The organism is Stutzerimonas kunmingensis, assembly GCF_900114065.1.
Taxonomy (GTDB): Bacteria; Pseudomonadota; Gammaproteobacteria; order Pseudomonadales; family Pseudomonadaceae; genus Stutzerimonas; species Stutzerimonas kunmingensis.
In genome coordinates this window covers 168,687-225,417 of the sequence record NZ_FORS01000006.1, presented here as the reverse complement: position 1 = coordinate 225,417, position 56,731 = coordinate 168,687, and the positions used below count along the sequence as shown (strand labels likewise).

Here is a 56,731-nt window from a genome sequence, read left to right as displayed (position 1 = left end):
CATGAACAGCTTGCCCACCGAGGCTTCCGAGGTGCCGAGGCGGTCGGCCATCAGCACCAGCATGATGCTCGGCGGAATCAGGATGCCCAGGGTGCCCACCGAGCAGGCGGTGCCCACCGCCAGGCTCTTGTTGTAGTTGGCCTGCAGCATCGGCCGGATGGAGAGCATGCCGAGCAGCGCCACCGAGGCGCCGACGATGCCGGTGGAGGCGGCGAGCAGGATGCCGACCACCACCACGGTCACCGCGTAGCCGCCGCGCAGCGGGCCGAGCACGCGCACCAGGCTGTGCATCAGGCGTTCGGCGATGCCGGAGCGGTCGAGCATGATGCCCATGAAGATGAACAGCGGCAGGGCCACCATCAGCTCATTGGCGACGATGCCGTAGATGCGCGCGTCGAGCACGCCGATGGTGCCGTCCCAGGTAAACCAGAGATTGGCGTCGAAGTGTTCCACCAGCACATAGCCGACCACGGCGAACAGCAGGCCGATGCCGGCCAGCGACCAGGCGACCGGGAAGCCGAGCAGCAGCAGGCCCATGAAGCTGGCGAACATGGCGATGACGAGGATTTCTTCCAGACCCATGATTGCGACTACTCCATCAGGGCTGCGAACGAGTGCGGTCGCGCTCGTCCGAGGGGGCCGTCAGGGCCCGCGGGAAATTGAACAGCAGGGTGCTGCAGCGCAACGCGCGGGACAGCAGCGCCAGCGCCACCAGCACGAGGCCGATGGGCAGCACGCTCTTGAAGATGAAGCGGTAGGGCAGCCCACTGGGCGCCTGGGAGCGTTCGTTGTAGAGGTAGGCCTTGTAGGCGTAGGGGATCAGCGCATCGATCATCAGCACGATCACCGGCAGCGCCAGCAGGGCGATGGCCAGCAGCTCGATCCAGGCCTGGCTGCGCAGGCTGAAGCGCTCGCGCAACACGTCGACGCGCACATGGTCGTCGCGCACCACGGCGTAGGCGAGGGCGAGCATCAGGGCGGCGCCGAACAGGTGCCAGGACAGTTCTTCCAGCGCAATGGAACCGCGCGAGAGGGCGAAGCGGCTGAACACGTTGGCCAGCACGACCAGCAGAACCGCCAGCCAGAGCCAGGCGCTGGCCTGGCCGATGGCGACCAGCAGGCGGTCCAGCGGCCGCGAAATACGGTTGTACGGCAGCGCGTCGGGCGCTGGCGCATCGGGAGAGACGGGCTTGAAGGACACGGCGGACCTCGGAATCTCGGCACACAGGGATAGGAGGCGGGCACGTCGCCGTGCCCGCGAGCTGCAGCGCAGCCGTCAGTCGTACTTGTAGAAGTCGCGCGGCAGATAGCCCATGCCGTGCCAGATCGAGTGGTGCTGCATGAACTCACGCTGGCTGGTCAGCACGCGCTTGAACATCTCGTCCTTGGCGGCCATCTCGTCGAGCACCTCGTCGGTGACCTTCTGCAGCTCGCGCAGTACCGGCTCAGGCAGCACCTGGGCCTTCACGCCCTGCTTCTGGTAGTCACGCAGCGCGGTCGGCTGGGCCCACTCGCTTTCGGCAAAGCCCTTGAGGGTGGCCGCCTCGCAACCCATCTCGATGAGTGCGCGGCTTTCCGGCTTGAGCTTGTCCCAGACGTCCTTGTTCACCAGCAGGTGAGAGGTGGTCAGCGTCTGGTGCCAGCCGGGCATGATGTAGTTCTTGATGATCTGGTCCAGGCCGAGCATCTTGTCCACCGCCGGCTGCGAGAACTCGGTGGCGTCGATGGTCTTGCGCTCCAGCGCCTGGTAGATCTCGCCGCCCGGCACCATGGTCACCGAGGCGCCGAGCTTTTCCAGCACCTTGCCGCCGATACCGGCGAAGCGGATGCGCAAGCCATCGAAGTCGTCCAGCTTCTCGATGGGCTTGGCGAACCAGCCGGCGCCTTCCGGGCCGATGATGCTGCACAGCATTGGGTGAATGTTGCGCTCGGCGTAGATCTCCTCGAGCAGCTTCTTGCCGTCGCCCTGGTAGTACCAGGCCAGGTGCGCCGGCGGCTCCATGTTGAACGGCGCGCCGGAGTACAGCGGCAGGGCCGGAATGGTGCCCTGGTCGTAGCCGATCCAGGTGTAGCCGGCCGGGTACTTGCCGCTGCTCACCGCATCCATGATCTCGAACGGCGGCACCAGCTCGCCCGGCTCGTAGTAGCGCAGCTGGATATCGCCGCCGGACACGGCCTTGAGCGATTCGGAAAGATGCTTGACCGGAGTGGAGAGGCCGATCAGGTGGGAAGGGAAGGCCAGCGGCACCTGCCAGCGGATCTTTTCCGCGGCGCTGGCGACGCCACTGAGCAGGCTGGCGCCGAGCAGGGTGGTCGCACCGATGGCGCAGGCGATACGGGAGAGTTTGTTCTTGGTCGACATGCAGGTTTCCTTCTTGTTGTTGTTCTGGTGCCCGAGGGCGGACGCGTAACCGCCCGTGGGTCGAGGGCGTTAACAGGCCAGAACAAGAACAGAGGCCGAGCCGATGCTGCCGATCCGGCGCCAGTCTTGTTCTTTGGTTTGTTCTGGCGTCGCGGGGTGGATTGCAGGTTCTGTGCCTATCGCTCGGGAGCGAGGAAAGGCGCGCTCTGCAGCGGCATTCGGATGATTGCAGGGCGATAGCGGTGTCCACTGCGGCAGACACTGCTCAGGTAAACACGCGGCGGTGTCCGGAATTCTGGAACATGTCCAGCTCCATGGACGGTCGCAATGACTGACTGCTGGACAAACAAAATCCGGCGTTGCGCGGGGCGCGACGCCGGATGAGAGGAGTAGAGCGGGGGTGTGCGATCAGCTGGCGGCTTGCTTGGCCAGGGTGCTTTCCAGGGCGCTGCGGCAGCGCTCCTCGGCGGTGTCCAGTTCCAGCTGCATCTGCTGGATGTCGAGTAGCTGCTGCTCCAGCTGCTGGCGCCTCTCGGCGATCATCTGCAGCATGATGTTCAGCTGCTTCTGGTTGCCGGCCTTGGGGTCGTACAGCTCGATCAGCGTCTTGCATTCGGCCAATGAGAAGCCGATGCGCTTGCCGCGCAGGATCAGCTTCAGCGCGACGCGATCCTTGGGTGAATAGATGCGTTCCTGACCGCGGCGGGTCGGCGTGAGCATGCCCTGTTCTTCGTAGAAGCGGATGGCGCGAGTGGTGATATCCAGCTCATTGGCCAGGTCGGAAATACTGTAGGTCTGTTTCGCCATGATTCTTCCGATCATCCTCTGTCGCGCCCGGCGAACCGGGCGCGTGTCTGCCAGCATGCCCTGCCGCGACGGTGCGCTCAGGGGCGTTCGACTGCCAAGGCTACTCCCTGGCCACCACCGATGCACAGTGTTGCCAGGCCCTTGCGAACATCGCGGCGCTGCATCTCGTGCAGCAGGGTCACCAGGATGCGGCAGCCTGAGGCGCCGATCGGGTGGCCGAGGGCGATGGCGCCGCCGTTCACGTTGACCTTATCGGCATCCCAGCCCAATTCCTTACCCACCGACAGCGCCTGCACGGCGAAGGCTTCGTTGGCTTCGATCAGGTCCAGTTCGGCCAGCGACCAGCTGGCTTTTTCCAGGCAGCGGCGGGTGGCGGAAACCGGGCCGATGCCCATGATCGCCGGGTCGACGCCAGCGTTGGCGTAACCGGCGATCTTCGCCAGTACCGGCAGGCCCAGGGCCTCGGCCTTGCTGGCGCTCATCAGCACCACCGCGGCGGCGCCGTCGTTGAGGGTCGAAGCGTTGCCGGCGGTGACGCTGCCGTCCTTCTTGAACGCTGCGCGCAGGCCGCCGAGGGAGTCGGCCGTAGTGCCGGCGCGGGGTTGCTCGTCGCGGGCGAAGGCGAGCGGATCGCCCTTGCGCTGCGGGATCAGCACCGGGGTGATCTCGGCATCGAAGCGGCCGCTCTCGATGGCAGCGGCGGCGCGCTGCTGGGACTGGGCAGCGAAGGCGTCCTGCTGCGCACGGTCGATACCGTACTTGTCGGCCAGGTTCTCTGCGGTGATGCCCATGTGGTAGTCGTTGAAGGCATCCCACAGTCCGTCGGTGATCATGCTGTCGACCATCTGTGCGTGGCCCATGCGCAGGCCGGTGCGCGCGCCGGGCATGACGTAGGGTGCCAGACTCATGTTCTCCATACCGCCAGCGATGACCACCTCGGCGTCGCCGCAGCGGATCGCCTGTACGGCCAGATGCACAGCCTTGAGGCCCGAGCCGCAGACCTTGTTCAGTGTCATGGCCGGTACGGCGTGGGGCAGGCCGGCCTTGATCGAGGCCTGGCGCGCGGTGTTCTGCCCGGCGCCGGCGGTGAGCACGTGGCCGAGGATGACTTCATCGACCTGGGCCGGGTCGATGCCGGTTTTTTCCAGCAGGGCGCGGATCACGGTGGCGCCCAGTTCGACCGCCGGCACATTGGCCAGCGCGCCCTGGAAACTGCCGATGGCGGTGCGGGTTGCAGCTACGATGACGACGTCTTGCATGACGGACTCCGAATAAAAAGGCGCTACGCCGGGGCGTAACGCGAGGGCCAGGCGCGCGGCCTGGCTCCGGGAAAGGGTGCCCTCGAACGACACAGGAGAAGCGGCCTCGCAGGCCGGCCAATGCCGCAGTATACGGGCGCCTAAGTGACTGGCCAGTGCTGGCGCGCCGCCGGCTTGTTGCGTTCAGGGCAGGCGGGAAGACGCGGCGGGGAGGGTATGCTCCGGCGTCCTTCCCGCACCCAGGTTTCAGCGCTGGATCGGGCTGCCGGTCGCCTCTTGCAGCTCCTCGAAGCTGACGCCTTCGGCCAGCTCCACCAGCTTCAGGCCCTGCTCGGTGACGTCCAGTACGCCGAGGTCGGTGATGATCCGGTCGACCACGCCGAGACCGGTCAGTGGCAGGTCGCAGGCCGGCAGGATCTTGTGCGCGCCGCCCTTGGCGGTGTGCTCCATCAGCACTACGACGCGCTTGACGCCGGCCACCAGATCCATCGCGCCGCCCATGCCCTTGACCATCTTGCCGGGGATCATCCAGTTGGCCAGGTCGCCCTTTTCCGACACCTGCATGGCACCGAGAATGGCCAGGTTGATGTGACCGCCGCGGATCATCGCGAAGCTCTGCGCGTTGTCGAAGAAGCTCGAGCCGGGCAGCGCGGTGACGGTCTGCTTGCCGGCGTTGATCAGGTCCGGGTCGATCTCTTCCTCGGTCGGGAAGGGGCCGATGCCGAGCAGGCCGTTCTCGCTCTGCAGCCAGACGTCCATGCCTTCGGGGATGTAGTTGGCTACCAGGGTCGGCAGGCCGATACCGAGGTTGACGTAGAAGCCGTCCTGCAGCTCCTGGGCGGCGCGTTGCGCCATCTGTTCACGTGTCCAGGCCATGGTCTCAGCTCCTCACCGTGCGTTTTTCGATGCGTTTTTCCGGGTTCGGGTTGTGCACGATGCGATGCACGTAGATACCCGGCAGGTGAATCTGGTCCGGGTCCAGCTCGCCGGTCTCGACGATCTCCTCCACCTCGACGACGCAGACCTCGCCGGCCATCGCTGCCAGCGGGTTGAAGTTGCGCGCGGTCTTGCGAAACAGCAGGTTGCCGGCCTTGTCGGCCTTCCATGCCTTGACCAGGGCCAGGTCGGCGGTGAGGGATTCTTCCATCACGTACCACTCGCCGTTGAACTGGCGGGTTTCCTTGCCTTCTGCCACCAGGGTGCCGTAGCCGGTCTTGGTGTAGAACGCCGGGATGCCTGCGCCGCCGGCACGCAGCTTCTCGGCCAAGGTGCCCTGCGGGGTGAATTCCAGGGCCAGCTCGCCGGCCAGGTACTGGCGCTCGAACTCCTTGTTCTCACCCACGTAGGAGGAAACCATCTTGCTGATCTGCCGCGTCTCCAACAGCAGGCCGAGACCGAAGCCGTCGACGCCGGCGTTGTTGCTGATGGCAGTCAGGTCCTTCTTGCCGCTGTCGCGCAGGGCGGTGATCAGCTGCTCGGGGATGCCGCACAGGCCGAAGCCGCCGACGGCGATGGTCATGCCGTCCTCGACCAGGCCTTCCAGGGCGTGGGCGGCGCTGGGGTAAATCTTGTTCATGAATTACCTCTACTTGTTGTTCTGTCTGTGCCGGGTGGTCCGATAGATGGCCGCCCGACGAATAGGGTTTAGCAAAATCGGTGCCGCTAACCGGCCTGCCTGGCGCGGGCGACTCGCGAACCGTTGGCCCGCCCCAGCAGCTGGCTGATGCGCTGGCCGGCGGCGATCAGCTTGTCGAGGTCGATGCCGGTGGCTATGTCCAGACCGTTGAACATGTACAGCACGTCTTCGCTGGCGACATTGCCGCTGGCTCCCTTCGCGTACGGGCAGCCACCGAGGCCGGCGACCGAGCTGTCGAACACGGCGATGCCCTCCAGCAGGCTGGCATAGATATTCGCCAGCGCCTGGCCGTAGGTGTCGTGGAAATGCCCGGCCAACCGTTCGCGCGGCACTTCACGAGCCACCATGTCGAATAGTGTGCGGGTCTTGCCCGGTGTGCCGGTGCCGATGGTGTCGCCTAGGGAAACCTCGTAGCAGCCCATGGCATACAGCTCGCGGGCAACTTCGCCGACCTTGGCTGGCGCCACTTCACCTTCGTAGGGGCAGCCGAGCACGCAGGAAACGTAGCCACGCACACGGATGTCCTGCTCGCGGGCAGCCTCCATCAGCGGCGCGAAGCGGGCCAGGCTCTCGGCGATGGAGCAGTTGATGTTCTTCTGCGAGAAGGCTTCGGAGGCGGCACCGAACACCGCGACCTCCTTCACGCCGGCCTCGATGGCCGCTTCGAGGCCCTTCATGTTCGGCGTCAGCGCCGCGTAGGTGACGCCCGGCTTGTGCTGGATCTGCGCGAAGACCTCGGCGGAGCCGGCCATCTGCGGCACCCACTTAGGCGAGACGAAGCTGCCGACTTCGACATAGGACAGCCCGGCGGCGCTGAGGTCGTCCACCAGGCGCACCTTGTCCGCCACGCTGATCGGCTGTTGCTCGTTCTGTAGACCGTCACGCGGGCCGACTTCGACCAGCCGGACCTGTTTGGGCAGGCTCATATGTCCTCCAGGGGCGAGCGCGATTGGCGGGCTCGCCGGTTCATGTGTGTCAGCCGAGGCGTCCGGCTACCGGTGGAAAAGCCTGCGGCGTTTTCCACCCTACGGCTTTGCGTTCGTGCGTAGGGTGGACAATGGCGAAGCCTTGTCCACCTTGTGTATCCTTCAGGCCTCTTCCATCTCCAGCAGCACCGCGCCTTCGCTGACCATCTCGCCTTCGCTGCAGAACAGGCTCTTGACCACGCCAGCCTGGGCGCTGCGGATGCTGTGTTCCATCTTCATCGCTTCCAGCACGATCAGTGCGGTGCCGGCTTCGACATGCTGGCCGGCTTCCACCAGCACGCGGACGATGCTGCCGTTCATCGGTGCGGTCAGACCGCCGTGGTGCTGGTGGCTGGCCTCGGCTGCGGCGATGGGGTCGAAGGTAGTCACCGCGAGCCATTCGCCGTTCCACTGCAGATACAGCCGGTTGCCCTGGCGAATCGCCTTGGGTGTACGGACGTTCGACTGCGGTACGGTGGCGTCGACCCGCAGCCGGCGACTTTCGCCATTGCACTGCAGATGCAGGCTGATCTGCGCCGGCATGCCGAAACGCAGCCCGCTGCGCTTGGACCACGGCGAATGGGCATCGTCGCCGCGTACCTTGGTCGGTTCGGTCTGCACGAAGCACTCCGCAGCCTGCTGCCAAAACGCATCGGATAGCTCGCCAGCCGGACGCAGCAATTCGCTTTCGTGACGCGGAATAAAGCCGGTATCCAGCTCGGCCTCGGCAAACGCGCGGTGGCCGACGACGCGGCGCAGGAACGCGAGGTTGGTGCGCACGCCGCCGACCGCGGTTTGGTCGAGCATGGCCAGCAGACGGAGGCGCGCTTCCTCGCGGTTCTCGCCCCAGGCGATCAGCTTGCCAAGCATCGGATCGTAGAACGGCGACACGGTATCGCCCTCGGCGACGCCGCTGTCGACGCGACGGCCCGGGCCATCCGCTGCTTCACGGTAGAGATCGAGGGTGCCGGTGGCGGGGAGGAAATCGTTGTCCGGGTCTTCGGCGTACAGCCGCACCTCGATGGCGTGGCCGATCAGCGGCACCTGTTCCTGACGAATCGGCAGCGGCTCGCCGCGGGCGACGCGAATCTGCCAGGCAACCAGATCGAGTCCGGTGATGGCCTCGGTGACCGGGTGCTCGACCTGCAGGCGGGTATTCATTTCCATGAAGAAGAATTCGCCACGGGCGTCGAGCAGAAACTCCACCGTGCCGGCACCAACGTAGCCGATGGCCTGCGCGGCCTTCACCGCCGCTTCACCCATGGCGCGGCGCAGCTCGGGGGAAAGACCGGGGGCTGGGGCTTCCTCGACCACCTTCTGGTGGCGACGCTGGATCGAGCAGTCACGCTCGTTGAGGTACAGGCAGTTGCCGTGCTGGTCGGCGAAGACCTGGATTTCCACGTGGCGCGGTTTGAGCACGTATTTCTCGACCAGCATGCGCGAATCGCCGAACGACGACTGCGCCTCGCGCTGGGCGGAAGCAAGCGCCTCGGCCAGGTCCGCCTCGCGCTCGACCACCTTCATGCCCTTGCCGCCACCACCGGCGGTAGCCTTGAGCAGCACCGGGTAGCCGATCTTTTCCGCGGCGGCACGGAAGATTGCCACGTCCTGCGCCTCACCGTGGTAGCCCGGCACCAGCGGCACGCCGGCTTCTTCCATCAGCGCCTTGGCGGCGGACTTGCTGCCCATGGCGTCGATGGCCGAAGCGGGCGGGCCGAGGAAGATCAGCCCGGCCTGTTCGATGGCGCGAGCGAACTCGGCGTTCTCCGAGAGAAAGCCGTAGCCCGGGTGGATTGCCTGGGCGCCGCTGGCGCGGGCTGCTTCGATCAGCTTGTCGATGCGCAGGTAGCTCTCGGCCGGCTTGGCGCCGCCCAGGTCGATGCGAATATCGGCCTCGCGGGCATGGCGCGCGCTGGCGTCGATGGCGCTGTGCACGGCAACGGTGGTCAGGCCCATGGCCTTGGCGGTGCGCATTACGCGGCAGGCGATCTCGCCGCGGTTGGCAACCAGGAGGGTCGTTATCATTTTTGTGATTCCTGCGTGGCCTGGAAGGCGTTTCCCCTCACCCTAGCCCTCTCCCCTGAGGGGCGAGGGGATGACGGAGTGGGGCGAAGCAATGAAGTGGTTCGGCAATGATTGGCGTGACCGGTTGATGTGCGATCAGCGGCATGAGCGCGGACGATATGGTTAGGCAGCCGCTCCCAAACCCCACACAACCCAACCCCATCTCCCTCTTTGGGAGCGGGCCGGGGCGAGGGGGAGTTGCTACGCACATGCACTCCCGCCCAGCCATTGCACAGACCAACTCCCTCTCCGCTTTGGGGAGAGGGCTGGGGTGAGGGGGCGGTGCTGCGGCCCTGCACAATCACCCTGCCACTGCACAAGCCAACATACTCTCCTCCTTGGGAAGAGTGCCGGGGAGCGGGCTGGGGCGAGGGGGCGTTGCTACGCATATGCACTCCCGCCCAGCCATTGCACAGACCAACTCCCTCTCCCCCTTGGGGAGAGGGCTGGGGTGAGGGGGCGGTGCCAAGGACCGACACAGCCGCCCGACCACCACACAACGCAACCCTCTCACCGCGCGTACGCGACAACGTATACGAGCGAGCACCCCACAGAAGCCCGGTCATCACGCGCGCTCCTGCCAGGCGGGCGTGCGTTTTTCCAGGAAGGCGCTCAGGCCCTCCTGACCTTCCGGGCTGGTGCGCAGGCGCGCAATGGCCTGTTCGGTGGTCTGGCGCAGGTCGGCGTCGAAATCACCATCGCCCACTTCCAGCAGCAGGCCCTTGCAAGCCTTGAGCGCCTGCGGGCTGTTGAGCAGCAGGTTGTCGACCCACTGCTCGAGCGCGGCGTCCAGTTCACTGGCCGGGTAGGTCTCGGCGAGCAGGCCGAGTTCGCGGGCACGCTTACCGTCGAAGCGTTCGGCGGTCAGCGCGTAGCGGCGGGTGGCGCGCTCGCCGATGGCCTTGACCACGTACGGGCTGATCACCGCGGGAGCGAGGCCGATGCGCACTTCCGACAGGCAGAACAGTGCGTCGCCGGCGCCGATGGCCATGTCGCAGCAGGCGATCAGCCCCAGCGCGCCGCCAAAGGCCGCGCCCTGCACCACGGCCAGGGTCGGCTGCGGCAGCTGGTAGAGGCGCTGCATCAGCTCGCCCAACTCATGGGCATCAGCGAGATTGGCCTGGTAGTCGAGCTTGGCCGACTCGCGCATCCAGCCGAGATCGGCGCCGGCGGAGAAATGCTTGCCGCGCCCGCGCAGGATCAGGAAGCGGATGCTGGCATCGTCCTGCACCTGGGCCAGCGCCGCGTTCAGTTCGCCGATCACCCGGGCGTCGAAGGCATTGTTCTTGTCCGCGCGGTTGAGCCAGAGGGTGGCGACGCCGCGCGCGTCTTTGTTCAGTTCGATGGTCTGGAAATCGGTCATCTCGGCATCCTCAATGCGACTGCAGTCGCCGGCGCGTTCGGCTGCCGGCGGCACGGATTACATGCGGAACACGCCGAAGCGGGTCGGCTCGATCGGCGCATTCAGCGCGGCGGACAGCGCCAGCCCCAGCACCTCGCGGGTCTGCGCCGGGTCGATCACGCCGTCGTCCCACAGCCGCGCGCTGGAGTAATAGGGATGGCCCTGGCGCTCGTACTGCTCGAGAATCGGCTGCTTGATCGCGGCTACCTCGTCGTCGCCGAGACTCTTGCCGGCGCGCTCGCTCTGTTCCTGCTTGACCTGGGCGAGTACCCCGGCGGCCTGTTCGCCGCCCATCACGGCGATGCGTGCGTTGGGCCACATCCACAGGAAGCGCGGGTCGTAGGCGCGGCCGCACATGCCGTAGTTGCCGGCGCCGAAGCTGCCGCCGATGAGCACGGTGAACTTCGGCACCTGGGCACAGGCCACCGCGGTGACCAGCTTGGCGCCGTGCTTGGCGATGCCGCCGGCCTCGTATTTCTGCCCGACCATGAAACCGGTGATGTTCTGCAGGAACAGCAGCGGGATGCCGCGCTGGCAGGCCAGTTCGATGAAGTGCGCGCCTTTCTGCGCCGCCTCGGCGAAGAGGATGCCGTTGTTGGCGAGGATGGCGATCGGATAGCCGTGCAGATGGGCGAAGCCGCAGACCAGGGTGGTGCCGAACAGCGCCTTGAATTCATCGAACTCACTGCCGTCCACCAGCCGCGCGATCACCTCGCGCACGTCATAGGGCTGCTTGGCCTGCGCCGGGATCACACCGTACAGCTCGTCGGCGGCATACAGCGGTGCGCGCGGTTCGCGGGTCTGCAGCTGGCCGAGCTTGCGCCAGTTGAGGTTGGCCACGCAGCGGCGGGCGACGGAAAGCGCGTGCTCGTCGTTCTCGGCGTAGTGGTCGGCGACGCCCGAGGTCTTGCAGTGCACGTCGGCGCCGCCCAGTTCCTCGGCGGTCACCACTTCGCCGGTGGCAGCCTTCACCAGCGGCGGGCCGGCGAGAAAGATGGTCGCCTGGTTGCGCACCATGATGGTCTCGTCGGCCATCGCTGGCACGTAGGCGCCGCCGGCAGTGCAGGAGCCCATCACCACAGCGATCTGCGGGATGCCCATGGCGCTCATGTTGGCCTGGTTGAAGAAGATACGGCCGAAGTGCTCGCGGTCCGGGAACACCTCGTCCTGTCGCGGCAGGTTGGCGCCGCCGGAGTCCACCAGGTAGATGCAGGGCAGGCGGTTCTCGCGGGCGACGGTCTGCGCGCGCAGGTGCTTCTTCACCGTCAGCGGGTAGTAGGTGCCGCCTTTCACGGTGGCGTCGTTGGCGATGATCATGCACTCGATGCCTTCGACGCGGCCGATACCGGCGACCACGCCGGCGGCGGCGACGTCTTCGCCGTAGACCTCATGGGCGGCCAGCGGGGCGAGTTCGAGAAAGGCCGAGCCGGCGTCGAGCAGGGTGTCGATGCGCTCGCGCACCAGGAGCTTTCCGCGTGAGACATGGCGCTGCTGGGCGGTGGCGCCGCCGCCTTCGCTGACGCGGCCGAGCAGGGCGCGCAGGTCGTTCACCTGTTCGAGCATCGCCGCGCTGTTGGCGGCGAACTCCGGCGAACGGGTATTGATCTGGGTGTGCAGGATGGCCATGGTTGGCTCCGTTCAATTCCATCATGGATGGCTCTGCCATCCACCGACTGCGGTGGAAAACGCTTCGCGGTTTTCCACCCTACGAGGCTGGGCGTTCTTTCCGCCCGCAGCTCACCTGGATTCGTTGAACAGCTCGCGGCCGATCAGCATGCGGCGGATCTCGCTGGTGCCGGCGCCGATCTCGTAGAGCTTGGCGTCGCGCAGCAGGCGGCCGGTCGGGAATTCGTTGATATAGCCATTGCCACCGAGGATCTGGATCGCCTGCAGGGCCATCTGCGTGGCGTTTTCGGCGGTATAGAGGATCACCCCGGCGGCGTCCTTGCGGGTGGTCTCGCCACGGTCGCAGGCCTGGGCGACGGCGTAGAGATAGGCGCGGCTGGCGTTGAGCTGGGTGTACATGTCCGCCACCTTGCCCTGGATGAACTGGAACTCGCCAATGCTCTGGCCGAACTGCTTGCGGTCGTGGATGTAGGGCACCACCACGTCGAGGCAGGCCTGCATGATCCCGGTCGGGCCGCCGGCCAGCACCACGCGTTCGTAGTCCAGGCCGCTCATCAGCACCTTGACGCCGCCGTTCTCGACGCCCAGCACGTTCTCTTCCGGCACCTCGACGTCATCGAAGAACAGCTCGCAGGTGTTGGAGCCACGCATGCCGAGCTTGTCGAACTTGTTGCCGCGGGAGAAACCTTTCCAGTCGCGCTCGACGATGAACGCGGTGATGCCGTGCGGCCCCTTGTCCAGGTCGGTCTTGGCGTAGATCACGTAGGTGTTGGCGTCCGGGCCGTTGGTGATCCAGGTCTTGCTGCCGTTGAGCACGTAGCGGTCGCCGCGCTTCTCGGCGCGCAGCTTCATGGAGACCACGTCGGACCCGGCATTCGGCTCGCTCATGGCCAGCGCCCCGACGTGTTCGCCGCTGATCAGCTTGGGCAGGTAGCGGGCCTTCTGCTCGGGGGTGCCGTTGCGGTTGATCTGATTGACGCACAGGTTGGAGTGGGCGCCGTAGGAGAGGGCGACCGAGGCCGAGCCGCGGCTGATCTCTTCCATCGCCACAACATGCGCCAGGTAGCCGAGGCCGGCACCACCGTACTCCTCGGAGACGGTCACGCCGAGCAGGCCCATCTCGCCGAATTTCTTCCACATGTCCGCCGGGAACAGGTTTTCCTGATCGATGGCTTCGGCGCGCGGGGCAATCTCGGCGGCGACGAAGGCCTGCAGCTGCTCGCGCAGCATGTCGATGGTTTCACCGAGGGCGAAATTGAGGCTGGAGTAGTTCATGGGGCCACCTGCTTGTCTTGTAATTGTTCTGTTTTCAGAGGATTCGTTCGTCGGCGGAGTGCGGGCCGGCGCTCTGGTAGCGGTCTGACGTCATCGGCATGGATGATCGTTCACTGCTTTACGTTAACGTAAAGGTCCGCTCTCGGTCTGTCAACACACCGCCGAGTCGGCATGTCTGCCAGCATAGGCCCGGTAAGGTGCGGCCGTCGGTTGCTGGCGCGCAGTGGTGTTTCGTCGGTGGCGGGGCACTCGGCGCGAGCCCGGCGGGACTAAACAGGCAGTGGCCGCAGCGCCGGCCTGCCACCGACGAGGAAATCCATGCCCCGCATCGGCTTCGCCTGCATGTATCGCCACCCGCAACAGAGTCTCTCGCTGAAGGAGCTGGAGCGCATCGAGCGCACCTTCAATCCGCGCAGCACCACGCTGCGCTGGATGGCCTCGGTCGGTCGCGCCGCGGCCGAGGCGAGGCTGGAGGAGATCGTCGAGCACAACCTGAGCGCTCAGCGGGTGTTGCTCGAATACGTCGCCACGTTGCCGCCGATGCTGCGCATGTTGCGCCTGTCCAGCGACTTGCTGCCGTTCTACAGCCATGCCGAGATCGCGCCGTTCTACCGTCGCGCCGAGATACGGAACCGCCTCGAGGCTGGCTTCGCCGCGATCGGCGAACTGGCACGGGCCAACGATATCCGGCTGTCGATGCATCCCGGCCAGTACTGCGTGCTGGGATCGGACAAGCCGCAGGTGGTGGAAAACAGCCTGGCGGAATTCGAATACCACGCCGACATGATCCGCATGATGGGTTACGGCCGGCGCTTCCAGGACTTCAAATGCAACCTGCATATCGCCGGGCGGCTCGGCGCCGAGGGGGTGCGTGCCGTGTGGCCGCGCCTGTCGACCGAGGCGCGCCGCTGCATCACCTTCGAGAACGACGAAAAGACCTATGGCCTGGACGACTGCCTGAGCCTCGCGGACCTCGCGCCGGTGGTGCTGGATATCCATCACTGCTGGATTCACGAGGGCCGCTACATCGAGCCGGACGACCCGCGCATCGAGCGCGTTCTGGAAAGCTGGCGCGGTGTGCGGCCGACCATGCACTACTCGCAGCCGCAGGAGAGCCTGATGGAGCTTGGCTTCGCGCCGGAGCAGAAGCTGGAACTCCCCGAGTTGCTGGAGAAGGTCAACAAGCGCGACCTCTATGCGCATAGCAAACGCATGTGGAACCACTGGACGAATCGCTATGCGTTTCAGTTTCTCGATCGCTTCGACATCATGCTCGAAGCCAAGGACAAGAACCTCGCCGCGCTGGACTTCCATCACGAGTACCGGCGTGTAGGCGCCTGACGAGGCGTCTTCGGCAGACGCATGCGCGGCATCGTTGCAGAGGCTCCGGCGCAACCGTTTTTGCGCCGCTCAGGCATGCCTTCCGACACGTCGTGTCAGCGCCGATCTGGCCGCGGCTGACCCCGTTATTCGTCACCAGATACTGGCCATTTGACTGCTCGAGCCCCTCGACTTTCGCCTACCCTGCGACATATTGCCAGCTAGTTACCTTTACGTTAACGTCATCGTGGCCTAGGGTGACTGTCAGCAGCGCCAGCACCCTTGCGAGCACGCCTCATAACAAACATAAGACTGAGGAAAATCGTCATGAGTCTTCCGAGCTATACCTGCGGACCGCAGAGCAAACCCCTGTTGCCCATGACCATCGGCGCGGCCTTCGACCGTACCGCGGAGCGCTTCCCCCAGCGTGAGGCCCTGGTGGTGCGCCATCAGCAGCTGCGTTACACCTGGGCGGAACTGGCGGAGGCGGTGGACCGTTGCGCGCGTGGCCTGCTGGCCCTCGGACTGCAAGCTGGCGAACGAGTGGGAATCTGGTCACCGAACAATGCCCAGTGGTGCATTACCCAGTTCGCCACGGCGAAGATCGGCGTGGTGCTGGTCAACATCAATCCCGCCTACCGCCTCAGCGAACTCGAGTACGCCTTGAAGCAGTCCGGCTGCCGCTGGCTGATCTGCGCCGATGCCTTCAAGACCTCCGATTACCACGCCATGCTCCACGAGCTGCTGCCGGAGCTGGAAAGCGCCGCTGTTGGCGCTCTGCAGAGTCATATGCTGCCGGAGCTGCGTGGGGTGATCAGCCTGTGCGACAAGCCGGTGGACGGCATGCTGCAGTGGCAGGCGCTGATGGAGATGGCCGAGCAGGTCGGCCCCGAACAGCTGCGCCAGTGCGGCGAACGCCTGCAGTTCGACGACCCCATCAACATCCAGTACACCTCCGGCACCACGGGCTTCCCCAAGGGTGCGACCCTCAGTCATTACAACATCCTCAACAACGGCTACATGGTCGGCGAGAGCCTCAAGCTCACCGAGCATGACCGTCTGGTGATCCCGGTGCCGCTGTACCACTGCTTCGGCATGGTCATGGGCAACCTCGGCTGTGTCACCCACGGCACCACGATGATTTACCCGAGCGCCGCCTTCGAGCCGCTGGCGGCACTGCAGGCCGCGGCCGAGGAAAAGGCCACCGGCATGTATGGCGTGCCGACCATGTTCATCGCCATGCTCGATCACCCGGAGCGCCAGTCACTGGACCTCAGCAGCCTGCGCACCGGCATCATGGCCGGCTCGACCTGCCCGATCGAGGTGATGAAGCGCGTCATCGACGACATGCACCTGGCGGAAATGCAGATCGCCTACGGCATGACCGAAACCAGTCCGGTCTCCACCCAGACGAGCGCCGACGACGACCTGGATCGTCGCGTGACCAGCGCCGGCCGCACGCAGCCGCACCTGGAAAGCAAGATCGTCGACGAGCACGGCGCGGTGGTGCCGCGTGGGCAGATTGGCGAACTCTGCACCCGCGGCTACAGCGTGATGCTCGGCTACTGGAACAACCCGGACGCCACCCGCGATGCCATCGACGGCGCGCGCTGGATGCACACCGGCGACCTCGCGGTGATGGACGACGAGGGTTACATCAAGATCGTCGGCCGCAACAAGGACATGATCATCCGCGGCGGCGAGAACGTGTACCCGCGCGAGATCGAGGAATTCCTCTTCACCCATCCGGCGGTCGCCGACGTGCAGGTGATCGGCGTGCCGGACAGCAAGTTCGGTGAGGAGATCGTCGCCTGGGTCAAGCTGCACCCGGGCCATCAGGTCGAGGCCGAGGCGCTGCGCGAGTTCTGCAAGGGCCGCATCGCCCACTTCAAGACGCCGCGGCACATCAAATTCGTCGACGATTTCCCGATGACCATCAGCGGCAAGGTGCAGAAGTTCCGCATGCGCGAAATCAGCGTGGTCGAGCTGGGCATCAGCGAACAGCACTGACCGGCACCGGCCGGGTTCGCCCGGCCGGCAATTCGCTCATCCGAAAAGGAGCTTTCCATGGCGCTGCCTACTACTCAGTCGATCAGCCGTTTTCCGCTGTCCGATAGCCTCGACACGCTGCCCGCCGACCTGCGCGAACGGATTCTCGCCGTGCAGGAAAAGGCCGGTTTCATCCCCAACGTGTTTCTCATGCTGGCTCATCGGCCGGCGGAGTTTCGCGCCTTCTTCGCCTACCACGATGCGCTGATGGAGCGCGAAGCGGACAGCCTGACCCAGGCCGAGAAGGAGATGATCGTGGTCACGGTCAGCGCCGATCACGGCTGCCTGTATTGCGTGGTCGCCCATGGCGCGATCCTGCGCATCCTCGCCAAGGACGCGCAGCTGGCCGACCAGATCGCCGTCAACTACCGCACCGCGCCCATCTCCGAACGTCAGCGCACGATGCTCGATTTCGCCCTGCACCTGGCCGCCGGGCGCGGCGTGCTGGACGACGCCTGGCAGGCGCGGCTGGAAGTCCAGGGTTTCAGCCTCAACGACATCTGGGACATCGGCGCCATCGCTGGACTGTTCGGCCTCTCCAACCGCCTGGTGTCCATGGCGCGCACCCCGCCCAACGACGAGTTCTATCTGCTGGGCCGCGTGCCCAGAAGCACCGCGCGCTGAGCGCGACACCGCTTTACCGCATGACGTGGTAATCCGAGCTCGGGCAGTTCGCAGTCGGGCTCAACAGCTGCATCAACGATCACAACAACAAGAGAGAAAGCTATTGCAGGCCGAGGTCAAGCGCCTGGGCGCGCGCATCGATGAGGGCAGCCAGACCCTGTTGCTGATCGCCACGTTGCCGGCAGATGCCAGCGGCTTGCTGGCCGGGATGAGCGGCACTGCGCAGTTCGAGGGCATGCCATGACAGCGGCGCAGCAAAATCTCTCTGATCGGCTGTTTGCCCAGTTTCTCGGCCTCGAACGACAGGCCCGTGCGGCGCACGATATCGACAGCCTGGCCTATGCCCTGGTCAACGATGCCCAGGCGCTGTTCGGCTATCGCCATGCGGCCTTGTTGATCGCCGGGCGGGTGCGCGCGCTGACCGGCATCAGCGTGGTTGAGGCCCATGCCCCTTTCGTCGCCTTTGTCGAGAACGCCGCCGGCCAGCTGCTCACGTAGAAGCGTCTGGATAAGCCCCAGGTAGTGACGGCCGATTCGCTGAACGGGCAAACCCAGGCCGATTGGCAGTCTCCTTGCCGCCACCGCCTGCGCTTTTGCCACCGTTGGTGCCGCCACCGCTGTTCGAAGTGCCGGGTTTGGGTGGCGGGCTCCCGCCGCTTGGCAATATCTTCCTGCAAAACCAGGCATTGGCTCCGAGCTTCCTGGCTCAGGTGTTCGACAGCACATCCGGTGACGGCTCCGGTGTGGGCTTCCTTGGTTTCGGCGGCGGCGATGCGGCGGTGTTTGGCAGCAGCACGCTGTCCTCAATGTTCGGTGATCTGGTCCCACAGGACGGGGCAGTGGATATCTTCGGTGGCAATAGCGACGGCATATGGGGGACCGAGGAGGAGGGGCAAGATTTCCTCGGTGCGCCGACGTTGGGGCAGCAACTGGACAGCCTACGTAACAGCGAACTGCAGCAGATAGATCAATTAGCCCAGGCCTTTGGCGAATGGGCTTACAAAGCGCCAGCAGCCTGAGTGAACTGACATAAGAGTACTAGCCGCAAATAGGGGGCGGCACAAGGATGAATAAACATTATAAGGTACTGGCTGTCAGCATGCTTGCGGCGGCAATTGGGGGCTGTGCGGTGACTAGCCAGCCAATCGAGCGCGCGGCCAGCGAGCAGCGGGCTCAAGAGGATCTGGCCAGTATGTTCAGCGGGCAGGAGCCGTTGAGCGCCCCCTTGACCTTGCATCAAGCCATGGCCCGTGCGGTCAAGTACAACCTGGAAGCACGTTTGAAGGTCATGGAGGAGGCGTTGGCCGAGCGTCAGGTGGATCTGTCCCGCCTCGACATGCTGCCGCGTATGGCTTTGGATGCCGGCTATGCCGGGCGTAACAACGTCAGTGCTTCCAGCAGCCGCAGTATTCGCACCGGTACCCAGTCCCTGGAGCCTTCGACCTCGCAGGACCGCGACCGCGAGGTCGGCGACCTGACCATGGTGTGGAACGTGCTCGACTTCGGCGTCAGCTATGTCAGCGCTCAGCAGCAGGGTGACCAACGCCTGATTGTGCAGGAGCGTCGGCGCAAGGTACTGCATACCATCATTCAGGATGTCCGTTCTGCGTATTGGCGTGCCTTGGCCGCCGACCGCCTGCTGGTACAGATCGACCAGCAGATGGAGCGGGTCGATCAGGCCAGGCAGAACAGTCTGCGCATGAGCGAGCAACGCATCGGCGACCCGGTGCAGTCGCTCGGCTACCAGCGCGCCCTGATCGAGGCGACCCGTCAGCTGGAACAGCAGCGGCGTGCCTTGTCCCTGGCCAAGACGGAACTGGCGGCGCTGATCAATCTGCCGATGAATACACACTTCGAGTTGGCTCCGGCCTCCGACAGCTACCCGGTACCCACTCTCGCAACGGACATGGCTGTGCTCGAGCAAGAGGCGTTGGTCAATCGCCCCGAATTGCGCGAACAGGACTACCAGGCGCGCATTGGGGCGGCGGAAACCCGCAAGGCGATGCTGCGGATGTTGCCCGGTCTGGAGTTCTCCCTGGGCGGGCACTACGACAGCAACTCCTTCCTGGTCAATCAGAGCTGGGCCGATTACGGCGTCAAGGTCACCTGGAACCTGTTCAATCTGCTCTCGGCACCCGCGGCCATCGATGCGGCCAAGGCTAGCGAAGAGGTAGTGACACTGCGCCGTCAGGCGATGTCCATGGCGATCCTGGCGCAGCTTTATGTGGCCAATGCCAACCTCCAGGAGGCCGCCCGTCAATTCGCCACCAGTGAGCAGTTGGCGAGCCTCGATCAGTAGATTGCCGAGCAATTGCGAAATCGCCACAAGGCTCAGGGTATCGGTGAGCTGGAGTTGATCCAGGGAGAGCTGAACCTACTGCAAGCCAACCTGCGTCGCGACCTGGCCTATGCCGACTTGCGCAACGCCTATGGGCAGGTGTTCGCCAGCGTCGGGCTCGATCCGTTGCCGGAAGAACTGAGCTCTGACCAAATCGACGATATTGCCCAGGCATTGGCCAATCGCGAAGCGGAGTGGCAGGCTGGCAAGCTTTCTGTCGATGCGGGGTTGCCGGAGAGCGCAACTCCGTAGCCTGGATAAGCGCTGCGCAATCCGGGTGGCGCAATCCCGGGTCGCGCCAAGGCATATCCAGACGACAGCAACTGGGTAGGTTGGCGCTGATCTTACGAAGCCCAACGAGGCGCCAAAGTCTCCCGCGGATTTGGCACGCGACATATTGGCATCGTTGCTGCCCAGAAACGCATAAGCCCCGCAGAGCGGGGCTTTTGTTTGAGGCCAGTAACGCTTAGACGTTAAAGCGGAAGTGCATGACGTCACCGTCCTTGACGATGTATTCCTTGCCTTCCAGGCGCCACTTGCCGGCTTCCTTGGCGCCGGCTTCGCCTTTGTACTGGATGAAGTCGTCATAGGCGATGACTTCAGCGCGGATGAAGCCTTTCTCGAAATCGGTGTGGATCACCGCGGCCGCCTGCGGAGCGGTCGCACCGATACTGACGGTCCAGGCGCGGACTTCCTTCACGCCGGCGGTGAAGTAGGTCTGCAGGTTGAGCAGCTCGTAACCGGCGCGGATCACACGGTTCAGACCTGGTTCTTCCATACCCATGGTTTCGAGGAACATTTGCATCTCTTCCAGATCGTCCAGCTCGGCGATCTCGGCCTCGATCTTGTTGCACACCGGCACGACGATGGCGCCTTCTTCCTCGGCGATGGTGTTGACCACGTCCAGGAGCGGGTTGTTCTCGAAGCCATCCTCGGCGACGTTGGCGATGTACATCACCGGCTTGGTGGTCAGCAGGTGGAAGGTCTTGGCCAGGCGCTTTTCCTCGTCACTGAAGCTCTTCAGCAGGCTGCGTGCCGGCTTGCCTTCGGTGAGGTGCGGGATCAGCTTCTCCAGCAGCCCCTTCTGTGCGACCGCTTCCTTGTCGCCGCCCTTGGCGGTACGGGCGACGCGCTGCAGCTGCTTCTCGCAACTGTCGAGGTCGGCCATGATCAGTTCGAGGTCGATGATCTCGATGTCACGCTTGGGGTCTACGCTGTTGGCGACGTGGATGACGTTCTCGTCTTCGAAGCAGCGCACCACATGGGCGATGGCGTCGGTTTCGCGGATGTTGGCGAGGAATTTGTTGCCCAGGCCTTCGCCCTTCGAAGCGCCGGCGACCAGGCCGGCGATGTCGACGAACTCCATGGTGGTCGGGATCACCCGCTCCGGCTTGACGATCGCCGCCAGCGCGTCGAGGCGCGGATCGGGCATCGGCACGATGCCGCTGTTCGGCTCGATGGTGCAGAAGGGAAAGTTCTCAGCCGCGATGCCGGATTTGGTCAGGGCGTTGAACAGGGTGGACTTGCCGACGTTGGGCAGACCGACGATGCCGCAGTTGAATCCCATGGTGATCTTGCCTCGGAGTTAGGTTCAGGCCTTCTGGCTGTGCAGGCGCTGCATCGCGCGGGTCCAGTCGCCGGCCAGGATTTCTGGCACGACATCCAGCGCAAAGTCGATGCTGGCGTCGAGCTTTTCGCGCTCGGTCTGCGGTGCGCGGCCCAGTACGTAGCCACTGACCAGGCTGGCGTGGCCAGGATGGCCGATACCCAGGCGCAGGCGATGAAAGCCGTTCTGATTGCCGAGCTTGGCGATGATGTCACGCAGCCCGTTGTGCCCGCCATGACCGCCACCCTGCTTGAGTTTGGCGACGCCCGGGGGCATATCGAGCTCATCATGGGCGACCAGGATGGACTCGGGGGGAATTCGGAAAAAGCCGGCCAATGCCGCCACCGCCTGACCGCTGCGGTTCATGTAGGTAGTGGGGATAAGCAGGCGGATGTCTTCACCCTGATGGCTGAACTTGCCGACCAGGCCAAAGTACTTGCGATCGTTGCTGAGCGAGACGCCTTCACGGGCAGCCAGACGCTCAACGAAAAGAGCCCCCGCGTTGTGCCGGGTCTGGTCGTATTCAGGGCCTGGGTTTCCCAGGCCGACGATCAGTTTTACGGCAGTCACGACGGGGGCCTCTTCTTCGACTATGCGAGTGAATTACTCGGCAGCGTCTTCTTCTTTCGGAGCGTCTTCCTTGCTCACGCGCGGAGCGTGAACGTTGGCTACCGGCAAGTCGCTGCCGTGGGCCAGGGCGACCAGCTCAACGCCTTTCGGCAGCTTGATGTCGGTCATGTGCAGAACCTGGCCGACTTCGACGTTGATCATGTCGACTTCGATGAATTCCGGCAGGTCTTGCGGCAGGCAGGAAACTTCGACTTCGTTCAGGTTGTGCAGGATTTCGCCGCCTTGCTGCTTCACGCCTACGGAAGATTCCTGGTTGATGAAGTGCAGGGGAACGGTTGCGGTCAGCTTGTGGCCGGCAACGACGCGAACGAAGTCAGCGTGCAGGACAAAGCTCTTGGCCGGATGGCGCTGCAGTGCCTTGATCAGAACGGATTCGTTCTGGCCGTCGACGTTCAGGTTCAGCACGTGGCTGAAGGAGGCTTCGTTTTCCAGCAGCTTGGCGAAGTCCTTGGCCAGGATGCTGATGGACTGCGGGGCCTTGTCGCCACCGTAGATGACGGCCGGAACCAGGGCGGCGTTACGACGCAGGCGGCGGCTCGCACCTTTCCCCAGGTCGGAACGCACTTGGGCATTCAGAGTGAAATCGTTCATGGTGATTCTCCAGTAGCAACATTACCTGTCGCGCTTGCGACCAGCGCTCGGGCTGTTGGGCAAAAAGCCCCGCACGAGGCGGGGCACATTACGTTCAGTGCGATTCGCGAAGCTTTTCGCTTAGCGGAACATCGCGCTGATCGATTCGGCATTGCTGATGCGGCGAACCGCTTCAGCCACCACTGGCGCGATGTCCAGTTGGCGAATTCGGGTGCAGGACTGTGCGGCAGCCGACAGCGGGATGGTGTTGGTCACCACCAGCTCGTCGAGCACGGAGCCTTCGATGTTCTCGATGGCGCGGCCGGACAGGATCGGGTGCGTGCAGTAGGCGTAGACCTTGGCGGCGCCATGATCCTTCAGCGCCTTGGCTGCATGGCACAGGGTGCCGGCGGTATCGACCATGTCATCGACGAGGATGCAGGTACGGCCTTCGATATCACCGATGATGTGCATCACTTCGGACTGGTTGGCTTTCGGCCGACGCTTGTCGATGATCGCCAGGTCGACGCCGAGGGATTTGGCCACGGCACGGGCGCGGACCACACCACCGATGTCCGGGGAGACGATCATCAGATTCTCGAAGCGCTGAGCCTGGATGTCATCGACCAGGACCGGCGAGCCGTAGATGTTGTCCACCGGCATGTCGAAGAAGCCCTGGATCTGATCGGCGTGCAGGTCAACGGTCAGCACACGGTTGACGCCAACGACGTCGAGCATGTCGGCCACGACCTTGGCGCTGATCGGTACACGGGCAGAGCGCGGGCGACGATCCTGGCGGGCATAACCGAAGTAGGGGATCACTGCGGTGATGCGCGACGCCGAGGAGCGGCGGAAGGCGTCGGCCAGTACCACCAGTTCCATCAGGTTGTCGTTGGTCGGAGCGCAGGTCGGCTGGATCAGAAATACGTCCTTACCGCGAACGTTCTCGTTGATCTCGACACTGATTTCGCCGTCGGAGAACTTTCCGACGTAGGCATCACCGAGGGGGATATGCAGCTGACGTACGACACGCCGGGCCAGGTCGGGGTTGGCGTTCCCCGTGAAGACCATCATCTTGGACACGCGCAGTACCTGCCTGAGGGTGGGTCCGATGAATAAAAAGCTGTTCAAAAGGCAAGCTTCTGAACAGCTTCAAGTGTATGGCAGGGGCGGCTGGATTCGAACCAACGCATGCCAGGATCAAAACCTGGTGCCTTACCGCTTGGCGACGCCCCTGTAGGGTCAACTTCATTGGTGCCGTTGCAGTCGTACGAACCTTGGGAGGTTATGGCAGGGGCGGCTGGATTCGAACCAACGCATGCCAGGATCAAAACCTGGTGCCTTACCGCTTGGCGACGCCCCTGTATCGTACAACCTGTGTGCTACGCACTCGCTTCCTGCGCCAGTTTTTCAAGGCTTCGGTGCAACATCGAAACGTTACGACCGTGGGCAACGAAACTTGGCAAAGTGTCTGGAAGTTGGCGGCGGACTTTATCAGCCTCGCCTTCGTTTGGGAAGCTCCCAAACACACAAGCTCCAGTGCCAGTCATGCTTGCCGGAACGAATTTGTTCAACAAGCTCAAAGCGTTACGAACTTCTGGATAACGCTTCTCGACTATTGGCTGACAGTCATTATGACCGCCCCCTGCAAGAAGGCTGCGAACTGTAATGGCCGGGGTATTACGTGTCAACTCTGGGTCGGCAAATATTTCCGCTGTACTAACAGAGACTTGCGGCGTGATTACGAGGAACCATGGCTCGGGCAAATCGACCGGTTGCAGGCGCTCGCCAACCCCCTCGGCAAATGCCGCCCGGCCGCGTACGAACACCGGTACGTCGGCGCCCAGGGTCAGCCCCAGCGCGGCCAGTCGGTCTTCGCCCAGGTGCAGTTGCCACAGGTGGTCGAGGCCGAGCAGGGTGGTCGCTGCGTCGGAGCTACCGCCGCCGATGCCGCCGCCCATGGGCAGACGTTTGAGCAGGGTGATATCTGCGCCGAGCGAGCAGCTGCTGGCACGCTGCAGCAGGCGCGCCGCACGGACGATCAGGTTGCTCTCGTGATCGACGCCCGGCAGCGCGGTATGCAGGCGAATCTCGCCGTCAGCACGCAGGCGGAAGCCGAGTTCGTCGCCATGGTCGAGAAACTGGAACAGCGTCTGCAGCTCGTGATAGCCGTCTGCGCGGCGGCCGACGATATGCAGCATCAGATTGAGTTTGGCCGGTGCCGGCAGGGTCAGCGTCTGCATTCAGCGGCCCAGCTGGCGCGCTTGCCAGTCCTTGACCACCAGGGTGATCTGCAGGTCATGGCCTTGCAGGCGGATACGCTCGGGCAGCGTGAAGCCGTTGTGTTCGCCGTATGCCAGGTAGTCGACCTGCCAGCCGTCCTGTTCCAGTCGTGCCAGGCGGCTCTTGCTGTCCAGGCTCAGACGGCTGCGGCTGTCCGGCGCAGGCAAGCCACGCACCCACCAGAGCAGGTGCGACACCGGCAGCTGCCAGCCGAGCTGCGCTTCGACCAGGGCCTCCGGGGATTCGGCTTCGAATCGGCCCTGGCCGGCGACTTCCAGAGATACGGCGTCGGGGCGGCCGGTCAGGCGGGTGGCGCCTCGGCCCAGGGGGCCGGACAGGCGAATGTCGAAGTAGTCCTGGCGCTGCAGCCAGAACAGTGTGCCGCTGCCGGATTCCTGCGGTGCGCGAATGCCGATCTTGCCGCTGATCTGCCAGCCATCGACCGTCGCGACCTGGCTGCGATGCTCTTTCCAGGCGGAGGCATTGCCGGGGCCTTCAACCGATTCGCGTGGGCCAAGCCCGGCACAGCCAGCAAGCAGGAGGGCCAGGCAGGGAGCAAGAAGGTTTTTCAACAGGGACATGGTTCAGGGCTTCTCCGATCCGGTCAGCCGTTTCAGCGTTTCGCGCAGGATCTGGCTGTCCGGTTGTAGTTTGAGTGCCTTCGACCAGACCGCGCGGGCCTCGCTGTGTTCACCCTGGGCCCAAAGCACCTCGCCCAGGTGCGCGGCGACTTCGTGGTCGGCAAAGCGTTGCAGCGCCTTGCGCAGCAGCGCTTCGGCCTCGGTCAGATTGCCCAGGCGGAAGTTGACCCAGCCGAGGCTGTCGAGGATCGCCGGGTCGTCGGGGTTGAGCTGGTAGGCCTGCTCGATCAGCTGGAGCGCTTCCTTGTGGCGATCAGTACGGTCGGCCAGGGTGTAGCCGAGCGCGTTGAGCGCCATGGCGTTGTCCGGCTCACGCTCGATGATGAAGCGCAGGTCGCGTTCCAGTTGCGCCAGATCGCCGCGCTTTTCCGCAAGCATGGCGCGGGTGTACAGCAGATTGAGGTCGTCGGGGAAATCGGCAAGCGCCTGCTCCACCAGTTGCCAGCCTTGTTCGGTGCGGTCCTGCTCGGAGAGCGCTTCGATCTCGATCAGGTACAGCTGGATGGCGTAGTCAGGCTGCTGCTGGCGTGCGTCGGCCAGTACCGCGGACGCTTCCTGGTCGCGATTGCCGGAATAGAGCAGCTGGCTCTGCAGCAGTTTCGCTGGCAGGTATTCGTTGCCAGGGCCGACATGAGCTAGCGCGTCGAGCGCCTTGGCGTTCTTGTCCATAGCCTGATAAGCACGGCCAAGATTGAAGTAAGCCGCGTCAACGTGGCTGCCGCGTTCGATGAGCTCTTCCAGGTACACGGTGGCTTCGCGCCAGGCCTCAGCCTCCATGCAGACCAGCGCCATGGAGAAGCGCAGGTCGTCGTCGGTGGGGTGCTGCTGGACCAGGGTGGCGAACTCGCCCATGGCGTCTTCCAGGCGCTCCTGTTCCACCAGAAGGCGTGCATAGGTCAGGCGCAGACGCTTGTCCTCGGGGTGCTGGCGAAGGCTTCGCTCGAGCAGCGGTATCGCTTCGTCGCTGCGCTGCAAGCTGTGCAGAAGGCGTGCTTCGAGCAGGATCGACGGGATCTGCCGTTCCTTATCCGGCTGCTTCTGCAGCAGCGCCAGTGCTTCCTCGCTGCGATCATCCTGTTGCAGCAGCACGGCCTTGCCGAAGGAGAGCTGTGGGTTGTCGGGGTGTTTGACCAACAGCTTGTCGAAGCTTTGCAGCAGACCGGCGCGGGTGTCCGGGTCGGTTTCCGAGGCCGAAAGGGCGAGGAAATCGAAATGAGTGTCGCCCTGGCCCTGCAGAACCTTCTCCATGAACTCGAGCGATTCTTCGTAACGCCCGGCGCGGGCCAGCTGCACGGCTGCGGCGCGCTGCGCGTCGAGATTGTCAGGGGCGTTGCGCGCCCAGATCATTGCGGTATCCAGCGCCGCCTGGTCTGCGCCAAGGTATTCGGCGATACGGAATCCGCGTTCGGCGACGCCGGCGTCCTGTGTCGCATGCGCCTGCTGTACGTAATTGCCCAGGGCAATGTCGAAGCGGTTGCGCTGGCCGGCAAGCTCTGCGACCAGAAGTGCATAGAGGGATTGGCGACTGAATGAGCCGTACTCTGCCGCGTCGCTGGCGGAGCTCTCCTGGGCAGCGTCCTCGACCGGCGGACTGCTTTCGGGGGCTTGCTGCGTGAAGGTCTGGCAGCCGCCGATGAACAGCAGGGCGGCAAGTGCGGCGAGTTTTTTCATAGGGGAAATGTACGGCTGGTGTGCGGTCGCGGCATGATGACACAAGCCGCAGGTCAAGCCCATGGGCCCTGGGAGGCGCGCAGGCCGGTTCGGTAGCTGATTGGCAGTACCAATCGAATCCGACAATCGAGGGCAATGGTTGTTCTCCATCTGACGAAGTAGGAGAATTGCGCGCTCTGTTATCGAATCAGCGATTCTGCATGGCTTTCCTCGCGCTTGGCATTAATCACAAGACCGCTTCGGTGGACGTCCGCGAGCGCGTAGCCTTCACGCCCGACCAGATGGTCGAGGCCTTGCGGCAACTGTGCCGCGTCACTCCGACCCGCGAAGCGGCGATCCTCTCGACCTGCAATCGCAGCGAGCTGTATCTGCAACAGGATCAGGTCGAGGCCGATGCCGTGCTCGCCTGGCTGGCGAATTATCACCGTCTCAGCCTCGACGAGCTCAAGGCATGCGCCTATGTGCATGTCGACGATCAGGCCGTGCGCCACATGATGCGTGTTGCCTCCGGGCTCGACTCGCTGGTGCTGGGCGAACCGCAGATTCTCGGGCAGATGAAGTCGGCCTATGCGGTCGCCCGTGAGGCCGGCAGCGTCGGGCCTCTGCTTGGCCGGTTGTTTCAGGCCACCTTCAGCACCGCGAAGACCGTGCGCACCGACACCGCCATCGGCGAGAACCCGGTTTCGGTGGCGTTTGCCGCGGTCAGTCTGGCGCGGCAGATCTTCAGCAATCTGCAACGCAGCCAGGCCCTGCTGATCGGCGCCGGTGAGACCATCACCCTGGTCGCGCGCCATCTGCACGAGCAGGGCGTGAAGAAGATCGTGGTCGCCAACCGCACCCTCGAGCGGGCCAGCGCGCTGGCCGCCGAGCTAGGGGCGCAGGCGATCCTGCTTGCCGATATCCCGGACGAGTTGCACAACAGCGACATCGTCATCAGCTCCACCGCCAGCCAGCTGCCGATTCTCGGCAAGGGCGCGGTCGAACAGGCGCTGAAGCGACGCAAGCACAAGCCGATGTTCATGGTCGATATCGCCGTGCCGCGGGACATCGAATCGCAGGTCGGCGAGCTGGACGACGTCTATCTGTACACGGTCGACGATCTGCATGAGGTGGTTGCGGAGAACCTCAAGAGTCGCCAGGGCGCGGCCCAGGCCGCCGAGGAGTTGGTCGCGGCCGGCACCGAGGACTTCATGCAGCGTCTGCGCGAACTGGCCGCGGTGGACGTGCTCAAGGCCTACCGGCAGCACGCCGAGCGCATTCGCGACGACGAGCTGAGCAAGGCTCAGCGTCTGCTGGCCAATGGGGGCAGCGCCGAGGAGGTTCTCGTTCAGCTCGCCCGTGGCCTGACCAACAAACTGCTGCATGCACCCAGCGTGCAACTGAAGAAACTCTCCGCTGAGGGCCGCGTCGAGGCGCTGAGCATGGCCCAGGAACTCTTCGCCCTGCACGAGGGCACGGAAAAACCATGAAAGCTTCGCTGCTGAACAAGCTGGACATCCTGAAGGACCGTTTCGAAGAACTCACCGCACTGCTCGGCGACGCCGAAGTCATCAGCGATCAAAGCCGTTTTCGCGCCTATTCCCGCGAGTACGCCGAAGTCGAGCCGGTGATCGTCGCCTATCGGCAGCTGTGCAAGGTTCAGCAGGATCTCGAGGGCGCTCAGGCGCTGCTCAAGGACAGTGATCCCGACATGCGCGAGATGGCCGAGGAGGAGGTTGCCGAAGCCAAGGCCCAGCTTGAGACGCTTGAAGCCAACCTGCAGCGCATGCTGCTGCCCAAGGACCCCAACGACGGGCGCAACGTGTTCCTCGAGATCCGCGCCGGCACCGGCGGCGACGAGGCGGCGATCTTTGCCGGCGATCTGTTCCGCATGTATTCGCGCTATGCCGAGAAGCAAGGCTGGCGAGTCGAGATCCTCTCCGAGAGTGAGGGCGAGCACGGCGGCTACAAGGAAGTGATTTCCCGCGTCGAGGGCGACAACGTCTACGCCAAGCTCAAGTTCGAATCCGGCGCGCACCGCGTGCAGCGCGTGCCGGAGACCGAGTCCCAGGGACGCATTCACACCTCCGCCTGCACCGTGGCGGTGTTACCGGAGCCGGATGAGCAGGCGGCGGTGGAGATCAATCCGGCCGAGCTGCGTATCGACACCTATCGCTCCTCCGGCGCCGGCGGTCAGCACGTCAACAAGACCGACTCTGCGATTCGTATCACGCACCTGCCCACTGGCATTGTGGTCGAGTGTCAGGAAGAGCGTTCGCAGCACAAGAACCGCGCCAAGGCCATGGCCTGGCTCGCCGCCAAGCTGCAGGACCGCCAGGACGCCGCGGCGCACAAGGAAATCTCCGAGACGCGCAAGTTGCTGGTCGGCTCCGGGGATCGCTCCGAACGTATCCGTACCTACAATTTCCCCCAAGGCCGGGTCACCGACCATCGCGTCAACCTGACGCTGTATTCGCTCAACGAAGTGATCGGCGGCGCCGTGGAGCAGGTCATCGAGCCGCTGTTGCAGGAATACCAGGCCGACCAGCTGGCGGCGCTGGGCGACTGATCCTTTTCGCTGCGCACCGCGCTAAGAGCACCTCATGCCAACCATCGAGTCCCTGCTGCAAAGTGCCGATCTGCCGGACTCGCCGAGCGCCAGGCTGGATGCCGAATGGCTGCTCGCGGCCGCCCTGAACAAGTCGACCAGCTATCTGCGCACCTGGTCGGAGCGCGAGGTGCCGGCAGAGTGTGCCGAGCGCTTTGCTGCTGATCTCGCACGGAGGCGTCAGGGTGAACCGGTCGCCTATATTCTCGGGCGCCAGGGCTTCTGGAGTCTGGAACTTGAAGTGGCAGCGGATACGCTGATCCCCCGGCCTGACACCGAGCTGCTGGTGGAGACCGCGCTGCAGCTGCTCCCCGCTGCACCGGCCCGGGTGCTCGATCTGGGCACCGGCACCGGCGCGATTGCGCTGGCTCTGGCGACCGAGCGGCCGGCGTGGCAGGTCTGCGGTGTGGACCGTATCGAGGCCGCCGTGAGGCTGGCTGAGCGCAACCGGCTGCGGCTCGGACTGCACAACGCTGCGTTCACCCTGAGCGACTGGTTTGCCGGTCTGAACGGCGAGAGGTTCCAGATGATCGTCAGCAATCCACCCTATATTCCGGCCAGCGACCCGCACCTGCTGCAGGGCGATGTCCGCTTCGAGCCGCAGAGTGCGCTGATCGCGGGTGCGGATGGCCTGGACGACATCCGCACGATCATCGCCCAGGCGGCGGCGCATCTGCAGTCGGGTGGCTGGTTGCTGCTGGAGCACGGTTACGATCAGGCTGAGGCGGTGCGCATGCTTTTGCTTTCCCACGGTTTCGAGGATGTGCAAAGCCGGCTCGATCTGGGTGGGCATGAGCGCATCAGCCTTGGCCGCCTGCCATGATTGCGTTTTGTGAGGTGCTTGGATGCTGAGTGACGAAGAGCTGCTGCGCTACAGCCGGCAGATCCTGCTCAAGCAGGTCGATATCGACGGCCAGTTGCGCCTCAAACAGAGTCGCGTGCTGATCGTCGGGCTTGGCGGGTTGGGCTCGCCGGTAGCGCTCTATCTGGCGGCCGCTGGTGTCGGTGAGCTGCACCTGGCCGACTTCGATGCGTTGGATCTGACCAATCTGCAGCGGCAGATCGCTCACGACACACCCTCGCTTGGCCTGCACAAGGTCGACTCGGCCATGGCCCGGCTGGGGGCGCTGAACCCCCATGTACAGCTGGTGCCGTATCGCAGCGGGTTGGACGCCGATTCCCTGGATGCGGCAGTGGAGCGGGTCGATCTGGTGCTCGATTGCACGGACAACTTCGGCATTCGCGAAGCGGTGAGCGCCGCATGCGTGAAAGCGAAAAAGCCGCTGGTCAGCGGCGCGGCGATCCGTCTTGAGGGGCAGCTTTCGGTGTTCGATCCGCGAGTCGAAACGAGCCCCTGCTACCACTGCCTCTATGGGCACGGTAGCGAAGCCGAGCTGACCTGCAGCGAAGCCGGTGTAGTGGGGCCGCTGGTGGGCATGGTTGGCAGCCTGCAGGCGTTGGAAGCGCTCAAGCTGCTGGTTGGCTTCGGCGAGCCGCTGATTGGTCGACTGCTGCTGATCGATGCGCTGTCCAGTCGCTTCCGTGAGTTGCGGGTCAAGCGCGATCCACATTGTGCGGTGTGTGGCGCAAGCCATGGCTGACTGCGCCGCACCGGTCGGCGTCTTCGACTCCGGAGTAGGCGGGCTCTCGGTGCTGCGTGAGATCCGGCAGCGCCTGCCGCATGAGTCGCTGCTCTATCTCGCCGACAGCGCCCATGTCCCCTATGGCGAAAAGAGCCCGGAATACATCCGTGAGCGCTGCCGTGTCATTGCGGCCTTTTTTGTCGAGAAGGGCGCGAAGGCGCTGGTGGTGGCCTGCAATACTGCGACCGCCGCTGGCGTCACCGAATTGCGCGAGCTGTATCCGCAATTGCCGATCATCGCCATGGAGCCTGCCGTCAAGCCTGCCGCCCAGGCCACGCGGAGTGGCGTCGTCGGCGTGCTGGCGACCACCGGAACGCTGAAGAGCGCCCGCTTTGCCGCGTTGCTTGATCGCTTTGCCGCAGATGTACGGGTGATCACTCAGCCGTGCCCCGGCTTGGTCGAGCGCATCGAGGCAGGCGATCTGAACAGTGCCGGAACGCGCGCCATGCTGATGGCGTGGGTCGGGCCGCTGCTGGCACAAGGCTGCGACACGCTGATTCTGGGTTGCACGCATTACCCCTTTATAAGGCCGCTGCTCAGCGAGCTACTGCCTGGAAACGTCCGCCTGATTGATACTGGGGCAGCCGTCGCGCGACACTTGCGCGATCTGCTGGCAGAGCGCCATCTACTCGCCAGCGGGGTGGCCTCCGAGCGTTTCTATTGCAGCGGCGATCCGCGGCGAATGGCCAGCGTGTTGCCTATACTTTGGGGCGAAAACGCGAAAGTCGAGTTTTTTCCCCGATAGGAACTCCAAGCGCAGCGGGGTTTCTCAAATATGCTGGCACCAAAAAACCAAACAAACGCAGTGTTTGATAAGGAAGTTCTCATGAAAAAACTGTTCTCCCTGGCTGCAGTGGCGGCACTCTCTGTAGGTTCGATGGCGGCTGCCCACGCCGTAGACTTTACCGTTGCGGTCGGCCAGACGGACGAGTCGACCATGACCTATCGCCTGGGTGCGCAATTCGATTTCGGTACCAGCTGGTTCCAGACCAGCGTGGGCCGACTGACCGGCTACTGGGATGCCGGTTATACCTACTGGGAGGGCGACGAATCGTCGAGCAATCACAGCATCTCGCTGGCCCCGGTCTTCGTCTACGAGTTCGCTGGTGAATCGGTGAAACCTTATGTCGAGGCAGGCATCGGTGTCGCGGCATTCGAGAACACCGAGGTCGAGGGCAACGGTCTCGGTTCGTCTTTCCAGTTCGAGGATCGGATCGGTGCGGGCCTGCGCTTCGCCGGTGGCCACGAAGTGGGCGTGCGCGCAATCCACTATTCCAACGCCGGCATCAAGAAGCCGAACGATGGTGTCGAAAGCTACGCCCTGCATTACCGCATGGCGTTCTAAGCGAGTTTTCTCTAGGTGCTGCAGGGCGTTTCGCCAGCCCTGCACTGCCAATAGCGTTCAGCCATATGCCGTGGCGCTGCCCTTGCGCTCTTCGTGGCAATCCTCTGATCCCAGTTCGAACTCCCTGCAGATCAATGGCCGGTTTTCGTAGATCGTGCAGCGCATGCTGTCCCGATCAAGCGCCGCGCACCAGCCATCCTCCAGGCGCAGCATGACTTCGCCGCCCCAGCTGTCAGTGTCGATATAGCGCTGCGGAACGCCGGTATCGCTGAACAGCAACACTTCGAGTCGACAGCAGCAGGCGGCGCAGGTGGCGCAGCTCACGCTGGTATCTTCGAGTTGTTGGTGGGGAATGGTCGAATCGTTCATCGCGCCAGTCTAGTCGATACGCTCGACCGGGCGCCCACTCAGGGCGCCGAGTGGTGGCACCAGCAAAGCCGGTGTCACGCTTTTACAGCTCTTCGCTCAGCTGCTTGTTGCGCCACCCCTTGCCGCCGGGCAGCACCAGGTTGAGCAGAAGCGCGATGATCGCGCACAGCGAGATGCCGGACAGGGTGAACTCGCCGTAGCCGATCGCCATGCCGCCGATGCCGAACACCAGCGTCACCGAGACGATGATCAGGTTGCGTGCTTCGGACAGGTCGACCTGATGGCGGATCAGCGTGCTCAGGCCGACCACCGCGATCGAGCCGAACAGCAGGCAGAGAATGCCGCCCATGACCGGTACCGGAATGCTCAGCAAGCCGGCGCCGAACTTGCCGATGAAGGCCAGCGCGATGGCGAATATCGCCGCCCAGGTCATGATCTTCGGGTTGTAGTTCCTGGTCAGCATCACCGCGCCCGTCACTTCGGCGTAGGTCGTGTTCGGCGGCCCACCGAACAGGCCGGCCGCGGACGTCGCCACGCCGTCACCCAGGAGCGTGCGATGCAGGCCCGGCTTCCTCACATAGTTGTTGCCGGTCACGCTGCCGATGGCGACCACGCCGCCGATATGCTCGATCGCCGGAGCCAGGGCTACGGGGACCATGAACAGAATGGCGCCGATGTTGAACTCCGGTGTGATGAAGTTGGGCATCGCCAGCCAGGGCGCCGCGGCGATGCCGCTGGTGTCGACCACGCCGAAGGCAAAGGACAGGCCGTAGCCCACCGCGACGCCGGCGAGAATCGGCACCAGACGGAACAGCCCCTTGCCCAATACCGCTACCAGCAGCGTGGTGATCAGCGCCGGCATGGAGATGAACATCGCCGTGTGGTACGTGATGAGTTGAGCGCTGCCGTCGCCGGCCTTGCCCATGGCCATGTTCACAGCCACCGGCGACAGCGCCAGGCCGATGGAAATGATCACCGGAGCGATGACCACCGGCGGCAGCAAGCGGTCGATGAAGCCCGGTCCTTTCAGGCGCACGGCGAAGCCCAGCACCATGTACACCAGCCCGGCCGCCACCACGCCACCCATTACGGCCGGCAGCCCGAACTCACCCTTGGCGGCGATGATCGGGGCGATGAAGGCGAAGCTCGATGCAAGGAATACTGGCACTTGACGCTTGGTGACCAGCTGGAACAGAAGCGTGCCGAGACCGGCAGTGAACAGCGCCACGTTGGGGTCCATGCCGGTGATCAGCGGCATCAGCACCAGTGCGCCGAAGGCGACGAACAGCATCTGCGCGCCGGCCAGTACCTGCCGGCCTACCGGCTCCTCGGGATGCGACATGCTCAGATGTCCTTCTGCTTGGTGCCGAAAATCTTGTCACCGGCATCGCCCAGGCCCGGAACGATGTAGCCATGCTCATCCAGGCGCTGATCGATGGAGGCGGTGAAGATCAGCACATCAGGGTGCGCGCTCTCCACGGCGGCGATGCCTTCCGGTGCGGCAACCAGGACCAGCGCGCGAATCTCCTTGCAGCCGGCCTTTTTCAGCATGTCGATGGTGGCGACCATCGAGCCGCCGGTGGCAAGCATTGGATCGATGATGATCGCCAGGCGCTGTTCGATTTCCGGGACCAACCTTTCCAGATAGGTCTGCGCCTGCAGCGTGTCTTCGTTGCGGGCAATGCCGACCGCGCTGACCTTGGCGCCGGGAATCAGGCTGAGCACGCCATCGAGCATGCCGATGCCGGCACGCAGAATCGGTACTACGGTAATCTTCTTGCCGGAGATCTTTTCCACCTGAACGGGGCCGCACCAGCCATCGATGCTGTAGTGTTCCAGCGGCAGGTCCGAGGTCGCTTCATAAGTGAGGATCGATCCCACTTCCTGCGCCAGTTCGCGGAAATTCTTGGTGCTGATGTCTGCACGGCGCATCAGACCGAGCTTGTGGCGGATCAGCGGGTGGCGGATCTCTCGAATGGGCATTATGGCCTCCGGCGGGCAAATAAACCGGCTTAGATTAAAGCATCGCCGGGGCAGCGGCTATTCGCGTGTCATCCGGCCGGCAGACTTGCTGCGCGCGGCGAGGGTGGGTATCTTCCCCGCCCTTTCGCGGACGGCTGAAAGTGGGCTGTTCGGTCAGGTTTTCGCTGTTCAGGATACGGCGATTCAACCGCGCGAGTTGCCAGGTTCAGTTGGCGCTCTAACACTCATCTTTCTGAGGGGAATCGCATCATGTCCGTCGATCTCGCACATATCCGCCAAGTCATGGCCGAGGCTGACTGCCTGTACACCGAAGAACAGGTAGAAGCTGCAATCAGCCAGGTCGCCGATACGATCAACGGCGAGCTGGCCGACCGCAATCCTGTGGTCTTCTGCGTCATGAATGGCGGCCTGATCTTTTCCGGCAAGCTCGTCCCTAAGCTGAACTTCCCGCTCGAACTGTCCTACCTGCATGCCACTCGTTATCGCAATGAAACCAGTGGCGGTGAGCTCTTCTGGAAAGCCAAGCCGGAAATCTCCTTCATCGATCGCGACGTGCTGATCATTGATGACATCCTGGATGAAGGACACACCCTGGGTGCGATCATCGATTTTTGTCGCCACGCGGGCGCCGCCGCGGTGCATACAGCGGTGCTGATCGACAAGGATCATCAGCGTAAGGCCCGCCCGGATCTCAAAGCCGATTATGTTGGCCTCAGCTGTATCGACCGCTACATTTTTGGTTACGGCATGGACTACAAGGGCTACTGGCGCAACGCCCCTGGTATCTACGCCGTAAAGGGCATGTAAGCGTCTCGGCGGAGCTCATTGTCATGCGCGCCCGCAATGAGTGCGCAGCCACACGGCCGCGACGATTCGCCGACCTGGCGGCAGTCATGCGCGCTGCGATCTGGGAGCTGCGGCAGTTACGTTTCGATTGGCCCCATATGCGCTTCCTAAAGTAACGCAGCGGTGGCGTGTCCGCGCCTGATCCGCTCGTTCTCGCGCTGGCTGCGTTTGGTGTTTCACAATGCCGGCTGCCTTGATCCAGATGGATTGGGCTGCTTATCGGCATGGTGAATACTACTTTCGGATAGCCAGCCGACATTTCTTCATTTCAACCGCACGAAAGGCTCTGCGGCGGGCTTTGCGCTTCTAGCGTTCACGGCTAAGCTCAGAACATCCTTAAATACGCATGGCTGAACGAAATCACGCTGAAAGCCAATGCTGGAAAGGCTATTCATACTAAAGGATTACAAGCTAAATCAAACCTTAGTGCGCTTAACCCTCCTTCTACGTCTGGGTAGGGTTTACGCACTTCGAACCAATCAGGAGCGCCTCATGACAAAAACAACAAGGCAAGGAATCTTCCAGCCGAAGTCCCTAGCTCTCGCCGTAGCGCTGGGCACTGCCGCCCCGGCTTACGCCGTGAGCTTCAATATCGGCGAGATCGAAGGGCAATTCGACTCGGCGATGTCCATCGGTGCCAGCTGGTCCATGGCGGACAGGGACAGGGATCTGGTCGGCATCAACAACGGCGGTACCGGCTTTACCCAGACCGGCGACGATGGTCGTCTGAACTTCAAGAAGGGCGAGACCTTCTCCAAGATTTTCAAGGGTGTGCACGATCTCGAGCTTCGTTATCGCGATAGCGGTGCCTTCGTTCGCGGCAAGTATTGGTATGACTTCGAGCTGAAGGATGAGAGTCGTCTTTTCAAGGACATCAGCGACAGCAACCGGAAAGAAGCCGCTCAATCATCCGGCGCGCAAATTCTGGACGCGTTCGTCTATCACAATTATTCCGTTGGTGATCTGCCCGGGACCGTCCGTCTTGGGAAGCAGGTAGTGAGCTGGGGCGAAAGTACCTTTATCGGTAACAGCATAAACTCCATCAATCCCTTGGACGCTGCAGCATTCCGCCGGCCGGGTGCTGAGATCAAAGAGGGGCTGATTCCGGTCAATATGTTCTACATCTCGCAGAGCCTGACCGACCGGTTGAGCATGGAGGCGTTCTATCAACTCGAGTGGGATCAGACCGTTGCCGATAATTGCGGTACTTTCTTCGCTGTAGATGTCGTTCAGGATGGTTGTGATGCCAACTACCACGTGGGCAGCCCGGCAATCGCTCCTCTTCAACCCGTCGCTGCTGCGTTCGGGCAGGGGTTCGAAGTCACTCCTGAGGGTGTGGTTTTGCCGCGAGCTGGCGACCGGGATGCACGTGATTCGGGGCAGTTCGGTCTTGCATTGCGCTGGTTGGGTGATGCCACCGAGTATGGTGCGTATTTCATGAATTACCACAGTCGGACGCCAAACGTCAGTACGCGATCTGCTGGCTTGGCTACCGCAGCGCAGCTGCCTGGCATTATCGGTACAGCTAATGGGCTCGTGCCTGGTGCTGGCTCTGGTTTGGCGCAGAGCGTCATGCTTGGCAACGGCCGCTATTACCTTGAGTACCCCGAAGATATCCAGCTTTACGGCCTTAGCTTCTCTACGACATTGCCCACTGGCACCGCGTGGTCTGGTGAGATCAGCTATCGACCCAATGCACCGGTTCAGCTGAATACTCAAGACCTCACTCGGGCTTTGCTTAATCCCCTTGCGCCGGGAACCTCTCCCATTGAAAGTACTTTCGGTGCAGAAAATCGCGGCTACAACCGCAAGGAAATCACCCAGTTGCAGACCACATTCACTCACTTCTTCGATCAAGTACTGGGCGCTGGTAGGGTGACCGTGGTGGGCGAGGTCGGCTACACGCATGTCGGCGGTCTCGAGAGCACCAGCGAACTGCGCTATGGGCGTGATCCTATCTACGGCACCCCGGATGATCCAGCCGCTTTGGCCCGCTACGGCCGCCACGGTTTCGTCACCGCCAACTCCTGGGGCTACCGCCTGCGTGGCATCGCGGACTACGACAACGTCTTCGCCGGCATCAACCTCAAGCCCAACCTGTCCTTCTCCCACGACGTCGACGGCTACGGCCCCAACGGTCTGTTCAACGAAGGCTCCAAGGCGGTCAGCATTGGTCTGGATGCCGAGTACCAGAATATGTACACCGCCAGCCTGTCCTACACCGATTTCTTCGGCGGCGACTACAACACGCTGGTTGACCGCGACTTCCTCGCGTTCAGCGTGGGCGTGAACTTCTAAGGAGACCAGCCGAGTGTCCGGCCGATGAGGATGATCGGCCGGACATCAGCGACAGGCATGGGCCTCCGGCCTATAACAAGATCAAGAGGAACTGGAATCGTATGAAAAAAACAGGAAAGCTATTGAGTGTCTTGGCCTTCTCCCTGCTCGCGAGCAGTGTGATGGCTGCCGTTTCCCCAGAAGAAGCCGCCAAGCTCGGTACATCGCTGACGCCGCTGGGCGCAGAAAAAGCCGGTAACGCCGACGGCAGCATCCCTGAGTGGACCGGTGGTCTCAAGACCGACGCGGCCCCCCTCAACAATGGGCATCTGACTAACCCGTTCAAGGACGAGCAGCCGAAGTTCGTCATCACCTCGCAGAACGCCGAACAGTACAAGGACAAGCTGACCGCAGGTCAGATGGCCATGTTCAAGCGCTATCCGGAAACCTACAAGATTCGCGTGTTCCCGACTCATCGTTCGGTCGCCGTGCCGGATGAGATCTATGAGGCTGCGAAGAAGAGTGCTGTGAATACCGAACTCGTCGAGGGCGGCAACGGTATCGCCAACTTCACCGACAGCCGTTATTACGCATTCCCGATTCCGAAGAATGGTCTGGAAGTGGTGTGGAACCATATCACCCGCTATCGCGGTGGCAACGTCCGTCGCAATATCGTCCAGGCTACCCCGCAAACCAACGGTAGCTACACCATGGTTCACTTCGAGGACGAAGTGGCGTTCCCGCTGGGTATGACGGATCTGGATCCCGAGCGCGCCAAGAACGCGCTGCTTTTCTTCAAACAGCGGGTGACTGCGCCGTCTCGCCTGGCAGGGAACGTCCTGCTGGTGCACGACTCGCTGGATCAGGTTAAGGAGCCCCGTCAGGCCTGGATCTACAACGCTGGCCAGCGTCGGGTACGCCGCGCGCCGCAAGTTGCATACGACGGGCCGGGTACCGCTTCGGACGGTATGCGCACCACGGATAACTTCGATATGTTCAGCGGCGCACCTGATCGCTACGACTGGAAGTTGATCGGCAAGAAAGAGCTGTACATCCCGTACAACAGCTATGAAATCGCTTCCAGCGAACTGAAGTACGACGACGTCATCAAGGCTGGCCACGTCAATCAGGATCTGGCGCGTTACGAGCTACACCGCGTCTGGGAGATTGAAGCCACGCTCAAGAGTGGCGAGCGCAACATCTACGCCAAGCGCCGTTTCTTCGTCGACGAGGATAGCTGGACCATCGTCCAGTCGGAGCTGTACGACGGTCGTGGTCAGCTTTGGCGTGTAGGCGAGGCCCACTCGCTGCAGTACTACCAGCACAAGGTGCCGGCTTACGCGTTCGAGGCGCTCTACGACATCATCTCCGGCCGCTACATCGCGATCGGCATGAGTAACGAGGAGAAGCCGCACGAATACGGCTATCGTGCCTCCGCTCGGGACTTCACGCCGGCTGCCCTGCGTAACGCAGGGGTGCGCTGATCGACTGACATTTAACCTGTGAATAAGGCGGCCAGGTGGCCGCCTTTTTTTTTGCGGCGAACCAGTGGATGATAATTTCCATTCGGTGCCCGAGGTCAGGACGATCGCATTGCTGGAACACTGGGCCCAATATGCGACGTGTGCAACGACAAGGCTGGCGTTTCGGCTGCCCGTGGTAACGACCGAGCGCGATGCCTGGCACAGACCGCGCTGTGTTTCAATGGACTGATTCGAACAAGAGAACCTTTGCCATGTCCGTACGCTTCATTCCTGATGCGCTCAGTGCAGAGGCAGGTGCCGTAGAGCAACTCGCATCCATTCCTCGGCTGCCGCCGCTGCATATCGACCGGCCCAGGCTGGTTCGTGCGCTGCTCGATACCGATTGCCGTCTGCGCCTGATCTGCGCCCCAGCCGGGTTTGGCAAGACCGTGCTGATGAGCGAGTGCGCGCGCTTGGTGCCTCCGGGCACACGCCTGGTGTGGCTGGATCTCGGCGGGCGGGCATGTACGGTTCAGGCGCTTTACGGCCAGTTGAGCGATGCGTTGGGGGAGCGGACGGGCAAGGATGATCGTTCCGAGAACGACATGCTGGCGCTGCTGCGACAAGTCCGGCAGCCGCTGTGGATCATGCTCGACGACTACCCGCGTGATTACAGCCCGGAACTCGATGCTTGCATTGATATGTTGTTGGACATGGGGCCGGCACAAATCAGTTGGTGGGTATCCAGTCGCCGCCAGCCAGCGTGGAAGCTTCCACGGCTCCTGCTGCAAGGGCACCTTCTGGAGCTGGAGGCGGAAGCGCTGGCGTTCACCGCCGAAGAGCTCGAGCAACTCCTGAGCGTCCATCGTCTGACGCTCTCGTCCGAGACTTTTCAGCAATTGCATCATGTGATGGAGGGGTGGCCGGCTGGAGTCTGTCTGATGTTGCTCCACGCCGATGAGCAGGCGCTGCGTGAGCGTCTGGTTGCCGGGACGCCATTGCTGCGTGATTACGTCCAGCGTGAGGTCATGGCTGGACTGAGCGATGAAGTGCGGCGGGCCATGCTGGCACTGGCGCGTATGCCGCGTTTCTCGGCAGAGCTTTGCGACCATGTGCTCGACGGTGTTGGTCGCGAAATCCTCGATATCCTCAAGACGCTCCAGCTCTTCATTCGGCAGATCGATAACTGCGGTGAGTGGTTTCGCCTGTGGAAGCCGCTGGCGCTGATGCTGCAGCGCTCCGCAGAAACGACCGCGCCGACCCAGGCCCATCTGCGTGCCTGTCAGTGGTTCGCCAGTCGCGGCGAGATGCGCGAGGCGGTAGAGCATGCATTATGGGCCGGCCAGCCTGAGGTCGCTGCCAACTACCTGCAGCGTTACGGACAGGAACAGCTGCTGATCGGCGATAACGTATCGCGCTTTCTGAAATGGCGAAGCGAGCTGCCACAGGACCTGTTCGCCAGCACCACGCGCCTGATCGTTTTGCAGGGCTGGGCGCTGATCATTTCGGCGCGACTTGATGAAGTGGATGACTGTCTGGCCGAGCTGGCCAAGTTCTTCCCCCAACCCGATGCGCGCCGGCAAGCCCAGTTATTGGCTCAGTGGCAGGCCCTTCGGGGGTTTCTGGCCCGCCTGCGCGGTGAGCCCGAGGCACGCCAGAACTGCCTGCAGGCGCTCGAGGTACTGTCCGATCACGCCTGGGCGCAGCGCGTGCTCTGTTATCAGGTGCTTACGCAGCAAGCGATGGCTGAAGGTGAGCTCGAGCTTGCCCAGCAATACAACAGCGAAGGCATGAAACTCGCACGGCTAAAAGGTAGCGTGCTCTACGAAGTGATGCTCAGCGTCGATCGAATCCAGTTGCTTGAGCTCACCGGTGAGTTCGAGCGTGCGGTCGGCGTGCTCAACGAGACACTCCAGGCGTTGCGTGACTCCGTCCGGCGCAGCCCTCTCATCGGCAGGTTGCAACTGCTGCAGGGGCATCTACTGGCTTACCAGGGGCTCGACGAGCCGGCGCAGGAGGCATATCAGCTCGGTAAGGCGGAGACCGAAACCTGCGGTGATTCCTACTGTTTCTTCGGTTATGTCGGGCTTGCCGAGCTTGCCGCGCGCAGTCACGAGTTTGCCTGCGCCTATCACTGGCTGCGGGACGCCGAGCGCCTGTCTCAGTGGCGACATGTACCTGAGGCGAGATTCCGCGGCATCCTGCCGCTGATAAACGGAGTGGCCTGGCTGCATCAGGGCGAGCTGCGCAAGGCGCGTGGTGCGCTGTATCAGGTACTGGAACTGTATGAAGGACGGGGTTACCTGTCGCCGTCCGGATTCTACGAGCTGTTGCCTCGGGTGCGGCGCTATCTGGCGGTCATCGATGTGCTCGAGGGACAGCCAGCACGAGCGATCACAGCCTTGCGTGAGCAGATCGAGCAGAACCTGCTTGCCCAGCGTCTGGGGCTCGCATGCGAGTGTCGTTTCAGTCTGGCGGAAGCGTTACAGGCCGATGGCCAGGTCGCCGAGGCGGAGCTGGAGCTGCGTTTGGCGCTCAGCGAGGCCGCGCGTCAGCATCTGGTCAAGCCCTTGTACGAACTACAGTATCGGCAGCCGCAATGGCTGGCGCGAGTGCTACCCGCAGCGAAGGGTGAATCACTTCGGCAGCGGCTGCTGAGCTACGAGCGTGAGCCGGAAATGACGCTCCCGGCAGCGGATGAAACGGTGCTCAGCAACCGCGAACTGACGGTGTTGCGGCTGATTGCCCAGGGGTGCTCGAACCAGGAGATTGCCGAACAGCTGTTCATATCCCTACATACCGTGAAGACCCATGCGCGCAGGATCAACACGAAGCTGGGTGTCGCGCGCCGTACTCAGGCGGTGGCGAAGGCCAAAGCGCTGGCCTGGCTCTGAGAACAAGCAGTTATCCAAGGGATCATTCATCGTCGCGCCTGAAACAGCAAAGTTCAGGCGCGACGATTCGCTGCAAGCCTGGCAGCTGTCAGACGAAGATGGATTCTTGTTTTTATTGGGTAAGTTTCGGGGCGGAGCGGCGCAACCTGCAGGCAGTCAGGTTGATGACATTACACTGGTGCGGGTTGCAAGCCTCCGTGGGACATCCGTTGTGGTAACTGCTCGCCGCGCTCGATGGCCAGACTGACTTGCAGGCTGGTGATGAGTCGCTGCAATTGCTGTTGATCGCGCCATTGGTCGGCACTGATGTAGCGCTTCACTGCAACGCCTTCCGAGCCCGTCAATGTCAGCAGAATGCTGCCATCGGGCTTCTCGATGCTGAAGTTGACGTTGTAGCGCGGACGAAACACATCACTGATCTTCTGAAATGGACTCGTCATGCCTGGATACCTGTGTGAGGGGTTGCCAGCAATGGACCAGGCAAGGCGATGACAAGTTTCCCGGGCGCAACGGCATGACCGCCGCAAAAATGTCGCTGGCATACCTGCTATCTCATTTCATGCTTGCGCAGTCAGTTCCGTCAGAACATCGGGGCTGCTCTTGAATGCCTTGGCAAACAACTCGCGGTGCCTGGCCATGTAGATGCCGATGTCTTCGGCTTGCTGTTCGCTCAGCGACGGCGAAGCTTGCTGCAACACCGCAGCTAGCGCCTCTGCCAGCTCAAGCATCTTGTCGTGACGATCGGCTTCGGCTTTATCCATGAACAAACGCTCCAGGTCCCGACTGCTGCGGTACACCACTTCGACGGCCATTTACCACCTCGGTCATTGGCAGATTGATACTGTTTATTTGTACAGCATAAGCGGCTGCGGCGAAGATTGAAAGTCTGCGCAGGAAGCGGAGTTTCGTCAGTTCTCGAATCGGCCTTGCACGCGCTCGGCCCGAAACTCCAGTGTGGCGGCGCGGTAACCGGCGCGCAGCAGCGGTAGCGGCAGGCAGGATTCCCAGCTTGCGCCGGGCTGCAGGCCACCTGCCCCCTGGTAGTCCGGTGCATCGTAGGCGCGTCGCGCCAGGTTGGTGCGCGAGCCCGGCGCATAGGCGGCGACTTCCCACTGCAGGCTCTGCAACTTCTTGTCGGTGTGATTGTGCAGGCGCACATGCAGCGGCTGCCCGCCGGCGCAGCGACGAGGGTCGTGAGTCAGCTGAATTTCGATACGAGCGAGCAACTGCTCTTCGCGATGCTCCTGCCAGAGTACCCAGCCAGCGACCAAGGCAAGGCCGAGCACGGCACCCAGTGAAATGGGTACGGCCCTGAATGGATAGCGGATCAGCAGTACCAGCCAGGTCAGGATGAGCAGAGCGCCAATCAGCATGGTCGAGTACCGACGATCAGGTGGTTGGGCAGCATGGACGTCCTCCGTTGCGATGGGGGCATGCTAACCCGTGGCGGCGGACCCCGGGCAACAACGATGTGGCAGGCATTTGTCGCAGGATGTCAGTCTTCCACTTTGCCGCGGCTGGCCAGACGTTCCAGTGCAGCGCGAAGCTTGGGGTCGCGGATGCCATCAGCTGCCGCCTGAATGCTGTCGGCGGCGTTGCTCGAAAGCGGTTGCGTACGCGCCGGCGTGTGCCTGGGCGGGGGCGGTGGCTGTACCTTGAACTGGATACGCGTCAGGCCCGCGAACTCTTCGAGCACTTCCAGTTGACGTTGCAGACGCCGCTGCTGATAGCGCAGCCGTGTCGCCCAGTGGCCGTCAGTGACGATAAGCAGCAGACAACTTTCGCGCCAGGATGCCACGCGGCAGTGTTCGCGTGCTGCGGGCTGCAACTGGCTCTCCAGCAGCTGTTGCAGACGATCGAGCCGAAGGGCTTCGTCGAACAAAGCTCTGAGCGGCTTCGCTTCGCGCAACAATGAGGCAGGAGCACGAGCCGGCGACGGGCGAAAGGCCATGATGGTCCGAGATGCTTGGTAGAAGCGTGAATGGTAGCAGAAGCCGGTTCGGGGATTATCCTGCCGCCTCCGGCTTTGGCGTGCTGCGCAAATGCCCAGCCTAGAGGGTTTATCGCCTGCCAGCTGCGAATGTACAGGTGCCCGGTAGCGCGTCCGTTGCGTCATGGTGCTGCGCAGTCAGGCACCTTTCCTCACTGCCGTTTCCGAGTAGAATGGCCCCTTTGCACGCAGCCGTGACCTCGCGGACGTGCCTCCATCCCCAGCATGGAAGTCTTTGTCGATATGTTTGCGCCTTTATTGAAGAAACTCTTTGGAAGCAAGAATGAGCGTGAGGTCAAACGCATGCTCAAGGCGGTGCAGTCCGTCAATGCCCTCGAAGAGCAGATGCTGTCGCTCTCCGACGAGCAACTGCGCAGCAAGACCGAAGAGTTCAAGGCCCGTCTCGAGAAAGGCGAAACCCTCGATCAGATCCTCCCCGAAGCATTCGCCGTCTGCCGCGAAGCGGGCAAGCGCGTCATGGGCATGCGCCACTTCGATGTCCAGTTGATCGGTGGCATGACCCTGCACGAAGGGCGCATCGCCGAGATGCGTACCGGTGAAGGCAAGACCCTGGTGGCTACCCTGGCCGTTTACCTCAATGCGCTGGCCGGCAAAGGTGTGCACGTAGTCACGGTCAACGACTACCTGGCGCGACGCGATGCCAACTGGATGCGCCCGCTGTACGAATTCCTTGGCCTCTCGGTCGGCATCGTCACCCCGTTCCAGCCGCCGGAAGAAAAGCGCGCTGCCTACGCAGCCGACATTACCTATGGCACCAACAACGAGTTCGGCTTCGACTACCTGCGTGACAACATGGCGTTCAGCCTGCAGGAAAAGAACCAGCGTGAACTCAACTTCGCCGTGATCGACGAAGTCGACTCCATCCTGATCGACGAAGCGCGCACACCGCTGATCATTTCCGGCCAGGCTGAAGACAGCTCCAAGCTTTACCAGCAGATCAACCTGCTCATTCCACGCCTTACCCAGCACATCGAGGAAGAGGAGGGAGTCGTTACTCAGGAAGGGCATTTCTCCATCGATGAGAAAACCCGCCAGGTCGAGCTGAACGAACAGGGTCACCAGTATATCGAGGAGCTGCTGACCCAAGCCGGTCTGCTGGCCGAGGGCGAAAGCCTCTATTCGGCGCATAACCTCGGTTTGCTGACACATGTGTATTCTGGCCTGCGCGCCCACAAGCTGTTCCATCGCAACGTCGAATACATCGTGCAGAACAACCAGGTGCTGCTGATCGACGAGCACACCGGCCGCACCATGCCGGGCCGCCGCCTTTCCGAAGGTCTGCATCAGGCCATCGAAGCGAAGGAAGGCCTGCAGATTCAGCCCGAGAGCCAGACCCTGGCTTCGACCACCTTCCAGAACTACTTCCGCCTGTACAAGAAGCTGTCCGGCATGACCGGTACCGCCGACACTGAAGCCTTCGAATTCCAGCAGATCTACAACCTGCCGGTCGTGGTCATCCCGACCAACCGCCCGCTGGCGCGCAAGGACTTCAACGACCTGGTCTATCTGACCCAGGAAGAGAAGTTCGCCGCGATCATCTCCGACATCAAGGAGTGCCGGGAGCAGAGCCGTCCGGTGCTGGTCGGTACAGCCACCATCGAGTCCTCCGAATACGTGTCGCGCCTGCTGGAGGCCGAAGGTTTCGAGCACAAGGTGCTCAACGCCAAGCACCACGACAAGGAAGCCGAAATCATTGCCCAGGCGGGCCGCCCCGGTGCCGTGACCATCGCCACCAACATGGCCGGTCGTGGTACCGACATCCTGTTGGGCGGCAACTGGGAAGTGGAAGTCGCGGCGCTGGAAAACCCGACCGAAGAGCAGGTTGCGCAGATCAAGGCGGATTGGCAGAAGCGTCACCAGCAGGTGCTCGAAGCGGGCGGCCTACATGTGATCGCCTCCGAGCGTCATGAATCCCGTCGTATCGACAACCAGTTGCGCGGTCGTGCCGGTCGTCAGGGCGACCCGGGTTCGAGCCGTTTCTATCTGTCGCTGGAAGACAGCCTGATGCGCATCTTCGCCTCTGATCGGGTGAAGAACTTCATGAAGGCGCTGGGCATGGAGTCCGGCGAGGCCATCGAGCACCGCATGGTCACCAACGCCATTGAAAAGGCGCAGCGCAAGGTTGAAGGCCGCAACTTCGACATGCGCAAGCAGCTGCTCGAGTACGACGACGTGGCCAACGAGCAGCGCAAGGTGATCTACCACATGCGCAATAGCCTGCTCGCAGCCGATGAAATCGGCCAGACCATCGCCGAATTCCGCCAGGAGGCGCTGGACGCCGCGATCAGCGCACACATTCCGCCGCAGTCGCTGCCGGAACAGTGGGATATCCCGGGCCTGGAGGCTGTGCTCTACAGCGATTTCGGTACGCGTCTGCCGGTCCAGCAGTGGCTCGACGAGGACGAAAAACTCTACGAGGAAACGCTACGCGAGCGCATTCTCGAAGCGCTGTTGGCCGCCTACAACGAGAAGGAAGAGCTGGCTGGCGTCGAGGCACTGCGTTCCTTCGAGAAGCAGATCGTGCTGCGTGTGCTGGATGATCTGTGGAAAGACCACCTCTCGACCATGGACCACCTGCGTCACGGCATCCACCTGCGCGGCTACGCGCAGAAGAACCCGAAGCAGGAATACAAGCGCGAGTCCTTCACGCTGTTCCAGGATCTGCTTGAATCGATCAAGCGCGACAGCATCCGCGTGCTGTCCCATGTGCAGGTTCGTCGAGAAGATCCGGCCGAAGAAGAAGCCCGTCTGCGCCGCGAAGCCGAAGAGCTGGCCAAGCGCATGCAGTTCCAGCATGCCGAGGTGTCCGCGCTGGATCAGCCGGAGGAGGAGCCCGAGGTCGAAGGTCAGGCCGACGTCGCCGCGGCGCCGGTGCGTACCGAACCGAAGATCGGTCGCAACGAGCCCTGCCCGTGCGGATCGGGCAAGAAGTACAAGCATTGCCACGGGCAGGTTCAGTAAGTCCGACCTCGCCTGATGATTCCGCGCCGCGACCGGCTTCTGCCGCTCGCGGCGTTTTTGTCGCAACCCCTTTCTCGGCCTGTTGGCCATCCATTGTTCTGAAGGAGCGCATCCATGGCTGTCGGTCTTGGTCCTTTACCTACCCTGCATCCGGTACCCGGTTTCGAACTCGGCATCGCCTCCGCCGGCATTAAGCGACCGGGCCGCAAGGATGTGGTGATCATGCGCTGTGCCGAGGGCTCCCGTGTCGCCGGCGTGACCACCACCAACGCCTTCTGCGCTGCCCCCGTGCTCGTCACCCGCGAACGCATGCACGGCCCGGTGCGTTACCTGCTGACCAACACCGGTAACGCCAATGCCGGAACCGGCCCGCAAGGTCTTGCCGACGCCCGTCACACCTGTGCGGCCCTCGCGGCCATCACCGGAATCGACGAGACGGCCGTGCTGCCTTTCTCGACTGGAGTGATCGGCGAGCCGCTGCCGGTACAGAAGATCGAATCGGCATTGCAGGCTGCACTCGACGATCTGTCGCCGGACCACTGGGCCGAGGCCGCGACCGGCATCATGACCACCGATACGCTGCCCAAGGGCACCAGTCGGCAGTTCCAGCATGATGGTGTGACGGTCACCGTCACCGGTATCAGCAAGGGCGCCGGCATGATCCGGCCGAACATGGCGACCATGCTCGGTTACATCGCCACCGACGCCAAGGTGGCCAGCAGCGTGCTGCAGGATCTGGTACGCGATGCGGCGAACAAGTCGTTCAACCGCATCACCATCGACGGTGATACCTCTACCAACGATTGCTGCATGCTGATCGCCACCGGCCAGGCGGCTCTGCCGGAGATCACCTCCGCCTCCGGCGAGTTGTTCGGCAAGCTCAGGCAGGCGGTGCTGGAAGTCTTCATGGAAGTGGCTCAGGCCATCGTTCGCGATGGCGAAGGCGCGACCAAGTTCGTCACGGTGCAGGTCAACGGTGGCGGCAATCATCAGGAGTGCCTGGACGTCGCCTATGCCGTCGCGCATTCGCCGCTGATAAAGACTGCGCTGTTCGCCTCGGACCCGAACTGGGGCCGCATTCTCGCTGCGGTCGGCTACGCCGGCGTGCCAGATCTGGATGTGAGCAAGATCGATGTGTTCCTCGGCGAGGTCTGCATCGCCAGCCAGGGCGCTCGCTCGCCCAGCTACACGGAAGAGCAGGGCGCGGCGGTAATGGCCCGTGAGGAAATCACCATCCGTATCGAGCTCGGACGTGGAGACTGCAGCGAGACCATCTGGACCACCGACCTGTCCCACGAGTACGTGAAGATCAACGCCGAATACCGGACCTGATCGAATACTGCCCTTAGCTATTCCCGTTGTGCATGGCCCCATGTGCAACGGGAATTGCCATTTGCGCTTGCCGCGCTTTAACGTCCGCTGACTCTTCCGAAGGCAACTCGAGGTGCGTCGGTCATGGCTCTGCAACTGGTAGTCGGCGACAAGAACTATTCATCCTGGTCACTGCGCGCCGCCCTGGCAGTGGAACTGTCTGGCGCTGCGTGCGAACAGGTTCCGGTCTCACTCTATCGGCCGGACAGTCGAGCCCGGCTGCTCGGTTATTCGCCGACCGGCAAGGTGCCGGTGCTGCTGACCGAGGACGGCCCGGTGTGGGATTCGCTGGCAATCGCCGAATACCTGGCCGAGCATTTCCCCGGTGCACATCTATGGCCGCGCGAGCGCTATGCGCGCGCATTGGCGCGGAGTATCTGCGCGGAAATGCACAGCGGCTTTCAGGCGCTGCGCAGCCATCTGCCGATGGATATGGCGCGCGACCAGGCCTTGCCCGAGCTTCCCGATGAAGTGCGGGCAGATGTCGAGCGAATCTGCGCCATCTGGAGCGATTGCTGCGAGCGCTTTGGCAGGGGCGATGATTATCTGCTTGGCCAGCCAAGCATTGCCGACGCCTTCTATGCGCCGGTGGCTTCGCGCCTGCGAAGTTATCAGGTGGCCTTGCCAGCTGCCGCAGCAAGTTACGTCGAGACGATCCATCGGTGGCCGGCTTTCCAGCGCTGGCAGCAGGGCGCCCTGCAGGAAGTGCGAAAGTGAAACGAATCCATGTCGCTGCGGCCGTCATTCTTGGTGCCGGCGGGCGTGTACTGATCGCCAAGCGCCCGCTCGACAAGCACCAGGGCGGATTGTGGGAATTCCCGGGCGGCAAGGTCGAGGCGGGCGAACACGTCGAGGTTGCGTTGGCGCGTGAGCTGCTGGAGGAACTGGGCATCGTTGTCACCGCGGCGCAGCCGTTGATCCAAGTGCGCCACGATTATCCGGACAAGCAAGTGCTGCTCGATGTCTGGGAGGTGCAGGCGTTTACCGGTGAACCCCACGGGGCGGAAGGCCAGCCGCTGATGTGGGTGACGGCGGATCAGCTGACGAACTACAGCTTCCCGGCTGCGAACCAGCCGATCGTGGCGGCTGCGCGGCTGCCGCACCGTTATCTGATAACGCCGGATGGCCTCGCCCCGCAACGGTTGCTCGATGGACTCGCGCAAGCGCTGGATGACGGCATACGGCTGATCCAGCTGCGTGTGCCGTCGCTACCGCCTACCGACTACCGTGCGTTGGCAGAGCGGGCGCTGCCCTTGTGCGAGGGGCGGGCTCAGCTGATGCTCAAGGGCCCGCTACAGTGGGCATGCGATTATCCCGAGGCTGGCTGGCATCTGACCGCCAGGCAGCTGCGTGAGCATGCGGGGCGGGAACGACCGATCGCGGCGAACCGCTGGTTGGCGGCGTCCTGTCACGATGCCGAGGAGCTGGCGCTGGCAGCCGCATTGGGAGTAGATTTCGTCACGTTGTCGCCAGTGCTGGCGACCGCCAGCCATCCGGATGCCTCACCGTTGGGCTGGGCGCAGGTCGCGGATTTGCTGCTAGGCTTCGACCGACCGGCCTACCTGCTGGGCGGACTTCAGGCGTCCGACCTGTCCCCGGCACGCCAGGCAGGTGCGCAGGGTGTCGCTGCGATTCGAGCGTTCTGGCCGGATTGAACGGCTGACGCTGATGCAGGTCACTGGCGATGCTGCTGTAAACCCGATAAATGCGTCTTCGATAGATGAAAGCAATCGCGGTCATTCCCTTAATCAATTAACGGTATGCTGCTAGCTGCGTTATCGTAGGCCCCGTCAAAGTTTCTGAACCCCCTAAAGGAGTTAGCAGATGTCGCTGATCAACACTCAAGTTCAACCCTTCAAAGTCAATGCCTTCCACAATGGCAAGTTCATTGAAGTCACCGAAGAATCCCTGAAGGGCAAGTGGTCCGTGCTGATCTTCATGCCGGCTGCCTTCACCTTCAACTGCCCGACTGAAATCGAAGACGCTGCCAACAGCTACGCCGAATTCCAGAAGGCCGGTACCGAAGTTTACATCGTCACCACCGATACCCACTTCTCGCACAAGGTCTGGCACGAAACTTCCCCTGCCGTTGGCAAGGCGCAGTTCCCGCTGATCGGCGATCCGACTCACCAGCTGACCCGCGCGTTCGGTGTGCACATCGAAGAAGAAGGTCTGGCCCTGCGCGGCACCTTCCTGATCAACCCGGAAGGCGTGATCAAGACCGTCGAGATCCACTCCAACGAGATCGCTCGTGACGTGTCGGAAACCCTGCGCAAGCTGAAAGCTGCTCAGTACACCGCCGCTCACCCGGGTGAAGTCTGCCCGGCCAAGTGGAAAGAGGGCGAGAAGACCCTGGCTCCTTCGCTGGACCTGGTCGGCAAGATCTAAGGCTTCGCCTATCTGCCCTGCGTGCCAGAGGGCTTTTCAAAGCCCTCTGGCAACCCAACGCCTGGACGCGAACCGTCCGGGCGTTTTATTTCCAGAATTCCGAACGGGGTACCGCTGCCAATGTTGGACACCAATCTCAAGACCCAGTTGAAAGCCTACCTGGAGAAGGTCACCCAGCCCTTCGAGATCGTCGCGTCCCTCGATGACGGCGAGAAATCCCGGGAAATGCTGAGCCTGTTGCAGGACATCGCCGGTCTCAGCGACAAGATCACCCTCAAGACCGACGGTGACGATGCACGCAAGCCGTCGTTCTCGCTCAACCGCATCGGCGGCAACATCAGCCTGCGTTTTGCCGGCATCCCTATGGGCCACGAATTCACCTCGTTGGTCCTGGCCCTGCTGCAGGTCGGCGGCCATCCGTCGAAAACTGCACCGGAAGTGATCGAGCAGATCAAGGCGCTGGATGGCGACTACAGCTTCGAAACCTACTTCTCGCTGTCCTGCCAGAACTGCCCGGATGTGGTCCAAGCGCTGAACCTGATGGCGGTGCTCAACCCGAACATCAAGCACGTCGCCATCGACGGCGCGCTGTTCCAGGACGAAGTCGAGGCGCGTCAGATCATGTCGGTGCCGAGCATCTACCTCAACGGCGAACTGTTTACCCAGGGTCGCATGAGTGAGGAAGAGATCCTCGCCAAGCTTGATACCGGCTCCAGCGCCCGTGACGCCGAGAAGCTCAAGGCCAAGGACGCCTTCGACGTGCTGGTGGTCGGCGGTGGCCCGGCCGGCGCCGCAGCGGCCATCTACGCGGCGCGCAAGGGCATCCGCACCGGTGTCGCCGCCGAGCGCTTCGGCGGTCAGGTGCTCGACACCATGGCCATCGAGAACTTCATCTCGGTGAAGGAAACCGAAGGCCCGAAACTGGCCCGCGCGCTGGAAGAGCACGTGCGCGAGTACGACGTCGATATCATCAACCTGCAGCGCGCCAGCCAGCTGATCCCGGCCGGCGACGACGGCCTGCATCGTGTGCAGTTCGAAAACGGCGGCGAGCTCAAGTCCAAGACCCTGATCCTCGCCACCGGCGCGCGCTGGCGCGAAATGAACGTGCCCGGCGAGCAGGAATACCGCGGCCGTGGCGTCGCCTACTGTCCGCACTGCGACGGCCCGCTGTTCAAGGGCAAGCGCGTGGCGGTGATCGGCGGCGGCAACTCTGGTGTCGAAGCGGCCATCGACCTGGCCGGCATCGTCGCTCATGTGACCCTGCTCGAGTTCGGCGAGGAACTGCGTGCCGACGCCGTGCTGCAGCGCAAGCTCAACAGCCTGCCCAACGTCCGCGTGCTGAAGATGGCGCAGACCTCCGAGGTCAAGGGCGACGGCCAGAAGGTCACCGGCCTGGTCTACAAGGACCGCACTAACGACGAGCTGCACAACGTCGAGCTGGAAGGCATCTTCGTGCAGATCGGCCTGCTGCCCAACAGCGAATGGCTCAAGGGCACCCTGGAGCTGTCGCGCTTCGGCGAGATCATCGTCGATGCCAAGGGCCAGACCAGCATTCCCGGTGTGTTTGCTGCCGGCGACGTGACCACGGTGCCGTACAAGCAGATCGTGATCGCCGTCGGTGAAGGGGCCAAGGCCTCGCTGAGCGCCTTCGATCACCTGATCCGGTCGTCCGCGCCGGCCTGAATCGAAGCGCAATAAAGAAGGGGAGCAGCCGCGAGGTTGCTCCCCTTTTTCGTTTCTGGCGCTCGGCGGGACGCTCAGGCAGAAGCGAACGCCTGCCGGCGCGCCGGGTCTCAGGACGTACATGCCGAGCAGTCCATGGAGCTGTCCACAACGATGATGAATGCGCAAACGCTGCAGAGCTCACGCCGGGTCGTGCTGACCTATGCCAACCGACCACGCGAGCCGCAGCACGAGAAGGTCGTCCACGCGGCCTTGGCCGAACGCCTGGCGACCTTGCTGGAGACGAGTTACGGCGGTGAGTACGATCCAACGCGTCGCTATGACGCCCATCCCTACCTGATACCGTCGGGCACCGTCGTCGGCCTCCGCGAAGCCCAGGAGCTGGGGCTGAACGAGGAGGGTGACCTGTTTGGTGGTGTCGTGCCGCAGGCCTTTGTCGAAACCAAAGCGATCACCCACCCGCTGGTGCGTCCGGACGCCGTAGCGCCGGTCGGCTGGTCGCGGGACTTCAGTACCCAGGTCAAGGGCAGCGTGCTGGCCGGCTACAGCGCCTTCAGCATCGAGGATGCGCGTGACGCCGGGCGGCGCCTTTTGCACGAAGGTCCGGTGCGGATCAAGCCGGTACGCGCCACGGGTGGCCGCGGGCAGCAGCGCGTCGATGATGCCGATACCCTCGATGAGGCCTTGTTTGCGCTCGATGAAAAGGAGCTGGCCCAGTACGGCCTGGTCCTAGAGGCGCATCTGGATCGCGTCATCACCTTCAGTGTCGGCCAGGTACGTGTCGGGGGCCGTCTGGCCAGTTACTACGGTACGCAGCGCCTGACTCGGGACAACGCGGGCAACGAGGTGTATGGCGGCTCGGATCTAGTGGTCGTCGATGGCGACTTCGAGGCGCTGATGGCCCTTGATCTGCCGGAGACGACACGTCTGGCCGTGCGTCAGGCGCAGGTCTACGACGAGGCAGCCTCGGCCTGTTATCGGCATTTCTTCGCCTCGCGACGCAACTACGACATCGCTCAGGGCGTCGATGGCCGGGGCCGGTCACGTTCCGGCGTGCTCGAGCAATCCTGGCGTATCGGCGGTGCCAGCAGCGCTGAAGTGGCTGCCCTGGAAGTCTTCAGGCAAGGCACTTCGGCGCGCGCGGTGAAGGCGTCTTCGCTGGAGTTCTATGGGCGCGAGCAGAGCGTGCCGGCCGGTGCGCAAGTTCTGTATCGGGACGAGGACGCCGATGTGGGTTTCATCACCAAGTGTGTAACGGTGGAGGACTATGGCGACGCATAGCGAGATGGTGAACATCCTGGTAGGTGATGAGCATATCGCCGGGACCTTCCTCTCACCGCCGGAGAAGATGCCAGGCGTGCTGTTCGTGCACGGTTGGGGCGGCAGCCAGCAGCGTGACCTGAACCGCGCGCGCGGTATCGCCGGGCTTGGTTGTGTCTGCCTGTCGTTCGATCTGCGCGGCCATGCGCAGACCCGCGCGCAACAGGAAACCGTGACGCGGGAACAGAACCTCAATGATCTGCTCGCCGCTTACGATCTGCTGGCCCAGCACCCGCATATCGACCCCTCCGCGATTGCAGTGGTCGGCACCAGCTATGGCGGCTACCTCGCGGCGATTCTCACCGCGCTGCGTCCGGTGAAGTGGCTGGCCCTGCGCGTGCCGGCGCTGTACCGCGACGAGGAGTGGCAGGTGCCCAAGCGGCAGCTCGATCGCGACATCCTCAACCAGCTGCGCAGCCGGCGCGTGCTACCGGACGAGAACCGCGCGTTGGCCGCCTGCGCGGCGTTTCGCGGCGACGTGCTGATCGTCGAATCCGAGCACGATACCTTCGTCCCGCACGAAACCATCATGAGCTATCGTGCCGCCTTCCACGGCACCCACTCCCTCACCCATCGCATCATCGACGGTGCCGACCATGCGCTGAGCAACGAGCGCTGCCAGGAGGCCTACACCTCGATTCTGGTGAACTGGGCGACCGAGATGATCATCGGCGCGCGTCTCGACGAAAAATCCCCTGAGGGCTTCAAGGCGGTCGACGAGTAGCAGGTCAGCACTCGCCTCCGACGGCCCTTGGGGCTTGCAACGGAGAGCATTGCGTCAGTCCGCTCACTCGGGAGGTGTCGGTGGGGGCGTGGGGCCGACGAAACGACTCCAGCGGCGGTCGAGCACCTGCTGCTTGAGCACTTCGATGACGTCGACCAGCAGTTCTTCCAGCGCCAGGTCGGTATTTTCGTCCTGGTAGACCCAGGCATCGAAGAACTCGTCGGCGAGATTACCGGCCAGTGCCTGGAACTGCGGGCCACGCATGCCTTCCACGGCGCCCTGCAGCAGCCGCGCGGCGATGTCGCTGAGTGCATCGTCGAGCGTGCTGGCCAGGCGGTTGCCCAGTGGCAGGCGCCGCAGATTGTGCATCTCGGGATTGTTCTGCAGCGCCTGGTGAATCAGTTGGCTGACATAACCTTCGATGGCGCCGCGATTGTCGCGGTAGCCGGTCTCCAGCATGTCCTGCAGGCGCCGCGAGATGTCGTTGAGCAAGCGCTGTTTGCGCGGCCGCACCACTTCCTGCAGCAGCCGGCGCGAAAGGTCGTCGCTGGCGCCGATCTCCTGCTGCAGGCGGCCGAACAGGCGCACCATCACCCGGTCGGAAAGCTCCTCGATCAGCAGGTAGTAATAACGGCTGAAAAGGCCGTAGATGGCCCAGCCGCGCATGTCGATCAGCCCCAGGCGCTGCAGGCGGATCAGCAGCGCGCCGACACGCAGTACGCGCAACCAGCGCAGCCCGGCCAGGGGAATGCAGCCGAGCACGTCATACCAGTGCGCGAACGGGTAGTAGTACCAGCGTGCATAGCGGCGCTCGAACAGTGCCACGGTCCAGCCGAGCAGCACGTCAAGGACGAAGATCGCGACGAAGCCCAGGTCGATGTACTGGAAGTTGGCGTGGACACTCTGCTGGTAACGCGCGTGCAGCTCTGGCGCGAGGTCCGCCAGCACTGCGCTGACAGGCTGCAGGGCGAACAGGCTGTCGAACAGAATCAGCGACAGGTTGATGCACACCAACAGGACGATGAAGGCTTCCCAGGCGGCGTGCAGCTGGTCGCGACGGCGGGCCTGTCGGGCCACGACCGGCTCAGTCATCCGCGGCAGGTGAAGCAGCGGCTGGCTGCCAGAGTATTTCACCGCAACCCTGGCGCCGAGCGATCAGGCGGGCGGCGACGAACAGCGCATCGGAGAGCCGGTTCAGATAGGCCAGCAGCACCGGGCGTACCGTTTCGCTGGCATTGAGCTGCTGACAACGACGCTCGGCAGTGCGCGTCATGCTGCGGCACAGGTGGGCGAGGGCGATCAGCCGGGAACCGCCTGGCAGGATGAATTCCTTCAGCGGCCCGAGCTCCTGGTTCCAGCGATCGATGGCCTGTTCCAGCCGCTCGATTTCGTTGTCCTGCAGCGCCTGGTAGTCGGGCATCGCCAGCTCGCCGCCGAGGTCGAACAAGCGGTGCTGGCAAGGTGCGAAAACGCTGATCAGCTCGTCGAGCGCTGGCCACTGCACCTGCGCATCGGCCAGTTCGGCCAGCAGCAGGCCGAGCTGACTGTTAAGGGTGTCGACCTCGCCCATGGCCTCCACGCGAGGATGGTCCTTGGCAACCCGACGGCCGTCGCCGAGGCCGGTTTCGCCGCTATCGCCGGTGCGGGTGTAGATTTTCGACAGTCGATTGCCCATGTATCGGTTCCTTGGTTCAGGTCGCCATCTGCTCGCCGGGCGAGTTCAGTGGCAACCGCAGGG

At 63.2% G+C, this 56,731-nt stretch carries 52 protein-coding genes, 2 tRNA genes and 2 pseudogenes (2 of these 56 only partly in view); 25 read left to right on the top strand and 31 right to left on the bottom strand.

Features of this window, described 5'->3' with window-relative positions:
• The 12 genes from BM275_RS16055 to BM275_RS16000 all read right to left on the bottom strand — a co-directional run.
• Positions 1-582: the 5' portion of a TRAP transporter large permease gene (locus tag BM275_RS16055; protein ID WP_090522280.1), read on the bottom strand. It extends 789 nt beyond the left edge of the window; 582 of the gene's 1,371 nt are visible here — the first part of the coding sequence; its start codon is at positions 580-582; its stop codon lies off the left edge, out of view.
• Between the two features lie 16 nt (positions 583-598).
• On the bottom strand, positions 599-1,201 hold the full coding sequence (locus BM275_RS16050) for a TRAP transporter small permease subunit (protein ID WP_011914296.1): 603 nt from the start codon (positions 1,199-1,201) through the stop codon (positions 599-601).
• A 75-nt stretch (positions 1,202-1,276) separates the two neighbouring features.
• Positions 1,277-2,362: a TRAP transporter substrate-binding protein gene (locus tag BM275_RS16045; RefSeq protein WP_090522279.1), complete on the bottom strand. Its 1,086-nt coding sequence runs from the start codon at positions 2,360-2,362 to the stop codon at positions 1,277-1,279.
• A 408-nt stretch (positions 2,363-2,770) separates the two neighbouring features.
• Positions 2,771-3,169: a MerR family transcriptional regulator gene (locus tag BM275_RS16040; protein WP_014597531.1), complete on the bottom strand. Its 399-nt coding sequence runs from the start codon at positions 3,167-3,169 to the stop codon at positions 2,771-2,773.
• A 77-nt stretch (positions 3,170-3,246) separates the two neighbouring features.
• Positions 3,247-4,428 (bottom strand): acetyl-CoA C-acetyltransferase, encoded by a 1,182-nt coding sequence (locus BM275_RS16035; RefSeq protein WP_041016198.1) that lies wholly within the window; start codon positions 4,426-4,428, stop codon positions 3,247-3,249.
• 246 nt (positions 4,429-4,674) lie between these two features.
• Positions 4,675-5,304, bottom strand: coding sequence for a CoA transferase subunit B (locus BM275_RS16030; RefSeq protein ID WP_042923651.1), 630 nt, complete (start codon positions 5,302-5,304; stop codon positions 4,675-4,677).
• 4 nt (positions 5,305-5,308) lie between these two features.
• Positions 5,309-6,004, bottom strand: coding sequence for a CoA transferase subunit A (locus BM275_RS16025; RefSeq protein WP_090522278.1), 696 nt, complete (start codon positions 6,002-6,004; stop codon positions 5,309-5,311).
• An 86-nt stretch (positions 6,005-6,090) separates the two neighbouring features.
• A complete protein-coding gene (locus BM275_RS16020; protein WP_090522277.1) occupies positions 6,091-6,990 on the bottom strand; it encodes a hydroxymethylglutaryl-CoA lyase in 900 nt (299 codons plus the stop codon).
• A gap of 162 nt (positions 6,991-7,152) precedes the next feature.
• Positions 7,153-9,054 (bottom strand): acetyl/propionyl/methylcrotonyl-CoA carboxylase subunit alpha, encoded by a 1,902-nt coding sequence (locus BM275_RS16015; RefSeq protein ID WP_090522276.1) that lies wholly within the window; start codon positions 9,052-9,054, stop codon positions 7,153-7,155.
• Positions 9,055-9,658: 604 nt separating this feature from the next.
• On the bottom strand, positions 9,659-10,456 hold the full coding sequence (locus BM275_RS16010; protein WP_090522313.1) for a gamma-carboxygeranoyl-CoA hydratase: 798 nt from the start codon (positions 10,454-10,456) through the stop codon (positions 9,659-9,661).
• A 57-nt stretch (positions 10,457-10,513) separates the two neighbouring features.
• On the bottom strand, positions 10,514-12,121 hold the full coding sequence (locus BM275_RS16005) for a carboxyl transferase domain-containing protein (protein WP_090522275.1): 1,608 nt from the start codon (positions 12,119-12,121) through the stop codon (positions 10,514-10,516).
• Between the two features lie 111 nt (positions 12,122-12,232).
• A complete protein-coding gene (locus tag BM275_RS16000; RefSeq protein WP_090522274.1) occupies positions 12,233-13,396 on the bottom strand; it encodes an isovaleryl-CoA dehydrogenase in 1,164 nt (387 codons plus the stop codon).
• A 318-nt stretch (positions 13,397-13,714) separates the two neighbouring features.
• Between BM275_RS16000 and BM275_RS15995 the strand changes: the two genes are divergently transcribed.
• The 7 genes and pseudogenes from BM275_RS15995 to BM275_RS15965 all read left to right on the top strand — a co-directional run bounded on the left by BM275_RS15995 (position 13,715) and on the right by BM275_RS15965 (position 19,979).
• A complete protein-coding gene (locus BM275_RS15995; RefSeq protein ID WP_014819320.1) occupies positions 13,715-14,737 on the top strand; it encodes an apurinic/apyrimidinic endonuclease family protein in 1,023 nt (340 codons plus the stop codon).
• 306 nt (positions 14,738-15,043) lie between these two features.
• On the top strand, positions 15,044-16,726 hold the full coding sequence (locus BM275_RS15990) for an AMP-binding protein (RefSeq protein ID WP_090522273.1): 1,683 nt from the start codon (positions 15,044-15,046) through the stop codon (positions 16,724-16,726).
• A 57-nt stretch (positions 16,727-16,783) separates the two neighbouring features.
• Positions 16,784-17,389 carry a peroxidase-related enzyme gene (locus BM275_RS15985; RefSeq protein ID WP_090522272.1) on the top strand — a complete coding sequence of 202 codons (606 nt, stop codon included), beginning with the start codon at positions 16,784-16,786 and terminating at the stop codon, positions 17,387-17,389.
• 103 nt (positions 17,390-17,492) lie between these two features.
• Positions 17,493-17,633, top strand: a pseudogene (locus BM275_RS15980) (efflux RND transporter periplasmic adaptor subunit); the annotation flags it as partial.
• Positions 17,630-17,887, top strand: coding sequence for a hypothetical protein (locus tag BM275_RS15975; protein WP_419723459.1), 258 nt, complete (start codon positions 17,630-17,632; stop codon positions 17,885-17,887). The pseudogene BM275_RS15980 and the gene BM275_RS15975, both read left to right, overlap by 4 nt.
• Before the next feature lie 74 nt (positions 17,888-17,961).
• On the top strand, positions 17,962-18,408 hold the full coding sequence (locus BM275_RS15970; protein WP_090522271.1) for a hypothetical protein: 447 nt from the start codon (positions 17,962-17,964) through the stop codon (positions 18,406-18,408).
• 47 nt (positions 18,409-18,455) lie between these two features.
• Positions 18,456-19,979 (top strand): annotated as a pseudogene (locus BM275_RS15965) (TolC family protein).
• 214 nt (positions 19,980-20,193) lie between these two features.
• Here BM275_RS15965 and ychF read toward each other — a convergent pair.
• The 9 genes from ychF to BM275_RS15920 all read right to left on the bottom strand — a co-directional run bounded on the left by ychF (position 20,194) and on the right by BM275_RS15920 (position 27,128).
• Positions 20,194-21,294, bottom strand: a complete 1,101-nt coding sequence (gene ychF, locus BM275_RS15960; protein WP_090522270.1) for a redox-regulated ATPase YchF — start codon at positions 21,292-21,294, stop codon at positions 20,194-20,196.
• Between the two features lie 24 nt (positions 21,295-21,318).
• A complete protein-coding gene (pth, locus tag BM275_RS15955) occupies positions 21,319-21,903 on the bottom strand; it encodes an aminoacyl-tRNA hydrolase (RefSeq protein WP_014819341.1) in 585 nt (194 codons plus the stop codon).
• A 33-nt stretch (positions 21,904-21,936) separates the two neighbouring features.
• Positions 21,937-22,554 carry a 50S ribosomal protein L25/general stress protein Ctc gene (locus BM275_RS15950; protein ID WP_014819342.1) on the bottom strand — a complete coding sequence of 206 codons (618 nt, stop codon included), beginning with the start codon at positions 22,552-22,554 and terminating at the stop codon, positions 21,937-21,939.
• A gap of 120 nt (positions 22,555-22,674) precedes the next feature.
• Entirely contained in the window at positions 22,675-23,616 is a 942-nt protein-coding gene (locus BM275_RS15945; RefSeq protein ID WP_003294564.1) for a ribose-phosphate pyrophosphokinase, read from the bottom strand.
• A 78-nt stretch (positions 23,617-23,694) separates the two neighbouring features.
• Positions 23,695-23,769: transfer RNA gene (locus BM275_RS15940), tRNA-Gln, on the bottom strand.
• Positions 23,770-23,821: 52 nt separating this feature from the next.
• A tRNA-Gln gene (locus tag BM275_RS15935) sits at positions 23,822-23,896 on the bottom strand.
• A 19-nt stretch (positions 23,897-23,915) separates the two neighbouring features.
• A complete protein-coding gene (gene ispE / locus BM275_RS15930) occupies positions 23,916-24,776 on the bottom strand; it encodes a 4-(cytidine 5'-diphospho)-2-C-methyl-D-erythritol kinase (RefSeq protein WP_090522269.1) in 861 nt (286 codons plus the stop codon).
• Positions 24,777-25,397 carry a lipoprotein insertase outer membrane protein LolB gene (gene lolB / locus BM275_RS15925; RefSeq protein WP_090522268.1) on the bottom strand — a complete coding sequence of 207 codons (621 nt, stop codon included), beginning with the start codon at positions 25,395-25,397 and terminating at the stop codon, positions 24,777-24,779.
• Positions 25,398-25,400: 3 nt separating this feature from the next.
• The gene (locus tag BM275_RS15920) at positions 25,401-27,128 is read right to left on the bottom strand and encodes a tetratricopeptide repeat protein (protein WP_090522267.1); all 1,728 of its coding nucleotides are present in this window, start codon (positions 27,126-27,128) and stop codon (positions 25,401-25,403) included.
• Between the two features lie 200 nt (positions 27,129-27,328).
• On the opposite strand from BM275_RS15920, the gene hemA reads away from it, so the two are divergent.
• The 6 genes from hemA (at position 27,329) to BM275_RS15890 (ending at position 32,703) form a co-directional block, all read left to right on the top strand.
• Positions 27,329-28,597, top strand: a complete 1,269-nt coding sequence (hemA, locus tag BM275_RS15915; RefSeq protein ID WP_014819346.1) for a glutamyl-tRNA reductase — start codon at positions 27,329-27,331, stop codon at positions 28,595-28,597.
• Complete coding sequence (gene prfA, locus BM275_RS15910; protein ID WP_090522266.1) at positions 28,594-29,676, top strand: peptide chain release factor 1; 1,083 nt, start codon at positions 28,594-28,596, stop codon at positions 29,674-29,676. The genes hemA and prfA overlap by 4 nt, the downstream gene beginning before the upstream one ends.
• 34 nt (positions 29,677-29,710) lie before the next feature.
• Positions 29,711-30,538: a peptide chain release factor N(5)-glutamine methyltransferase gene (gene prmC, locus BM275_RS15905; RefSeq protein WP_090522265.1), complete on the top strand. Its 828-nt coding sequence runs from the start codon at positions 29,711-29,713 to the stop codon at positions 30,536-30,538.
• 22 nt (positions 30,539-30,560) lie between these two features.
• Complete coding sequence (locus BM275_RS15900) at positions 30,561-31,316, top strand: molybdopterin-synthase adenylyltransferase MoeB (RefSeq protein ID WP_014819348.1); 756 nt, start codon at positions 30,561-30,563, stop codon at positions 31,314-31,316.
• Positions 31,309-32,103 carry a glutamate racemase gene (gene murI / locus BM275_RS15895; RefSeq protein ID WP_090522264.1) on the top strand — a complete coding sequence of 265 codons (795 nt, stop codon included), beginning with the start codon at positions 31,309-31,311 and terminating at the stop codon, positions 32,101-32,103. Before BM275_RS15900 ends, murI begins: the two co-directional genes overlap by 8 nt.
• Before the next feature lie 81 nt (positions 32,104-32,184).
• Positions 32,185-32,703: an acyloxyacyl hydrolase gene (locus BM275_RS15890; RefSeq protein ID WP_014819350.1), complete on the top strand. Its 519-nt coding sequence runs from the start codon at positions 32,185-32,187 to the stop codon at positions 32,701-32,703.
• A gap of 57 nt (positions 32,704-32,760) precedes the next feature.
• On the opposite strand, the gene BM275_RS15885 is transcribed toward BM275_RS15890, so the two are convergent.
• The 3 genes from BM275_RS15885 to upp all read right to left on the bottom strand — a co-directional run bounded on the left by BM275_RS15885 (position 32,761) and on the right by upp (position 35,055).
• Positions 32,761-33,072: a YkgJ family cysteine cluster protein gene (locus BM275_RS15885; RefSeq protein ID WP_003284787.1), complete on the bottom strand. Its 312-nt coding sequence runs from the start codon at positions 33,070-33,072 to the stop codon at positions 32,761-32,763.
• An 82-nt stretch (positions 33,073-33,154) separates the two neighbouring features.
• Positions 33,155-34,414, bottom strand: a complete 1,260-nt coding sequence (locus BM275_RS15880; protein WP_090522263.1) for a uracil-xanthine permease family protein — start codon at positions 34,412-34,414, stop codon at positions 33,155-33,157.
• Between the two features lie 2 nt (positions 34,415-34,416).
• Positions 34,417-35,055 carry a uracil phosphoribosyltransferase gene (gene upp, locus BM275_RS15875; RefSeq protein ID WP_090522262.1) on the bottom strand — a complete coding sequence of 213 codons (639 nt, stop codon included), beginning with the start codon at positions 35,053-35,055 and terminating at the stop codon, positions 34,417-34,419.
• A gap of 249 nt (positions 35,056-35,304) precedes the next feature.
• Here upp and BM275_RS15870 point away from each other — a divergent pair, with 249 nt between their 5' ends.
• The 4 genes from BM275_RS15870 (at position 35,305) to BM275_RS15855 (ending at position 42,535) form a co-directional block, all read left to right on the top strand.
• Positions 35,305-35,862 (top strand): hypoxanthine-guanine phosphoribosyltransferase, encoded by a 558-nt coding sequence (locus BM275_RS15870; RefSeq protein ID WP_090522261.1) that lies wholly within the window; start codon positions 35,305-35,307, stop codon positions 35,860-35,862.
• A 531-nt stretch (positions 35,863-36,393) separates the two neighbouring features.
• A complete protein-coding gene (locus BM275_RS15865) occupies positions 36,394-38,199 on the top strand; it encodes a DUF1302 domain-containing protein (RefSeq protein ID WP_020308396.1) in 1,806 nt (601 codons plus the stop codon).
• A 101-nt stretch (positions 38,200-38,300) separates the two neighbouring features.
• Complete coding sequence (locus tag BM275_RS15860; RefSeq protein ID WP_031297208.1) at positions 38,301-39,662, top strand: DUF1329 domain-containing protein; 1,362 nt, start codon at positions 38,301-38,303, stop codon at positions 39,660-39,662.
• A gap of 251 nt (positions 39,663-39,913) precedes the next feature.
• Positions 39,914-42,535, top strand: a complete 2,622-nt coding sequence (locus BM275_RS15855; protein WP_041016219.1) for a LuxR C-terminal-related transcriptional regulator — start codon at positions 39,914-39,916, stop codon at positions 42,533-42,535.
• Positions 42,536-42,705: 170 nt separating this feature from the next.
• Here BM275_RS15855 and BM275_RS15850 read toward each other — a convergent pair whose 3' ends face one another.
• The 4 genes from BM275_RS15850 to BM275_RS15835 form a co-directional block, all read right to left on the bottom strand.
• Entirely contained in the window at positions 42,706-42,975 is a 270-nt protein-coding gene (locus tag BM275_RS15850; protein ID WP_042922310.1) for a DUF3509 domain-containing protein, read from the bottom strand.
• Between the two features lie 117 nt (positions 42,976-43,092).
• On the bottom strand, positions 43,093-43,347 hold the full coding sequence (locus BM275_RS15845) for a YebG family protein (RefSeq protein WP_003299828.1): 255 nt from the start codon (positions 43,345-43,347) through the stop codon (positions 43,093-43,095).
• 96 nt (positions 43,348-43,443) lie between these two features.
• A complete protein-coding gene (locus BM275_RS15840) occupies positions 43,444-43,908 on the bottom strand; it encodes a hypothetical protein (RefSeq protein WP_003299830.1) in 465 nt (154 codons plus the stop codon).
• Between the two features lie 122 nt (positions 43,909-44,030).
• Entirely contained in the window at positions 44,031-44,486 is a 456-nt protein-coding gene (locus BM275_RS15835; protein ID WP_090522260.1) for a DciA family protein, read from the bottom strand.
• A 282-nt stretch (positions 44,487-44,768) separates the two neighbouring features.
• Between BM275_RS15835 and secA the strand changes: the two genes are divergently transcribed.
• The 8 genes from secA to BM275_RS15795 all read left to right on the top strand — a co-directional run bounded on the left by secA (position 44,769) and on the right by BM275_RS15795 (position 54,993).
• Positions 44,769-47,507, top strand: a complete 2,739-nt coding sequence (gene secA, locus BM275_RS15830; RefSeq protein ID WP_090522259.1) for a preprotein translocase subunit SecA — start codon at positions 44,769-44,771, stop codon at positions 47,505-47,507.
• A gap of 114 nt (positions 47,508-47,621) precedes the next feature.
• On the top strand, positions 47,622-48,839 hold the full coding sequence (gene argJ / locus BM275_RS15825; RefSeq protein WP_090522258.1) for a bifunctional glutamate N-acetyltransferase/amino-acid acetyltransferase ArgJ: 1,218 nt from the start codon (positions 47,622-47,624) through the stop codon (positions 48,837-48,839).
• Positions 48,840-48,962: 123 nt separating this feature from the next.
• A complete protein-coding gene (locus BM275_RS15820) occupies positions 48,963-49,595 on the top strand; it encodes a glutathione S-transferase family protein (RefSeq protein ID WP_090522257.1) in 633 nt (210 codons plus the stop codon).
• A complete protein-coding gene (locus BM275_RS15815) occupies positions 49,592-50,533 on the top strand; it encodes a Nudix family hydrolase (RefSeq protein WP_090522256.1) in 942 nt (313 codons plus the stop codon). The genes BM275_RS15820 and BM275_RS15815 overlap by 4 nt, the downstream gene beginning before the upstream one ends.
• 169 nt (positions 50,534-50,702) lie before the next feature.
• Positions 50,703-51,266, top strand: a complete 564-nt coding sequence (ahpC, locus tag BM275_RS15810) for an alkyl hydroperoxide reductase subunit C (protein WP_003284760.1) — start codon at positions 50,703-50,705, stop codon at positions 51,264-51,266.
• A gap of 120 nt (positions 51,267-51,386) precedes the next feature.
• Positions 51,387-52,949, top strand: coding sequence for an alkyl hydroperoxide reductase subunit F (gene ahpF, locus BM275_RS15805; RefSeq protein WP_090522255.1), 1,563 nt, complete (start codon positions 51,387-51,389; stop codon positions 52,947-52,949).
• Positions 52,950-53,102: 153 nt separating this feature from the next.
• Complete coding sequence (locus BM275_RS15800; protein WP_090522254.1) at positions 53,103-54,230, top strand: DUF3182 family protein; 1,128 nt, start codon at positions 53,103-53,105, stop codon at positions 54,228-54,230.
• Positions 54,217-54,993, top strand: a complete 777-nt coding sequence (locus tag BM275_RS15795) for an alpha/beta hydrolase family protein (protein WP_090522253.1) — start codon at positions 54,217-54,219, stop codon at positions 54,991-54,993. The genes BM275_RS15800 and BM275_RS15795 overlap by 14 nt, the downstream gene beginning before the upstream one ends.
• Before the next feature lie 63 nt (positions 54,994-55,056).
• Here the strand turns inward: BM275_RS15795 and BM275_RS15790 are convergent, their stop codons facing one another.
• The 3 genes in view from BM275_RS15790 to BM275_RS15780 are tightly spaced (at most 16 nt apart) and all read right to left on the bottom strand, a layout consistent with a single transcriptional unit that may run on beyond the window.
• Positions 55,057-56,085: an ion transporter gene (locus tag BM275_RS15790; protein ID WP_180982741.1), complete on the bottom strand. Its 1,029-nt coding sequence runs from the start codon at positions 56,083-56,085 to the stop codon at positions 55,057-55,059.
• The gene (locus BM275_RS15785; RefSeq protein WP_003299844.1) at positions 56,078-56,668 is read right to left on the bottom strand and encodes a cob(I)yrinic acid a,c-diamide adenosyltransferase; all 591 of its coding nucleotides are present in this window, start codon (positions 56,666-56,668) and stop codon (positions 56,078-56,080) included. The genes BM275_RS15790 and BM275_RS15785 overlap by 8 nt, the downstream gene beginning before the upstream one ends.
• A 16-nt stretch (positions 56,669-56,684) precedes the next feature.
• Positions 56,685-56,731, bottom strand: the end of a protein-coding gene (locus BM275_RS15780) for a sensor histidine kinase (RefSeq protein ID WP_014819366.1). The gene runs 1,969 nt beyond the window's last position; the window shows 47 of its 2,016 coding nt (coding positions 1,970-2,016); its start codon lies off the right edge, out of view — the gene reads right to left on this strand; its stop codon occupies positions 56,685-56,687.

Coding starts and splice junctions, on each gene's coding strand:
- BM275_RS16045 (WP_090522279.1), bottom strand. CDS start 2,362: ATGTCGACCAAGAACAAACTCTCCCGTATCGCCTGCGCCATCGGTGCG.
- BM275_RS16040 (WP_014597531.1), bottom strand. CDS start 3,169: ATGGCGAAACAGACCTACAGTATTTCCGACCTGGCCAATGAGCTGGAT.
- BM275_RS16035 (WP_041016198.1), bottom strand. CDS start 4,428: ATGCAAGACGTCGTCATCGTAGCTGCAACCCGCACCGCCATCGGCAGT.
- BM275_RS16030 (WP_042923651.1), bottom strand. CDS start 5,304: ATGGCCTGGACACGTGAACAGATGGCGCAACGCGCCGCCCAGGAGCTG.
- BM275_RS16025 (WP_090522278.1), bottom strand. CDS start 6,004: ATGAACAAGATTTACCCCAGCGCCGCCCACGCCCTGGAAGGCCTGGTC.
- BM275_RS16020 (WP_090522277.1), bottom strand. CDS start 6,990: ATGAGCCTGCCCAAACAGGTCCGGCTGGTCGAAGTCGGCCCGCGTGAC.
- BM275_RS16015 (WP_090522276.1), bottom strand. CDS start 9,054: ATGATAACGACCCTCCTGGTTGCCAACCGCGGCGAGATCGCCTGCCGC.
- BM275_RS16010 (WP_090522313.1), bottom strand. CDS start 10,456: ATGACCGATTTCCAGACCATCGAACTGAACAAAGACGCGCGCGGCGTC.
- BM275_RS16005 (WP_090522275.1), bottom strand. CDS start 12,121: ATGGCCATCCTGCACACCCAGATCAATACCCGTTCGCCGGAGTTCGCC.
- BM275_RS16000 (WP_090522274.1), bottom strand. CDS start 13,396: ATGAACTACTCCAGCCTCAATTTCGCCCTCGGTGAAACCATCGACATG.
- BM275_RS15995 (WP_014819320.1), top strand. CDS start 13,715: ATGCCCCGCATCGGCTTCGCCTGCATGTATCGCCACCCGCAACAGAGT.
- BM275_RS15990 (WP_090522273.1), top strand. CDS start 15,044: ATGAGTCTTCCGAGCTATACCTGCGGACCGCAGAGCAAACCCCTGTTG.
- BM275_RS15985 (WP_090522272.1), top strand. CDS start 16,784: ATGGCGCTGCCTACTACTCAGTCGATCAGCCGTTTTCCGCTGTCCGAT.
- BM275_RS15975 (WP_419723459.1), top strand. CDS start 17,630: ATGACAGCGGCGCAGCAAAATCTCTCTGATCGGCTGTTTGCCCAGTTT.
- ychF (WP_090522270.1), bottom strand. CDS start 21,294: ATGGGATTCAACTGCGGCATCGTCGGTCTGCCCAACGTCGGCAAGTCC.
- BM275_RS15950 (WP_014819342.1), bottom strand. CDS start 22,554: ATGAACGATTTCACTCTGAATGCCCAAGTGCGTTCCGACCTGGGGAAA.
- ispE (WP_090522269.1), bottom strand. CDS start 24,776: ATGCAGACGCTGACCCTGCCGGCACCGGCCAAACTCAATCTGATGCTG.
- lolB (WP_090522268.1), bottom strand. CDS start 25,397: ATGTCCCTGTTGAAAAACCTTCTTGCTCCCTGCCTGGCCCTCCTGCTT.
- BM275_RS15920 (WP_090522267.1), bottom strand. CDS start 27,128: ATGAAAAAACTCGCCGCACTTGCCGCCCTGCTGTTCATCGGCGGCTGC.
- hemA (WP_014819346.1), top strand. CDS start 27,329: ATGGCTTTCCTCGCGCTTGGCATTAATCACAAGACCGCTTCGGTGGAC.
- prfA (WP_090522266.1), top strand. CDS start 28,594: ATGAAAGCTTCGCTGCTGAACAAGCTGGACATCCTGAAGGACCGTTTC.
- prmC (WP_090522265.1), top strand. CDS start 29,711: ATGCCAACCATCGAGTCCCTGCTGCAAAGTGCCGATCTGCCGGACTCG.
- BM275_RS15900 (WP_014819348.1), top strand. CDS start 30,561: ATGCTGAGTGACGAAGAGCTGCTGCGCTACAGCCGGCAGATCCTGCTC.
- murI (WP_090522264.1), top strand. CDS start 31,309: ATGGCTGACTGCGCCGCACCGGTCGGCGTCTTCGACTCCGGAGTAGGC.
- BM275_RS15890 (WP_014819350.1), top strand. CDS start 32,185: ATGAAAAAACTGTTCTCCCTGGCTGCAGTGGCGGCACTCTCTGTAGGT.
- BM275_RS15885 (WP_003284787.1), bottom strand. CDS start 33,072: ATGAACGATTCGACCATTCCCCACCAACAACTCGAAGATACCAGCGTG.
- BM275_RS15880 (WP_090522263.1), bottom strand. CDS start 34,414: ATGTCGCATCCCGAGGAGCCGGTAGGCCGGCAGGTACTGGCCGGCGCG.
- upp (WP_090522262.1), bottom strand. CDS start 35,055: ATGCCCATTCGAGAGATCCGCCACCCGCTGATCCGCCACAAGCTCGGT.
- BM275_RS15870 (WP_090522261.1), top strand. CDS start 35,305: ATGTCCGTCGATCTCGCACATATCCGCCAAGTCATGGCCGAGGCTGAC.
- BM275_RS15865 (WP_020308396.1), top strand. CDS start 36,394: ATGACAAAAACAACAAGGCAAGGAATCTTCCAGCCGAAGTCCCTAGCT.
- BM275_RS15860 (WP_031297208.1), top strand. CDS start 38,301: ATGAAAAAAACAGGAAAGCTATTGAGTGTCTTGGCCTTCTCCCTGCTC.
- BM275_RS15855 (WP_041016219.1), top strand. CDS start 39,914: ATGTCCGTACGCTTCATTCCTGATGCGCTCAGTGCAGAGGCAGGTGCC.
- BM275_RS15850 (WP_042922310.1), bottom strand. CDS start 42,975: ATGACGAGTCCATTTCAGAAGATCAGTGATGTGTTTCGTCCGCGCTAC.
- BM275_RS15845 (WP_003299828.1), bottom strand. CDS start 43,347: ATGGCCGTCGAAGTGGTGTACCGCAGCAGTCGGGACCTGGAGCGTTTG.
- BM275_RS15840 (WP_003299830.1), bottom strand. CDS start 43,908: ATGCTGATTGGCGCTCTGCTCATCCTGACCTGGCTGGTACTGCTGATC.
- BM275_RS15835 (WP_090522260.1), bottom strand. CDS start 44,486: ATGGCCTTTCGCCCGTCGCCGGCTCGTGCTCCTGCCTCATTGTTGCGC.
- secA (WP_090522259.1), top strand. CDS start 44,769: ATGTTTGCGCCTTTATTGAAGAAACTCTTTGGAAGCAAGAATGAGCGT.
- argJ (WP_090522258.1), top strand. CDS start 47,622: ATGGCTGTCGGTCTTGGTCCTTTACCTACCCTGCATCCGGTACCCGGT.
- BM275_RS15820 (WP_090522257.1), top strand. CDS start 48,963: ATGGCTCTGCAACTGGTAGTCGGCGACAAGAACTATTCATCCTGGTCA.
- ahpC (WP_003284760.1), top strand. CDS start 50,703: ATGTCGCTGATCAACACTCAAGTTCAACCCTTCAAAGTCAATGCCTTC.
- ahpF (WP_090522255.1), top strand. CDS start 51,387: ATGTTGGACACCAATCTCAAGACCCAGTTGAAAGCCTACCTGGAGAAG.
- BM275_RS15800 (WP_090522254.1), top strand. CDS start 53,103: ATGATGAATGCGCAAACGCTGCAGAGCTCACGCCGGGTCGTGCTGACC.
- BM275_RS15795 (WP_090522253.1), top strand. CDS start 54,217: ATGGCGACGCATAGCGAGATGGTGAACATCCTGGTAGGTGATGAGCAT.
- BM275_RS15790 (WP_180982741.1), bottom strand. CDS start 56,085: ATGACTGAGCCGGTCGTGGCCCGACAGGCCCGCCGTCGCGACCAGCTG.
- BM275_RS15785 (WP_003299844.1), bottom strand. CDS start 56,668: ATGGGCAATCGACTGTCGAAAATCTACACCCGCACCGGCGATAGCGGC.